Source organism: Streptomyces humidus, from assembly GCF_014649655.1.
Classification (GTDB): Bacteria; Actinomycetota; Actinomycetes; order Streptomycetales; family Streptomycetaceae; genus Streptomyces; species Streptomyces humidus.
Genome location: NZ_BMTL01000044.1, coordinates 1 through 57,671, shown reverse-complemented (window position 1 = coordinate 57,671; position 57,671 = coordinate 1). Strand labels below are relative to the sequence as shown.

General features: G+C 71.5%; 46 protein-coding genes and 2 pseudogenes (1 of these 48 running past the window's edge). 31 read left to right on the top strand and 17 right to left on the bottom strand.

Annotated elements, in window-relative coordinates; all coding sequences use genetic code 11:
* Together IE239_RS36135 and IE239_RS36130 are read right to left on the bottom strand one after the other, a co-directional pair.
* A protein-coding gene (locus tag IE239_RS36135) for an oxidoreductase (protein WP_373308201.1) crosses the window boundary here: on the bottom strand, window positions 1-234 show its beginning. Its footprint begins 582 nt before the window's first position; only the first 234 of its 816 coding nucleotides appear in the window; it begins with the start codon at window positions 232-234; its stop codon lies off the left edge, out of view.
* 378 nt (window positions 235-612) lie between these two features.
* Window positions 613-1,098, bottom strand: coding sequence for a winged helix-turn-helix transcriptional regulator (locus IE239_RS36130; RefSeq protein ID WP_229878587.1), 486 nt, complete (start codon window positions 1,096-1,098; stop codon window positions 613-615).
* 139 nt (window positions 1,099-1,237) lie between these two features.
* Between IE239_RS36130 and IE239_RS36125 the strand changes: the two genes are divergently transcribed.
* Window positions 1,238-2,680 (top strand): MFS transporter, encoded by a 1,443-nt coding sequence (locus IE239_RS36125; RefSeq protein ID WP_190153717.1) that lies wholly within the window; start codon window positions 1,238-1,240, stop codon window positions 2,678-2,680.
* Window positions 2,681-2,854: 174 nt separating this feature from the next.
* Here IE239_RS36125 and IE239_RS36120 read toward each other — a convergent pair whose 3' ends face one another.
* Entirely contained in the window at window positions 2,855-3,424 is a 570-nt protein-coding gene (locus tag IE239_RS36120; protein WP_190153716.1) for a TetR/AcrR family transcriptional regulator, read from the bottom strand.
* Window positions 3,425-4,740: 1,316 nt separating this feature from the next.
* Between IE239_RS36120 and IE239_RS36115 the strand changes: the two genes are divergently transcribed.
* The 22 genes from IE239_RS36115 (at window position 4,741) to IE239_RS36010 (ending at window position 34,188) form a co-directional block, all read left to right on the top strand.
* Window positions 4,741-5,097 (top strand): hypothetical protein, encoded by a 357-nt coding sequence (locus IE239_RS36115; RefSeq protein ID WP_190153715.1) that lies wholly within the window; start codon window positions 4,741-4,743, stop codon window positions 5,095-5,097.
* A gap of 1,371 nt (window positions 5,098-6,468) precedes the next feature.
* Entirely contained in the window at window positions 6,469-7,947 is a 1,479-nt protein-coding gene (locus IE239_RS36110; protein ID WP_190153714.1) for a sugar transferase, read from the top strand.
* Between the two features lie 82 nt (window positions 7,948-8,029).
* Complete coding sequence (locus IE239_RS36105; RefSeq protein WP_190153713.1) at window positions 8,030-9,355, top strand: nucleotide sugar dehydrogenase; 1,326 nt, start codon at window positions 8,030-8,032, stop codon at window positions 9,353-9,355.
* Window positions 9,336-10,631 (top strand): glycosyltransferase family 4 protein, encoded by a 1,296-nt coding sequence (locus IE239_RS36100; RefSeq protein WP_190153712.1) that lies wholly within the window; start codon window positions 9,336-9,338, stop codon window positions 10,629-10,631. Before IE239_RS36105 ends, IE239_RS36100 begins: the two co-directional genes overlap by 20 nt.
* Window positions 10,621-11,997, top strand: coding sequence for a Wzz/FepE/Etk N-terminal domain-containing protein (locus IE239_RS36095; RefSeq protein WP_190153711.1), 1,377 nt, complete (start codon window positions 10,621-10,623; stop codon window positions 11,995-11,997). The genes IE239_RS36100 and IE239_RS36095 overlap by 11 nt, the downstream gene beginning before the upstream one ends.
* Window positions 11,994-13,559: a Wzz/FepE/Etk N-terminal domain-containing protein gene (locus IE239_RS36090; RefSeq protein ID WP_190153710.1), complete on the top strand. Its 1,566-nt coding sequence runs from the start codon at window positions 11,994-11,996 to the stop codon at window positions 13,557-13,559. Before IE239_RS36095 ends, IE239_RS36090 begins: the two co-directional genes overlap by 4 nt.
* A 3-nt stretch (window positions 13,560-13,562) precedes the next feature.
* The gene (gene asnB / locus IE239_RS36085; protein ID WP_190153709.1) at window positions 13,563-15,497 is read left to right on the top strand and encodes an asparagine synthase (glutamine-hydrolyzing); all 1,935 of its coding nucleotides are present in this window, start codon (window positions 13,563-13,565) and stop codon (window positions 15,495-15,497) included.
* A gap of 17 nt (window positions 15,498-15,514) precedes the next feature.
* Window positions 15,515-17,707, top strand: coding sequence for a bi-domain-containing oxidoreductase (locus tag IE239_RS36080; RefSeq protein WP_190153708.1), 2,193 nt, complete (start codon window positions 15,515-15,517; stop codon window positions 17,705-17,707).
* Window positions 17,704-19,668, top strand: coding sequence for a heparinase II/III family protein (locus IE239_RS36075; RefSeq protein WP_190153707.1), 1,965 nt, complete (start codon window positions 17,704-17,706; stop codon window positions 19,666-19,668). The genes IE239_RS36080 and IE239_RS36075 overlap by 4 nt, the downstream gene beginning before the upstream one ends.
* 13 nt (window positions 19,669-19,681) lie before the next feature.
* Complete coding sequence (locus IE239_RS36070) at window positions 19,682-21,223, top strand: right-handed parallel beta-helix repeat-containing protein (protein WP_190153706.1); 1,542 nt, start codon at window positions 19,682-19,684, stop codon at window positions 21,221-21,223.
* 1 nt (window position 21,224) lies between these two features.
* Window positions 21,225-22,472 (top strand): O-antigen ligase family protein, encoded by a 1,248-nt coding sequence (locus tag IE239_RS36065; RefSeq protein ID WP_190153705.1) that lies wholly within the window; start codon window positions 21,225-21,227, stop codon window positions 22,470-22,472.
* Window positions 22,473-22,474: 2 nt separating this feature from the next.
* On the top strand, window positions 22,475-23,725 hold the full coding sequence (locus tag IE239_RS36060; protein WP_190153704.1) for a glycosyltransferase: 1,251 nt from the start codon (window positions 22,475-22,477) through the stop codon (window positions 23,723-23,725).
* Window positions 23,722-24,957, top strand: a complete 1,236-nt coding sequence (locus IE239_RS36055; RefSeq protein ID WP_190153703.1) for a class I SAM-dependent methyltransferase — start codon at window positions 23,722-23,724, stop codon at window positions 24,955-24,957. The genes IE239_RS36060 and IE239_RS36055 overlap by 4 nt, the downstream gene beginning before the upstream one ends.
* Entirely contained in the window at window positions 24,954-25,763 is an 810-nt protein-coding gene (locus tag IE239_RS36050) for a glycosyltransferase family protein (protein ID WP_190153702.1), read from the top strand. The genes IE239_RS36055 and IE239_RS36050 overlap by 4 nt, the downstream gene beginning before the upstream one ends.
* A complete protein-coding gene (locus IE239_RS36045) occupies window positions 25,760-26,407 on the top strand; it encodes a PIG-L deacetylase family protein (protein ID WP_190153701.1) in 648 nt (215 codons plus the stop codon). Before IE239_RS36050 ends, IE239_RS36045 begins: the two co-directional genes overlap by 4 nt.
* Window positions 26,408-26,410: 3 nt before the next feature.
* Window positions 26,411-27,436 (top strand): NAD-dependent epimerase/dehydratase family protein, encoded by a 1,026-nt coding sequence (locus tag IE239_RS36040; protein WP_190153700.1) that lies wholly within the window; start codon window positions 26,411-26,413, stop codon window positions 27,434-27,436.
* On the top strand, window positions 27,433-28,707 hold the full coding sequence (locus IE239_RS36035; RefSeq protein ID WP_190153699.1) for a DUF4910 domain-containing protein: 1,275 nt from the start codon (window positions 27,433-27,435) through the stop codon (window positions 28,705-28,707). Before IE239_RS36040 ends, IE239_RS36035 begins: the two co-directional genes overlap by 4 nt.
* A 5-nt stretch (window positions 28,708-28,712) precedes the next feature.
* Complete coding sequence (locus IE239_RS36030) at window positions 28,713-30,011, top strand: MATE family efflux transporter (RefSeq protein WP_190153698.1); 1,299 nt, start codon at window positions 28,713-28,715, stop codon at window positions 30,009-30,011.
* Entirely contained in the window at window positions 30,008-30,955 is a 948-nt protein-coding gene (locus IE239_RS36025; protein WP_190153697.1) for a glycosyltransferase family 2 protein, read from the top strand. The genes IE239_RS36030 and IE239_RS36025 overlap by 4 nt, the downstream gene beginning before the upstream one ends.
* A complete protein-coding gene (locus tag IE239_RS36020) occupies window positions 30,952-32,193 on the top strand; it encodes a polysaccharide pyruvyl transferase family protein (RefSeq protein WP_190153696.1) in 1,242 nt (413 codons plus the stop codon). The genes IE239_RS36025 and IE239_RS36020 overlap by 4 nt, the downstream gene beginning before the upstream one ends.
* Window positions 32,194-32,204: 11 nt before the next feature.
* Window positions 32,205-32,750: a dTDP-4-dehydrorhamnose 3,5-epimerase gene (rfbC, locus tag IE239_RS36015; protein ID WP_190153727.1), complete on the top strand. Its 546-nt coding sequence runs from the start codon at window positions 32,205-32,207 to the stop codon at window positions 32,748-32,750.
* Window positions 32,751-32,823: 73 nt separating this feature from the next.
* Window positions 32,824-34,188: a glutamate-1-semialdehyde 2,1-aminomutase gene (locus tag IE239_RS36010; RefSeq protein WP_190153726.1), complete on the top strand. Its 1,365-nt coding sequence runs from the start codon at window positions 32,824-32,826 to the stop codon at window positions 34,186-34,188.
* A 108-nt stretch (window positions 34,189-34,296) separates the two neighbouring features.
* Here the strand turns inward: IE239_RS36010 and IE239_RS36005 are convergent, their stop codons facing one another.
* A complete protein-coding gene (locus IE239_RS36005) occupies window positions 34,297-34,995 on the bottom strand; it encodes a phosphatase PAP2 family protein (RefSeq protein WP_190153695.1) in 699 nt (232 codons plus the stop codon).
* A gap of 413 nt (window positions 34,996-35,408) precedes the next feature.
* Here IE239_RS36005 and IE239_RS36000 point away from each other — a divergent pair, with 413 nt between their 5' ends.
* The 3 genes and pseudogenes from IE239_RS36000 to IE239_RS35990 all read left to right on the top strand — a co-directional run.
* Window positions 35,409-38,186 (top strand): AAA family ATPase, encoded by a 2,778-nt coding sequence (locus IE239_RS36000; protein WP_229878586.1) that lies wholly within the window; start codon window positions 35,409-35,411, stop codon window positions 38,184-38,186.
* A gap of 208 nt (window positions 38,187-38,394) precedes the next feature.
* Window positions 38,395-39,324, top strand: coding sequence for an alpha/beta hydrolase (locus tag IE239_RS35995; RefSeq protein ID WP_229878585.1), 930 nt, complete (start codon window positions 38,395-38,397; stop codon window positions 39,322-39,324).
* Between the two features lie 75 nt (window positions 39,325-39,399).
* Window positions 39,400-40,038: pseudogene (locus IE239_RS35990) on the top strand (transposase); the annotation flags it as partial.
* Window positions 40,039-40,451: 413 nt separating this feature from the next.
* Here IE239_RS35990 and IE239_RS35985 read toward each other — a convergent pair.
* The 5 genes from IE239_RS35985 to IE239_RS35965 all read right to left on the bottom strand — a co-directional run bounded on the left by IE239_RS35985 (window position 40,452) and on the right by IE239_RS35965 (window position 43,255).
* Window positions 40,452-40,814, bottom strand: coding sequence for a hypothetical protein (locus IE239_RS35985; protein WP_190153693.1), 363 nt, complete (start codon window positions 40,812-40,814; stop codon window positions 40,452-40,454).
* A gap of 657 nt (window positions 40,815-41,471) precedes the next feature.
* The gene (locus IE239_RS35980) at window positions 41,472-41,798 is read right to left on the bottom strand and encodes a DUF1048 domain-containing protein (protein ID WP_190153692.1); all 327 of its coding nucleotides are present in this window, start codon (window positions 41,796-41,798) and stop codon (window positions 41,472-41,474) included.
* Window position 41,799: 1 nt separating this feature from the next.
* A complete protein-coding gene (locus IE239_RS35975; protein ID WP_190153691.1) occupies window positions 41,800-42,156 on the bottom strand; it encodes a DUF1048 domain-containing protein in 357 nt (118 codons plus the stop codon).
* Entirely contained in the window at window positions 42,153-42,479 is a 327-nt protein-coding gene (locus IE239_RS35970; RefSeq protein ID WP_190153690.1) for a PadR family transcriptional regulator, read from the bottom strand. Before IE239_RS35970 ends, IE239_RS35975 begins: the two co-directional genes overlap by 4 nt.
* A gap of 260 nt (window positions 42,480-42,739) precedes the next feature.
* Window positions 42,740-43,255, bottom strand: coding sequence for a hypothetical protein (locus IE239_RS35965; RefSeq protein WP_190153689.1), 516 nt, complete (start codon window positions 43,253-43,255; stop codon window positions 42,740-42,742).
* A gap of 340 nt (window positions 43,256-43,595) precedes the next feature.
* On the opposite strand from IE239_RS35965, the gene IE239_RS35960 reads away from it, so the two are divergent.
* Window positions 43,596-44,420, top strand: a complete 825-nt coding sequence (locus IE239_RS35960) for a helix-turn-helix transcriptional regulator (protein WP_190153688.1) — start codon at window positions 43,596-43,598, stop codon at window positions 44,418-44,420.
* 326 nt (window positions 44,421-44,746) lie between these two features.
* Here the strand turns inward: IE239_RS35960 and IE239_RS35955 are convergent, their stop codons facing one another.
* Complete coding sequence (locus IE239_RS35955) at window positions 44,747-47,653, bottom strand: glycosyl hydrolase (RefSeq protein WP_229878584.1); 2,907 nt, start codon at window positions 47,651-47,653, stop codon at window positions 44,747-44,749.
* A 434-nt stretch (window positions 47,654-48,087) separates the two neighbouring features.
* Window positions 48,088-48,666, bottom strand: a complete 579-nt coding sequence (locus IE239_RS35950) for a TetR/AcrR family transcriptional regulator (RefSeq protein ID WP_190153686.1) — start codon at window positions 48,664-48,666, stop codon at window positions 48,088-48,090.
* Between the two features lie 91 nt (window positions 48,667-48,757).
* Between IE239_RS35950 and IE239_RS35945 the strand changes: the two genes are divergently transcribed.
* The 3 genes from IE239_RS35945 (at window position 48,758) to IE239_RS35935 (ending at window position 50,851) form a co-directional block, all read left to right on the top strand.
* Window positions 48,758-49,204: an anthrone oxygenase family protein gene (locus tag IE239_RS35945; protein WP_190153685.1), complete on the top strand. Its 447-nt coding sequence runs from the start codon at window positions 48,758-48,760 to the stop codon at window positions 49,202-49,204.
* A 583-nt stretch (window positions 49,205-49,787) separates the two neighbouring features.
* Window positions 49,788-50,657 carry a helix-turn-helix domain-containing protein gene (locus IE239_RS35940; RefSeq protein ID WP_190153684.1) on the top strand — a complete coding sequence of 290 codons (870 nt, stop codon included), beginning with the start codon at window positions 49,788-49,790 and terminating at the stop codon, window positions 50,655-50,657.
* Window positions 50,654-50,851: a DUF397 domain-containing protein gene (locus IE239_RS35935; RefSeq protein ID WP_190153683.1), complete on the top strand. Its 198-nt coding sequence runs from the start codon at window positions 50,654-50,656 to the stop codon at window positions 50,849-50,851. The genes IE239_RS35940 and IE239_RS35935 overlap by 4 nt, the downstream gene beginning before the upstream one ends.
* A gap of 234 nt (window positions 50,852-51,085) precedes the next feature.
* On the opposite strand, the gene IE239_RS35930 is transcribed toward IE239_RS35935, so the two are convergent.
* From IE239_RS35930 to IE239_RS35910, 5 genes are all read right to left on the bottom strand, one after another.
* Window positions 51,086-51,631 (bottom strand): hypothetical protein, encoded by a 546-nt coding sequence (locus IE239_RS35930; RefSeq protein ID WP_229878583.1) that lies wholly within the window; start codon window positions 51,629-51,631, stop codon window positions 51,086-51,088.
* Window positions 51,632-51,875: 244 nt separating this feature from the next.
* Entirely contained in the window at window positions 51,876-52,391 is a 516-nt protein-coding gene (locus IE239_RS35925; protein ID WP_229878582.1) for a hypothetical protein, read from the bottom strand.
* Window positions 52,392-52,588: 197 nt separating this feature from the next.
* Window positions 52,589-54,937 carry a hypothetical protein gene (locus IE239_RS35920; RefSeq protein ID WP_190153680.1) on the bottom strand — a complete coding sequence of 783 codons (2,349 nt, stop codon included), beginning with the start codon at window positions 54,935-54,937 and terminating at the stop codon, window positions 52,589-52,591.
* 20 nt (window positions 54,938-54,957) lie between these two features.
* A complete protein-coding gene (locus tag IE239_RS35915) occupies window positions 54,958-55,398 on the bottom strand; it encodes a hypothetical protein (protein ID WP_190153724.1) in 441 nt (146 codons plus the stop codon).
* Window positions 55,399-55,679: 281 nt separating this feature from the next.
* Entirely contained in the window at window positions 55,680-56,645 is a 966-nt protein-coding gene (locus IE239_RS35910; RefSeq protein ID WP_190153679.1) for an NAD(P)-dependent alcohol dehydrogenase, read from the bottom strand.
* Between the two features lie 101 nt (window positions 56,646-56,746).
* Here IE239_RS35910 and IE239_RS35905 point away from each other — a divergent pair, with 101 nt between their 5' ends.
* Complete coding sequence (locus tag IE239_RS35905) at window positions 56,747-57,427, top strand: TetR/AcrR family transcriptional regulator (protein WP_190153678.1); 681 nt, start codon at window positions 56,747-56,749, stop codon at window positions 57,425-57,427.
* A gap of 74 nt (window positions 57,428-57,501) precedes the next feature.
* On the opposite strand, the pseudogene IE239_RS35900 reads toward IE239_RS35905, so the two are convergent.
* A pseudogene (locus IE239_RS35900) lies at window positions 57,502-57,671 on the bottom strand (TetR/AcrR family transcriptional regulator); the annotation flags it as partial.

Here is a 57,671-nt window from a genome sequence, read left to right as displayed (position 1 = left end):
CAGGACATCGATCCGGCCGAACCGGTCGAACACCTGCTGGACCACGGCGGTGACCGACGCGTCATCGGCCACGTCGAGGTCGAGGAAGGCCACGCCGCCAAGGGGGGTGACGCGGGAGGTGTCGCGGCTTGTGCCGACCACGTCGAAACCCGCTTCGACCAGCGCGAGCGCGGCTGCCTTCCCGATGCCGGATGACGCACCCGTCACAAGCGCCACCGGCCGATGCATGCTCATCATTGACTCCCGGACTCACGAGAAACCGATCGGTTTCCCAAACGTAAACCGACCGGTTTCCATGCGCAAGCTCGAGCACGCCGGAGGCGGACGCCACCGACTCGGCGAGCGGGGCGGCCCGCTGGGCCGTCATCACCGGGTCGACGAGAACCGCGTCGTGGGGGCCAAAGACGAGTACCGGCGAGATGGCGACCGTTCGCGCCGCCCGGCAGCCGGCGCCGGTCACTGCTCTCTGCGGGAACCCAGGGCGAGGTCCGGTCCGGCTCGAGGAACGCGGACTCTCCTCGTCGCGGTGCCGCGTGGGCGATGATCCGGCTCGTCGCCGGCGCGGCCCTCGTGGGGGCCGATGCGAGGCCGGACCTGCGGGAGCCGCAGGGCTCACCCCTCCGGCCGTACCTCGCGCGGTTCAAGGGACAGGGAGTGCGGGGTGATCTGCCCGGCGCAGTGGCGGCATGCGACCTCCGCGCTCAGTGGCTGGCCGCACTCGTGCCGCAAGGCGAGGGCGGGGTGATCCACCGCCCACTTGTCGCCCCATTGCAGGAGGCTGATCATCGCAGGGAAGAGCTCCCGCCCCGCCTGCGTCAGGTGGTACTCGAAGCGCGGGGGATGCTCGCAGTATTGCCGCCGTTCGATCACAGCGGCCGCCTCGAGCTTGCGGAGCCGGTCGGTGAGGATGTCGCGCGAGGCGCCCGTGTAGTCGGCGATCTTTCCGAAGCGGTGCACGCCGTAGGCGAGCTCCCGCAGCGCGAGGAGCGACCATCGCTCGCCGACGATCTCCAGCGCGGCGGCCATCGAGCACGGGCGCACGCCCACCGGCATGTCCGCCATCGCCGACGTCAGGGGTGATGTGACTTCTCCGGACATACCTGACTGCCGGTCCCTGCCCGGTTCGCGCTGTACCTCCATCTTTCCAGACTAGACGGTTGTGTTCCTGAACTCACTCGCGTTAGCGTCAGGCGAGTCAGTTGGAAATCACAACACACTCATCTGGGAAACCGTGACCATGCCCGAGAAAGTGCCTGCGGCCGTGACCGCCGACCCGGTGTCGGCGGAGCCCGCCCAGGACCCCGCCGCGCGGCGCCATGCACTGCGCGTACTAGCGCTCAGCAGCCTCGGCGCGTTCGTGGTGTTCCTCGACACGACGATCGTCAACGTCGCCTTCGAAGCGATCGGCCGCGGTTTCCACGTCACGGCTGACCACCTGGCCTGGGTGCTCAACGTCTACAGCCTGGTGTTCGCCGCCGTCCTCATCCCCGCAGGGCGGCTCGCCGACCGCTACGGCCGCAAGCGCGTCTTCCTGATCGGCATCATCGGCTTCGCCGTGACGAGCGCCTTGTGCGGCCTCGCGCCGGACACCGGGGCGCTCATCGCCGGGCGGGCTTTGCAGGCGGCGTTCGCCGCGCTGGTCACGCCGACGTCGCTTGCCCTGCTACTGCCGGAATTCCCGCCGGCGCAGCGGCCGGTCGCGATCGGCACCTGGGGTTCGATGAGCGCGGCCGCCGCCGCCCTCGGGCCCACGCTGGGTGCGCTGCTGACCCAGTACGCCTCCTGGCGCTGGGTCTTCCTGGTCAACGTGCCGATCTGTGCGGTGATCGCCGCCTTCGGCCTGCGCTTGCTGCGCGAATCGCGCGACCGGCACTCCCGGGGCCTGCCCGACCTGATCGGTGTGCTGCTGGTCGCCGCGATACCCGCAGCACTGAGTCTGGGCATCATCGAGGGGCCGAGGTGGGGCTGGTCCGACCCGCGGGTGATCGGTGCTCTCACGCTCGCCGCGTTGCTGCTGCCGGCCTTCGTGCTGCGCGACCGCTCCGCCGCCCAACCCGTGATCGACTTCGCCCTCTTCCGTGTCCGGCAGTTCCGGCTCGTCAACGCCGCGACCATGGTCTTCGCGACGGCCTTCTACGGAACCCTGCTCAGCAACATCATCTTTCTGCAGACGGTGTGGCACTATTCGGTGCTGCGCGCCGCCCTCGCGACCACGCCCAGCCCGCTGGTGGTCACCGCCATCGCCCGCACCGCCGGCCGGCTCTCCCGCACACACGGAGCGCGAAAGATACTGACCGCCGGCGCCGTCTGCTGGACAGCAGGTCTCACCCTCAGTGCTGCCTTCGTAGGCGTCAGCCCGCACTGGGCCACACATTGGCTGCCCGCCGCGCTGCTGACAGGGCTCGGCATAGGGCTGACCCTGCCCGTCCAGTCCGCAGCCGCCGTCCAGGGGCTGCCTCCAGCGCGGTTCGGGCTCGGCTCGGCGATCAACGCAAGCCTCCGCCAGCTCGGCGCCGTGCTCGGCATCAGCCTCTTCGTGGCGGTCCTCGGGACCCCTTCGGCGGCGACGGCCGTCGCATCCTTCCACCGTGTCTGGTGGCTGTTCGCGGCTCTCGGCCTTGCAGGCGGACTCCTGCTGTGGGCACCGCCCCTGTACCCGCGGCGGCAGGAGCTCAGCTGATTCCATGCCCGATCGCCACCGGACTGCGGCCTGTGCCCCATGGACGACGAAAGGCGCCCCCTTGAGCAGCCACGACGCCGAACGGATCTCCTGGGCCCACGAGGTGGTGCGACCCCAGGGCGCCTGGTGCGGGCTCCGCCGGCCGAGACGACCCCGTGCACGGCATGTGCTGCCTCAGTGCACGCCTGCCGCATCGAGCAGGGTGGCCACCGTGGGCGCGATCAGCCCCGGCAGCCTGTCGGCGCCGATCCCGGCACGGGCGCTGGCGCCGTCGAAGACCAGACTGAGCTGCCGGGCCAGCAGGTCGGGATCGCTCGCCCCGCCTTGTTCGGCCTCGGCACGGAAGAAGGCTGTCAGGTTCTCCTTGACCCGATGGGCCACCTGGCTAGCAGGGTGGCTCTGATCCTTGAGCTCGATCTGCACAGCCAAGTACGGACAGCCGCGAAACTCCGGCGCACCCGCCTGCGATTCCACCTGCTCGAAGACGTACAAGATCCGCTCGCGGGATGAAAGGCCGGCGTCCGCCGCAGGCAGGAGCCTCGCCACGAAGACGGAGGCGCGTCGTTCAAGGCTGGCTGCCAGCAGTTCGTCCTTGCTCTCGAACAGCTGGTACATGGAGCGCTTCGACACTCCCGCCGCCTTGCACAGCGCCTCGATGCCGACACCGACGCCGTCTCGGTAGGTGAGCGTGGCCGCCGCCTCCAGCAACCGTTCTCGGGGGCTCTGCTTCTCTTCGGTGCTCATGTGATGAACCCAACTCTATTCGGGCACATTTGCAAGCCTTCCGGTTTCCCGTCGGCGGTATGCCTGGCGCAGGTGGCGCTCGTCCCGGACGAGCGTGCGGTCCACTGACCCGTGGCGACGATCCGGGCAAACGCACAGGCGCAGCACAGCCGGCCATCATGTCGCGCTGACCGCAGTCGAGAGACGAGGCCTCCGATACAGAGCAGGCCCACGACCTGATCGAGCAGGTCACGAACTTGGCGCCGGCGCTCCAGGTTGGTTCGGGCGCGTGGCCCGTCGTGGATGGGTGCGTCCAGGACGGTGGCCCAGCAGCTGCTGTGCGCCTCCACCTCGCCGTGGGCGGCTTCGCACGGGCTGCGCCACAGATGCCGCCTGTCCCCGACCTGACAGCCGTGCACCCGTCCCGACGGGGCCCATGAGCCGGGGGAAGCGATCAGGCACGCCGCACGGTCGAGGGGCCCCGGTGTCGTGGCGACACCGGGGCCCCGAAGGAACTGCTACACCATCTGCCGGCCCTACTGCTTCGCCGGCCTTCTGTGTCCGCTGACCCGACCGAGACGCTGTCGGGGGCGCGGGGATCGCGGTTGCTTGACCGGAGACCACCTCACTGTCGATGTCCTGCGGTACCCGGGTTCACCACTTCCGCCCGGGCGATCCTGATGGCGCTGAAGCCCTCCGCTCTTCCCTCTGAACCGATCACTTGCCATGCGGGCGGTGCGCCCTGCTGCATCCTGTGCACCGCCGGTACTGCGAACCACCGGTGGCCTCGCGAAGCGCCACCCTCCGGCAGCCGGCCCCGTCGCCCGTCCAGCATCTGCTCTGGCTCGGAACCCCACTGCCGGACCTCCCGGTGCGCGCGCCCGCAGCCGACGCCTTCACCGGGGTACCGCTCACTTGCCTCACTGCTGGTACTGCCCTTGCGGTACTGCTTCCGGCGGCCCCTGATCACTGCGGGCCACCCGGTGCGGTCGTCAGTCCCGTCGCCGTCCTGCGAGAACACTGGCTTCGACACTCCACCACCGCACCGTCCTGCGAACTACCGACTACGCGTACTGCTCCCGGCTGTTCGTCTCTGCCGGGTCCTGCTCGATCTCGGCTACGAGTGAAACCATAACCACCCCCCTGCACAATGTCTACTCCGACGGATACAGATTTCTGCGCGCTGGAACATGAGGTAACCCGCTGCGGTCGGACCACTGACGATCTGGCCGCTCGCCAGGTCCGGCGGGGGCCGGCGGCGAGATCGAGAGAGTCCGTCCGGCCGGTCAGGGCGTACCGCCCCACCAGCCGGACGGCCGGTGAATACAATCTGTCCCGTGTCGAAGCCTGACGAACTGCTGGTCGCCGTCGCCGCCCTGGTGGAGTCCGAGCAGAGCAACCAGATGTCCCTGACCGTGGTCACCGGTGGCGCTGTCATCACCGGTCGCTTGGCTCCCGAGGGGGTGTGGAGACAGCGGGTGTCGGAGGTGCTGACGGATTCGGACCGCCTGGGCGAGTTCTCCGCCGTCTTCGCCACACCCGGGAAGGAGGGGCCGCCGACGCATCTGCACTTCCATGTCGCCCGGATCCTCCAGGGCACGGTGGGGATCCCGGAGACGGGCGGCATGTACCGCGTGGCGATCGAGGACGTCAGCGCCTGGACCGTGGGCGACTTCAGCTACTCCGACCGCTGAGCGCGCGCCGCGACGGACCTGTGTCGAGCGGGTGCTGGTGCGGGTGCGGCCGGTACCCGCCGACCGCACCAGCAGCCGCAGCCGCACGGCCGCTCAGGAGTGCCCCGGACCGGGCGTGGGCCGGTGACAGACGGGCGCACGAAGAGCTGCCGCCATGCCGGGCAAGCAGGCCCGGCCCCGGACGCCGACACCCACTCGGGCCCGTCGCCATCACCGTCACCGTCGCCGGCCAGGTCGCCCGCGTAATGGCCGCATCAGCGTGTTTCCCGGCGCCCCGCGGGGACGGTCCCGGTGATCTCGCCCCCCGTCAGGCCTCGCGCCGGCCGGGGTGAGGCGTGGGGGCGGCGTCGTAGCCGTGCGGCGCTTCCTTCTCTTCCGGCGCTCCCCCGCGCCGTGAACGCGCCCCCACGGAACCGACCGCATATATTCGCCACCCCCCGTATACGTTCGCCGCCCTCCGTATACGTTCGCCGTCTCGACGGCATCGAAATGCATATGCCTGGCGCGCATGCCGAATGCGCATTCTTCGACGGGCACCGCATAATGGATCTTGCTGGGGTGTCCCCCGGCGGCCTGAATGCCGATCCGGCCCGCTCCGCTCGAGCGTCGGCTTCACCGTGCGCGTGCCTTCCCGCAGCGCCCGGGGCAAGGCGATATCGCGACACCGGGACTTCCAGGTGTCCGCACCGAAACTTCCGGGCGTCCGTCCGCGCACAACGGGGAACCGGGCAACTGCCGCCGGACCGAGGCCGCGCAGGGCCTGCGCGCTCGATGATCGCTACCGCGCGGGAGCCGTGCCCAGGGGCCCCGCGGGCCGTTGGAGCGGGTGGTGACGGCGAGGCGTCCACGGGTGGTCGCCGGCCGATTGATCAAGAATCAAAGCTTAAGCACAAATTACACACATCCTCTCTTCATACCGGCCTCGATGGTCTAGATTGACCTTGCTTCAGCCGTTCGGACATGAGGCAACCCGTAATGATCAATAGGTCCGGCAACAGCGAAAGCCCACAGTCGGCTTCCCGGTGCCAGACGTAGGGAGCACCAATTCACGGAACCCGAGAGAGCCTTGAGTGCGGGGAGCACCCGAGGTTCCGAAAGGTTCTCGCGCATCTCAGGACTCCGATGGCACAGGCATGTCCGCTGCCGCCGGGGCGGGGTGCCCGAGCGACTCTGCAATAGCCGGAATCCGGTAGGTCGTGCACGGGAGGCGGGGGCCTCCCGAGGGGAGGAACAGCGCGGCGCGGGAGGCGGGGGCCTCCCGGGCGGGCGACAGTGCGGGAGGTGGGGGCCTCCCGAGGGGAGGCACAGTGCGGGAGGCGGGGGCCTCCCGGCGGCGATCACGTCGAAATCACTGGGAACCTGGGGGGTTCTGTGCGGCAAGGGGAATTGGTCAGCCCGTTTCCGTCGACGCGCGGGCGTCCGGCGAACGGAGCGGTCAGCCGGCCCGCGAGCGACTGGGAGCAGCGGTACCGCCGTACCGTGATCACCAGCGACACCGTGGCCACCGCCTTCGTGGTGGCGGGGATCGGCAACTTCTTCGGGGCCCGGGACGCGGCCAACTGGCATGAGAAGTGGGGGATACTCGCGTTCGGCACCGAGCTGCTGGTGCTGGGGTCGCTCGCGGTGAGCCGGGCCTGGACACCTGCCGTGCTCGGCCAGGGCGCCGAGGAGTTCCGCCGGCTCGGACGCTCGCTCTTCGCGGCGACCGTCGTCCTGGCGCTCGGCGGGATCGCCCTCACCTCGCGCAACATCAAGCTCTGGATCTTCGTCGCCATCCCGGCGATCGCGCTCGTCACCATGACCGCGAGATATCTGCTGCGCCTCGGGCTGCACAGGCAGCGCAAGGAAGGGCTGTGTCTGCGGCCGGTGCTCGCGGCCGGGAGCCCGGACACCGTGCGGGACCTGATCAGCCGGACCCGCAAGTTCCCGCACCTCGGCTGGCGGGTGGACGCGGTGTGCACGACGGACGGTCCCGGACTCGACGGCGACCTGCTGGACGGGGTGCGAGTCGTCGGCCGGCTGTCGGACGTCGCCAAGCACGTCCACGGCGACGGCTACCGCGTCGTCGCGGTCACGCCCGACCCGCACTGGTCACCGCACCGGCTGCAGCGGCTGGCCTGGAACCTCGAGGGCACCGACACCGAGATGGTCGTGGCCCCCGTGCTCATGGAGGTGGCCGGCCCGCGGCTGCACATCGACGCCGTGCTGGGGATCCCGCTGCTGCGGGTCAGCATGCCGACCTTCACCGGGGGCCGCCGGGCGGTCAAAGAGGTCGTCGACCGGCTGGGCGCGGCCGTCCTGCTGGTCCTGTTCGCGCCGCTGATGGTGTTCGTGGGGCTGCTCGTGCTGATGGACAGCCGGGGCGGGGTGTTCTACCGCCAGCGCAGGGTCGGCAAGGACGGCGGCGAGTTCACCATTCTCAAGTTCCGCACCATGGTCGCCGACGCCGACCGGGCGCGTGCCCAGCTGGCCGACCTCAACGAGGGCGCCGGCCCGCTGTTCAAGCTCCGCCGGGATCCGCGGGTGACCCGGGTGGGAGGGGTGCTGCGCCGGTACTCGATCGACGAACTCCCGCAGCTGTTCAACGTGCTCACCGGATCGATGTCGCTCGTCGGTCCGCGGCCTCCGCTGCCGGAGGAGTCCGCCGCGTACGGCCCGGACATCCGGCGGCGGCTGCTGGTCAAGCCCGGACTCACGGGGCTGTGGCAGATCAGCGGGCGCAGCGACCTGTCGTGGGAGGAGGCGGTCCGGCTGGACCTGCGGTACGTGGAGGACTGGTCGCTCGCCCTGGACACGGTGATCTTGTGGAAGACGCTGCGTGCGGTGCTCTACGGCCAGGGGGCCTACTGATGCGCGGGGGACCGCGACTCAGCGGTACGGACGGCGCGCGGACCGCAGGCCGGTGGGGCCTGCCCGGGGGGAGGAACGAGTCATGAGAGTCAGCGTTTTCGGGCTGGGCTACGTGGGCTGCGTGTCGGCCGCGTGCCTGGCCAGCATGGGGCACGACGTCGTCGGGGTGGACGTGAACCAGGTGAAGGTCGACCTGGTCAACGACGGCAAGGCCCCGGTGGTCGAGGAGCGGATCGGCGAGCTCATCGCCGACGTCGTGCGGAGCGGGGCGCTGCGCGCCACCGGCGACGTCCGCGAGGCGATCATGGACAGCGAGATCTCGCTGGTCTGCGTGGGCACGCCGTCGGAGCCCAACGGCAGCCTGTGCACGACCTACTTGGAGCGGGTCACCGAGGAGATCGGCGCGGCACTGACCGAGGGGGCCAAGCGGGGGAGCCGGCACACCGTCGTCTTCCGCAGCACCATGCTCCCCGGCACCTGTCTGAACCTGCTGGTGCCGGTCCTGGAGAAGTACGTCGGCGGCACGGCCGGGGTGGACGTCGGGGTCGCGGTCAACCCGGAGTTCCTGCGGGAGGGCACGAGCGTGCGGGACTTCTTCGACCCGCCCAAGACCGTCATCGGGGAGCTCGACCGGGCGAGCGGCGACGCGGTGGCGGCGCTGTACGAGGGCCTGCCCGGCGAGGTGTTCCGGGTGCCGGTCCCGACCGCCGAGGCGATCAAGTACGCGGACAACGCGTTCCACGGTCTCAAGATCGGCTTCGCGAACGAGCTGGGCGCGGTGTGCCAGGCGCTCGGGGTGGACTCGCACCAGGTGATGGACGTGTTCCTGGCCGACCGCAAACTGAACATCAGCCCCGCCTACCTGCGGCCCGGCTTCGCCTTCGGCGGTTCCTGCCTGCCCAAGGACCTGCGCAGCCTGGTCCACGCCGCGCAGCGGGCGGACGTCTCGGTGCCCATCCTGTCCCATGTGCTGCCGTCCAACTCCGACCATCTGCAGCGCGCGGTGGAGCTGGTCGAGCGCACCGGGAAACGCCGGGCGGGCCTGTTCGGGCTGTCCTTCAAACCCGGTACGGACGACCTCCGCGAGAGCCCGCTCGTCGAGCTGGCGGAGCGGCTCTTCGGCAAGGGGTACGACCTGAAGATCTACGACGCCAACGTGAGCCTCTCCCGGCTGCTGGGCGCGAACCGCGAGTACATCGAGAACCGGCTGCCGCATCTCGCGCAGCTGCTCGCGGACTCCGTCGAGGAGGTGCTCGACCACGCCGAGGTGTGCCTGGTCGGGACGAAGGATCCGGCCGTGCTGTCGGCGCTGCCCCACGGCGACACCCCGGTGATCATCGACCTCGTCCACCTTCCCGACGCCGACGCGCGCCGGGCCGAACAGGGGTATGTGGGCCTTGCCTGGTGACACGGTGTCCGGCGACACGGCCGGCGGCGACCGCCCGCAGCGGCGCGCGCTGATCCTGGTGGAGAACCTGTCGGTGCCGTTCGACCGGCGGGTGTGGCAGGAGTGCACGACGCTGCGCGACGCGGGCTGGACGGTCCACGTCATCTGTCCGCAGGGCGGCAAGCGGGACACGGAGCCGGAGGCCGAGATCGACGGGGTGCGGATCCACCGCTACCCGTTGCGCGCGGCCACCGGAGGGCCGGCCGGCTATCTGCGGGAGTACGGAACGGCGCTGTGGCACACGGTCCGGCTGGCCCGGAAGGTCGGCCCGGTCGACGTGGTCCACGCCTGCAACCCGCCCGACCTGCTGTTCCTGCCGGCGCTGTGGATGAAGCGGCGCGGAGCGCGGTTCGTCTTCGACCAGCACGACCTGGTGCCCGAGCTGTACCTGTCCCGGTTCGGCCGCGGCGAGGACCTGCTCTACCGCGCGGTGTGCGCGCTGGAACGGCGGACCTACCGGGCCGCCGACGTCGTGCTGGCCACGAACGAGAGCTACCGGGACGTCGCGGTGCGCCGCGGCGGCAAGCGGCCGTCGGACGTCTTCGTGGTGCGCAGCGCGCCCGACGTCGACCGGTTCCATCCCGTGCCGCCCGAGCCGGAGTTGAAGCGCGGCAAGCCTCATCTGCTGTGCTATCTCGGCGTCATGGGCCCGCAGGACGGCGTCGACTATGCCTTGCGGGCCCTCGCGAAGCTCCGCGACGAGGCCGGGCGGACCGACTGGCACGCGGTGTTCGTCGGCGGCGGCGACACCTTCGACGCGATGGTGGAGCTGTCCCGGCGGCTCGGGCTCGCGGAGCAGGTGGAGTTCACCGGGCGCATTCCGGACGCCGACCTGGTGCGCTACCTGTCCACCGCGGACGTGTGCCTCTCCCCCGACCCGAACAATCCGCTCAACGACGTGTCGACCATGAACAAGGTCCTCGAGTACATGGTGATGGGCCGGCCCGTCGTCTCGTTCGACCTCCGGGAGGCGCGGGTCTCCGCCGGTGACGCCGCCGTGTACGCGCCCTCCGACGACGAGGGCGAGTTCGCCCGGCTCATCGCCCTGCTGCTGGACGACCCGGAGAAGCGGGCCCTGATGGGCAAGATCGGCCAGGAGCGGATCGGCGGGCCGCTGTCCTGGCGGAACTCCCAGCGATCGCTGCTCGCCGCCTACGACGCCGCCTGCGGTGGCCGGGCTCCGGTGACGGCGCGCGACCCGGACCCGGACGGGGAAGGCCGCACCATTGAGCGATGACACGATACGCCTGGTCACCATCGGGCGGATTATCCGTCGGCGCTGGCGGCTGCTCACCATGTTCGCCCTGGTGGGTGCGCTCGTCGGCTACGGCGCCTCCCTGCTGTTCCCGCCGCGCTACACGACCTCGGCGTCGGTGCTGCTGCCCGGGACGTGGGAGGAGCGCGAGCTGCTGACGCAGACGGAGGTGGCGACCAGTTCGGTGGTGGTCGACCGCGCGGCCGCCACGCTCGGCTGGACCGGGGTGAGCGGCAGCGATCTGCGGGACCAGGTCAGCGCCAAGGCGAGCGACGGGAACATCATCAAGATCTCCGGCACGGCCGGCACCCCGGAGCGCGCACAGCTGCTCTCCGACGACGTGGCCAAGGAGTTCGTCGCCTACGCCACACGGATCGCGAGCGAGAGCGCCGACCCGGAGGCGGCGAAGGAGCTCGCCGCGCTGCAGAAGTCGGTCGAGGCCACCAGCCGCCGCATCAGCAAGCTGGCCGACGCGACCGATCCGGGGCAGACCGTGGAGAGCGTGCAGACCCGCACCGAGCTGGAGAAGCTGCGCACCGCGCTGCGGGAGGCCATCAACACCATCGAGCAGGCCGACCCGGCCGGCGACGAGGCGAAGAACATGGTCGTCATGGGGTCGGCGGCCCGGCCGGCCGGCGAGGCGCCGCCGACGAGGACGCAGCTCGTCGCGGGCGGGGCGCTGCTGTTCTTCCTGCTCGCGGTCATCGGCCATCTCGCCGGCGCGCGGATGAGCCGCCGGCTGCGCAGCGAGCCGGAGATCGCCGCGGCGCTGGGCTCCACGCTGCTGGGCACCGTCGACGTACCCGTCGAACGGCCCACGCACCGGCCGGAGGGCCGTGGCCCGCGGGCCCGGATCCGCAGGCTGCTGGGCCTCGACGTCCGGTGGGACATCCCGGCTCCGCAGACGTCCGGCGACGAGGCCAGCCGGCAGATCCGCTACCGGCGGGTGTGCTCCCGCCTCCGGGATCGGCTGTCGGCCCCGCGGCGGCTGCTCGTCGTCTTCCCCGAGGGGGACGAGATCGCCCGCCGGGCCGCCGGGCAGCTCGTCGTCGAGGCGGACGCGGATCCGTCGCTGCGTGCGAGGGCGGTCTCGGTGTCCCGGCCGATGGTGCCGGACCGCGGCCGCGAGTCCGGGGCGCTGATCGTGCTCAGCGCCGGCAGCTGGACCGCGGCGGAGCTCGCCGGCATCGCCGAGGCGTGTGTGGACGCCAAGCACGCGGTCGTCGGCGTCGTCCTCGCCGGTCCGGTGCGTGCGACGCGGCCGGCCGGGCGCCCTCGGCGCGCCTCCGCGCCGGAGCTCGCGGCCATCGGCGGCGAACGGGACGACGCGACGGGAGCCACAGAGTGACGACGGGCAAGACCGCGGAGTCGTCGGCCGCCGCTCCGCTGCTGGATCTGCAGGCTCTGGTGGCGGCGGTGCGCAGACGGCGCCGCCTCTGGGGGTCCCTCGCGCTGCTGGGGCTGCTCGTCGGCGCGGCGCTGGCGTTCCTGCTGCCGCAGCCGCCGACCGCGGTGACCAAGATCCTGGTCGCGCACGAGCAGGACCAGCCGAACGATCCCGGAACGCTGATCCGCACCGATGTGGCGCTGCTGCAGACCACACGTATCGCCGACAAGGCCCTGAAGTCCCTGCGGTCCCGGGAGACGCCCGAGGACTTCATGCGGGACTACAGCGGCGCCGGTCTGACCAACAACCTGCTGCAGATCACCGTGACCGGTGGCAGCGACGCGGAAGCGGTGGCCCGCGCCGAGGCGTTGGCCGACGCCTTCGTCGCGGACCATGTGAAGCGGATACAGGAGTCCTCGAAAGCCGAGGCCAAGGCCCTGCTCGACCAGCGTGACCAGCTGAAGGCCCAGCTGGCCCAGGTCAACAGGACGATCGGAGAGGGAACCGAGGCGAGCGGGCCGGGGTCGTCGGCGGACCTGGAGTCCCTCTACGCCCGCCGGGCCGAACTCACCTCGCAGATCACCGATTTCAGCCAGCGCGCCGCGGAGGCGAGCATCGGCACGCCCCGGCTCGTCGCCGGCACGCAGATCGTGGACGCCCCGTACGCGGTGCGGCACTCCCTGCCCAGGGCCGCCGCCACCGACGCCGCGATCGGGCTCTTCCTCGGGCTCTTCCTCGGGCTCGCGGTGGCCGCCGTCGGCTCGGTGGTGGCGGACCGTCCCGTGCTGCGCCGGGACATCTCCGCGAACCTCGGCGCCTCGGTCATCGCGGAACTGCCGCACCGGCCGGGCGGGCGGTGGCGGCGGCGTCGGGCCCGGACGGCACGCGAACGGCTCACCACGTCCCTGGCGCGCGCCGTGCGCGGCTCCGCGGAACCCCTGTCGCTGCTGGAACTGGGCTGCGCGCGCAACACGAGCGTGATCGCCCTGGACCTCGCCAGGGCACTCGCGGCGGAGGGACCGGTTGTCGTCGTCGACGGTCTGCCCGGCCGGCAGCTCTCCGGCCGCCGCCCGAAGCCGGGGGACCCGGCCGTGGTCACCGGCGAGCACGCCCCGGCCGGACCGGCCGAGGAGCGCCGGATCGGCGTCGGCTCGGTGGCGCCCGGCACGGCGTGGACCGACCTGCAGTACCTCGGAACCCGGACCGTGCTCGTCGTGCGGGCCGGGCACGGCAGCGCCGCATGGCTGCACACCGTGGCGCGGCAACTCGCCGACCAGCACATTCCGGTGACCGGTGTGGTGCTGATCGACCCCGATCCGCGGGACCGCACCGACGGCACGCTGTGGAACGGGCTGCACACCGCACTGCGCGGCCGGAGCGAGCGGCCGGCGCGGCAGAACGGCGGGGGTGTCGGCGGGGGGACCTCCCACGCCGTTCAGGCGGTGGGCGAGGGACGGCGGGGGACGGAGCGGCCGCCGATGTGGGCGGCACGGGTCCCGGACAGCGACCAGGAGGCGCGGTAGCACATGTGTGGCATCGCAGGCACTTACCGATGGCCGGACGGAAAGGCCGTGACCGACCGGCTCACCGAGACCCTGGCCCACCGCGGTCCGGACGGGGCGGGCCGCTACGGCCATCCCCTCGGCGACGGCGAAGTGCAGCTCGGGCACCGCCGGCTGGCCATCGTCGACCTGTCCGAGACGGGCGCCCAGCCGATGGCCTCGGACGGCCTCGTCCTGACGTACAACGGCGAGCTGTACAACGCGCCCGAGCTGCGTGCCGAGCTGGCCGCGGCCGGGGTGCGCTTCCGCGGCACCTCCGACACCGAGGTGCTGCTGGAGGCCTGGCGGCGCTGGGGCACGGACTGCCTGCCCCGGCTGCGCGGCATGTTCGCGTTCGGGGTCTTCGACGAGCGCACCGGTGAGCTGGTGCTCGCCCGCGACCAGCTCGGCATCAAGCCGCTGTTCCTGCTGCGGCGCGGCGCGGGGCTGGTGTTCGCCTCCGAGCTGAAGGCGCTGGCCGCCGTGACCGGCGGTTCGCTGGAGGTGGACCACGCGGCGCTGGTGGCGTCGCTGCTGTACTACTGGGTGCCCGACTCGCGGTGCGCGTTCCGCGAGGCGGAGAAGCTGCCCCCGGGGAGCTGGCTGCGGTGCCGGCCCGACGGCCGGGTGGAGCGCGGCCGGTTCTGGAACCTGCGGGACGTCGCCGCCGAGGGCGCGGAGCGCGCCCGCGGCGGGGAGCGGCCGGACATCGCCGCCGTCGTCGAGGAGTCGACCCGGCGTCACCTGCTCTCCGACGTGCCCGTGGCGACCTTCCTCTCCGGCGGACTCGACTCGAGCTACCTGACCGCGCTGGCGGCCCGCGACCGGCCCGGGATCTCCGCCTACACGATCGGGTTCCGCGCCGAGGACGCCAGGTTCGAGGCGATGCCGGACGACCTGCGCCACGCCCGGCAGGTGGCCGAGCGGTTCGGCGTCGATCTGCACGAGATCGAGATCGCCCCGAACGTGCTCGACCTGCTGCCGCAGATGACGTACCACCTGGACGAGCCGATCGGCGACCCCGCCGCGATCAACACGTTCCTGATCTGCCGGGCCGCCCGGGAGGCCGGGGTGAAGGTGATGCTGTCGGGGATGGGCGCCGACGAGCTGTTCGCCGGTTACCGCAAGCACCTGGCCAACCTGCTCGCGCTGCGCTACCAGGGCGTCCCGCGGCCGCTGCGGCGCGGCCTGTCCGCCGCCGTGGACCGGCTGCCGGTCGCCTCGGCCCGCCGCGGATACCGGTCGGTGCGCTTCGCGAAGCGGTTCCTGTCCTTCGCCGATCTGCCGGAGGAGACGGCGTTTAGGCGCAGCTACACCCTGTACGACCGGGGCGAGCTGCTGGCGCTGGTCGATCCGGACCTGGCCGGGACGGTCGACGACGTGCTGAGCGAGCACGCGGACGTCTACGAGGACAACGACCTCGACGACTTCGTCAACCGTATGTGCCTGGGCGACGCCCGGATGTTCCTGCCGGGCCTGAACCTCGCCTACACGGACCGGTCGAGCATGGCCGCGTCGACGGAGGTGCGGGTGCCGTACGTGGACGTCGAGGTGGTCAGGGCGGCCTTCGCCGTGCCCGGCGACCGCAAGATCGTCGGACGGCAGGGCAAGGCCGTCCTCAAGGAGGCGGCCGCCTCGGTCCTGCCCCGGGAGATCGTGTACCGGCCCAAGGGCCTGTTCAGTGCCCCGCTGCGCGCCTGGATGAGCCGCGATCTGGCTCCGCTGGTGCGCGAGGTCATCAACGACGGCGAGCTCGTCCGTTCCGGGATCCTGCGCCGCGACGCGCTGGCGCGCATGGTCGCCGAGGACGCCGCCGGACAGCAGGACTTCTCCAAGCATCTGTGGCATGTGCTGACCCTCGAGTACTGGTACCGCGGCGCGGTCTCCGGGGCCGGCCAGAACTCTCCCTCGACTGCGTAGAGACAAGAGGACTTCGGGTGAAACAGGTTGTGCAGAACTACAAGAGCGGTGAGCTCGCACTGCTCGACGTGCCGGCGCCGGGGTGCAAGCCGGGCGGTGTGCTGGTGCGGAGCGCGTTCTCGCTGATCTCCACCGGCACCGAGCTGATGAAGGTGTCCGAGGCCGGCATGTCGATGCTGGGCAAGGCCCGCTCCCGGCCGGACCAGGTGGCCAAGGTCGTGCAGAGCGTGGCCGCCAACGGGGTGCCCGCCACGTACCGCAAGGTGATGGGCAAGCTGGACTCCTACACGCCGCTGGGCTACTCGCTGTGCGGGGTGGTCGAGCAGGTCGGCGCCGGGGTGGACGACGTGAAGGCCGGCGACCTCGTGGCCTGCGCCGGCAACGAGCACGCGCTGCACGCCGAGCTGAACTGGGTGCCCAAGAACCTGTACGCCCCGGTGCCGGACGGCCTCCCGGCGCGGCACGCGGCGTTCGGCACCGTCGGGTCGATCGCCATGCAGGGCGTCCGCCAGGGCGAGTCGCGGCTCGGCGAGGTGGCGCTGGTCGTCGGCCTGGGGCTGATCGGGCAGCTGGTGGTGCAGCTGCTGGCCGCCTCGGGAGTCCGCGTCGTCGGGGCGGACCCCGACCCGGCGCGCTGTGAGCTCGCCGAGCGCCTGGGCGCGGCGGCCTGCGGTGATCCCGGCTCCGCGGCCGTGGAGAGTGCCGTCGCCGAACTCACCGGCGGGCACGGCGTGGACCAGGTGTACCTGGCCGCCGGCGGCGGCAGCAACCAGCCCGTCGAACTGGCCGCCCGGCTGAGCCGGGACCGCGGCCGGGTCGTCGACATCGGCAAGTGCCGTCTGGACCTGCCGTGGAACGCGTACTACGAGAAGGAGCTGGACGTCCGCTTCTCCCGCAGCTACGGCCCCGGGCGCTACGACCCGGCGTACGAGCTGGAGGGGCGGGACTACCCGATCGGCTATGTGCGCTGGACCGAGCGCCGCAACCTGGCGTGCTTCCTCGACCTCGCGGCCCGCGGCCGCGTCGACGTCGAGCCCCTGGTCTCCCATGTCGCCGACTTCGACGACGCCGTCGAGACGTACCGGAGTCTGAAGGACGGCGAACTGAAGGCCGTGGCCGTCCTCTTCCGCTACCCCGGGCAGCAGGAGGAGGCGCCGCGGGCGCAGGCCCCGGCGGTGACCGTGCCCGCGGTCGGGCGCTCCGGCGGCGCCGTGCCCGTCCCGGCCCGGCCCGTGAAGTCGCCGGTGCGGCTGGCGTTCGTCGGCGCGGGCAACTACGCGACGTCGATGCTGCTGCCGCACCTGGCGCAGCGCGAGGGCGTCGAGCTGTCCACGGTCGTCACGACGACGGCGCTGTCCGCGGCCAACGCGCAGCGCAAGTTCGGCTTCGCCGGCGCGACCACCGATCTCGACGCCGTGCTCGGCGACGAGTCCGTCGACGCGGTGTTCGTGGTCACCCGGCACAGCTCGCACGCCGAGCTGACGCGCAAGGCGCTGCTGGCCGGCAAGACCGTGTTCGTGGAGAAGCCGCTGGCGCTGACCGGGGACGAGCTGGCCGGTGTGCTCGCGGCGGTGGAGGAGTCCGGCAACGACCGGCTGCAGGTGGGCTTCAACCGCCGCTTCGCGCCGCTGCTGCAGGAGGCCAGGAAGCGGTTCGGCGTCCGGACCGGTCCGGCGAGCCTGCGCTACCTGGTCAACGCGGGCCGGCTCGATCACGGCAGCTGGTATCTCCGGCAGGACACCGAGGGCTCGCGGTTCGCCGGCGAGGGCGGGCACTTCATCGACACGGCGAGCTGGCTCCTCGGGGCCGATCCGGTCTCGGTGTACGCGGTCGCCCCGTCCGGCAACGAGGACCTCCAGGTCGTGTTGCGCTACCCGGACGGTTCCACCGCCGCCATCAGCTACGTCACCACCGGCTCGCCCGGCTTTCCCAAGGAGACGCTGGACCTGATCGCCGACGGCAAGGTGCTGCGGCTCGACGACTTCGTCCGCGCGTCGGTGTACGCCGGCAAGCGGTGGGTCAGTTCGCGGCTGCCCAAGGCCCGGGACAAGGGCCAGTCCGCCGAACTGGCCGCGTTCGTCAAGGCCGTGCGGACCGGCGGGCCGATGCCGGTGCCGCTGGAGTCGCTGGTCGCCACCACGGCGGCCACCCTCGCCGTACAGGCCGGCCTGGCGGGCGGCGCGCCGGTGACGTTGACGAGCGCGCCATGACCATGAGCGCGGGCTGGTACCTGCGGCGGCTGTCCCGGATGGGGCCGCGCGAGGTCGGCGGCCGGGTGGGCGACGCGGTGCGCAGGCGACGGTGGCGGTCGGCACCGCCGGCCGCCCCGCGGGTGACCGGCGCCCGGTTCACCGCGGTGCTGCCCTCGGGGACGGCCGCCGCGGCGCCGCCGGACGCCGTGAAACGTCTCGTCGCCGAGGCGGACCGGCTGATGGCCGGACGCGTCGAGTACTTCGGGGTGGAACGCGACGACCTCGCCGACCCGGACTGGTGCCGCGACCCGAAGACCGGGCGGCGGGCGCCGTGGGCCTACGCCTTCGACGTGCCCTACCGGAACGAGGACGCGGTCGGGGACGTCAAGCAGATCTGGGAGCTGTCCCGGCACCAGTACCTCACGGTGCTCGCCGCCGCCTACGCCGTCACCGGGAACGAGCGGTACGCCGAGCGGGTGGCCGAGCACCTGCGGTCGTGGTGGACGGCCAACACGCCGCTGCGCGGGGTGCACTGGATCAGCGGCATCGAGCTGGGCATCCGGCTGCTGTCCTGGGTGTGGATCCGCCGGCTGCTCGACGGGTGGCCGGGCGCGGCCGCGCTGTTCGAGGACAACCCGGTGGCGCTGAACCAGATCTGGCACCATCAGCGCTGGCTGGCCGCCTTCCCCAGCCGGGGCTCCTCGGCGAACAACCACGTCGTGGCCGAGGCGGCCGGGCAGTTCGCCGCGTCCTGCGCGTTCGGGTGGTTCCCCTCCTCGGCGCGCTGGCGGGCCGACGCGCTGCGGTCGCTGGACCGCAACCTGCGCGGCAACACCTTCCTCTCCGGCCTCAACCGCGAGCTGGCGACCGAGTACCACGGGCTGGTGCTGGAGCTCGGTCTGGCCGCGCTGGCCGAGGCGGACGCCGCGGGCGTCGCGGTGCCCGCGGCGCTCCGGCCGGTGCTGCTGCGGATGACCGACGCCCTCGCGGCCGTCGTGGACAACCGGCTGCGGCCGCCGCGCCAGGGCGACGCGGACGACGGTCACGGTCTGGTCGTGGACGGCGAGGGCACCGACCGCTGGGCCTCGCTGCTGGCCACCGGGGACGCCGTGTTCGGGCGGCTCGACTGGTGGCCCGCGGTGACCGCCGCCGACCTGCGCACCCCGCTGCTGGCCGCGCTCATCAAGCCGTACGCGAAGAACGCGGCCCCGCGGGCCGTGCCCCGTCCGGCGGTCAGGCCGGCTCATTTCGCCGACGCGGGCATGACCGTCCTGCGGGGGCCGGAGGAGATCTGGTGCCGCTGCGACGGCGGTCCGCACGGGTTCCTGTCGATCGCCGCGCACGCCCACGCGGACGCGCTGTCGGTGGAGGTCCGGCACGACGGGGTCGACGTGCTCGCCGACCCGGGGACGTTCTGTTACCACGGGCAGCCCGAGTGGCGGCGGTACTTCCGCTCGACCCTCGGCCACAACACCCTGCAGCTGGACGGCGTCGACCAGTCCGTCTCCGGCGGCCCGTTCCTGTGGACCCGGCAGGCCCGCAGCCGGGTCCTGGTCGCGGACACGTCCGGGGAGGGGGTGGCCCGCTGGTACGCCGAGCACGACGGCTACCGGCCCACCGTGCACCGCCGCCGGGTGGAACTGGCGGCCGCGAGCCGCGAGCTGACGGTGGTCGACGAGGTGCGCGGCGGCCCGCGCCGGGCCGTGCGGCTGGCGTTCCACCTCGGCCCGGCGATCGCCGCGGAGCTGGTGGCGGACCGGGCCGCGCTCACCTGGACCCGGGACGGCGAGGACCGCTTTGCGGCGCTCGACCTGCCCGGGCAGCTGAGCTGGCGGGCGCATCGCGGCGAGAGCGACCCGCCGCTGGGCTGGTACTCCGCCGGATTCGGGCGCAGGGAACCCGCCACCACGTTGGTGGGCACCGGCTTCACCGACGGCACGGAGGACTTCACCACCGTGCTCAGGTTCCAGGGTCGGTAAGGGGGGAGGGCACGTGGGGATCGACTGGCGGCGCCGGGCGCTGCCGGCGGCAGCGCTGGCGCTGGCGCTGGCGGCGGCGACCGGCTGCGACGGCGGCACGACGGACGCGACGCCGAGACCGACCGCCGCGCCCTCCGCGCCCTCCGCTCCCTCGAAGGACGTGGCCCGCGTGTGCGCCGCGCCCGCCGCCGGGCCGTCGAAGGCGCCGGCGGGCGCGGTCACGGTCGACCCCGCGGTGCCCGGCGACCTGGCCGCGAAGACCGAGAGCAGCCCCCCGCACACCACCTTCTGGCTGCGGCCGGGCCGGCACACGCTCATGTCGGACCGCTACGACCAGGTGACCCCCAAGGAAGGGGACGTCTACGTCGGGGCGCCGGGCGCGGTGCTCGACGGCCGCAGGAGCAACCACTACGCGTTCGGCGGCGCCGCCCGCGACGTCACCATCCGTTATCTGACCGTGCGGAACTTCGTCGCGCCCCGTGACGAGGGCGTGGTCAACCACGACTCGGCCGACGGGTGGGTGATCGAGCACGCGACGATCCGGGACAACTCCGGCGCCGGGCTGATGGCCGGGGCCCGTCAGCAGGTCCGCGCCAGCTGCCTGCGCGACAACGGCCAGTACGGCATGAACGCCTACAAGGCGGGCGGCCCGCTCGACGGCCTGGTGCTCGAGGGCAACGAGATCGCGGGCAACAACACGGACGACTGGGAGCGGCGGCGGCCGGACTGCGGCTGCAGCGGCGGCGTCAAGTTCTGGGCCGTCGACGGCGCGGACGTACGCGGGAACTGGGTGCACGACAACCGCGGCGCCGGACTGTGGGCGGACACCAACAACAACGACTTCCTCATCGAGGGCAATCTGATCGAGGACAACGACGGCGCCGCGCTGATCTACGAGATCAGCTACAACGCGGTCGTCCGGAAGAACACGATCCGGCGGAACAACTGGGTGGAGGGTCGCGCTCAGGCGGCCGCCGGCGACAGTTTCCCGTTCGCGACCGTCTACCTCTCCGAGTCCGGCGGCGAACCGCGGATCCGGGCCCGCACGGACAAGATCGACGTCTACGGCAACGTCCTGGAGGACAACTGGTCCGGCATCACGCTGTGGGAGAACGCCGACCGGTTCTGCAACAGCCCGGCCAACACCTCGTCCGGCGACTGCACGCTGCTGGTGAAGGACACCGGCCGCTGTGTGCAGCCCGCGATCGCCAGAGCACCGCTCGAGTCCGACTGCCGGTGGAAGACCCAGCGGGTGGACATCCACGACAACCGCTTCGTGCTGGACAAGTCCGTCGTGCACTGCACGGTGAAGTGCGACCGGATGGGGGTGCTGTCCAACTACGGCACCTATCCGGACTGGTCGCCGTACCAGGGCGAGCGGGTGGCCGAGGCGATCACCGGCGAGCAGCACAACCGGTGGCACGACAACGCCTACGTCGGGCCGTGGACCTTCGTCGTCCACGACGCGAGCCGGACCATCGGCTTCAAGCAGTGGCAGGCCGCGCCGTACCGGCAGGACAAGGGCAGCACCTTCCGCGCACAGGACGGTGGTTGAGATGAGGTCCGCGGACACCGCCGCAGACCGCACGGCGAAGATCGTCGGGGCGGTCTGGGGGCTGCTCGTCCTCAACACCCTCGGCTCCGCCGGGGCCGTGACCATCGTCCCGCTGCCCCGCTCCCTCATCCAGATGGTCACCATGGGCTCGCTGGTCGCCGCGTTCGCGCTGGCGCTCCTGGCCAACCCCCGGGTGCGTGTCCGGGCCAGCGCCTACGTGTTCCTGCTGACCCTGCTGCTGGTGCCGAGCCTGATCTCCAGCGTGGACCAGGGGGCCGGGCTCGGCGCGCTGTTCCGCTGCACCCGGCTCGCTCTCTTCGTCGGCACGCTGTGGCTGCTCAGCCGCTGGTGGGACGGCGGCACGACGTTCGTCCGGCACCACATCCGGATGTACTTCGCGGTGCTCGGGTCGGTGGCGGCCGGCCTGGTCATCTCGCCGGGCGCCGCCCTGCCCGACCTCTACGGCGGGCGGCTGGTGGGCGCGCTGTGGCCGCTCACCCCGCCGCAGATCGGCCAGTACGCCGCGGTGATCACCGGGCTCACCGTGCTGCTCCTCCTGGGCCGCCGGACCGACCGGACGGGCGCGGCGGTGATCATCGTGCCCTCCCTGGCGCTGCTCGCGCTGACCCACACCCGGACGGCCACCCTCGGCCTGATCATCGCGCTGGGGCTGGCGATCGCCTCCCTCGTCCTGACCAGCGGCGCCGCACGCCGGGTCTTCTCCTGGGCGGTGCTGTGCGCCGCGGTGGCCGCGGTGGGGTTCAGCTCCGCGCTCCAGGCGTGGTTCCTGCGCGGGCAGAGCCAGGAGAACTTCGCGAGCCTGACCGGCCGGGCCAAGGTCTGGAACGCCCTGCTGGCGGCGCCCCGGACGACCTCCCAGCACCTGTTCGGCACGGGCCTGGGCGACAAGTCGTTCGGCGGCCTGCCGATCGACAACAGCTGGCTGGCCGTCTACAACGAGCAGGGCGTGACCGGCATCGCCCTGGTGGCGGCGATCATCATCGTGCTGGGCGGCGTCGCGCTGCTGCGGCCGCCGTCGCTGTCGAGGGCCTGCGCGATCTTCCTGATCAGCTACTGCGCGATCGCCTCGTACACCGAGGCCGGGCTGGGCGACGCCTCGCCGTATCTGCTGCACCTGGCCGTGGCCGCCTCGCTGCTCGCGGCGCCGGCCGAACCCGTTCCCGCGTCGACGCCCGCAGCCCGTCGACGCCCCGTCCCGCGCTGGGCCCGCACATCGGAGGCGACCTGAGCATGCCCGACCTTCACGTAATGGTGGTGCACAACCGCTATGCCTCGAAGCAGCCGAGCGGGGAGAACAAGGTAGTCGACCAGGAGGTGGCGCTGCTGCGCGAGGCCGGCCACCGCGTCGGGCTGTTCGAGCGGCGCAGCGACGACATCGCCGCCCGGTCCCTGCCGGGCAAGGCGGCGGTGCCGCTGCTGGTGCCGTGGAACCCGGCCGTCCGTGCGGAACTCGCCGCACGGCTGCGCGCCGAGCGGCCGGACGTGGTGCACGTCCACAACGTCTTCCCGCTCCTGTCGCCCGCGGTGCTGGCCGCGTGCGCCGACGCAGGCGTGCCCGCCGTCGCCACGCTGCACAACTACACCCAGGTCTGCCCGCCGGGCACGCTGCAGCGCGACGGCCGGCCGTGCACCGAGTGCGTCGGGTCCACGCCGCTGCCCGCCGTCCGGCACGGCTGCTACCGCAACTCCCGGCTGGCGACGGTGCCGCTCGCGGTCGGCCTGGCGGTCAACCGGCGGCGGTGGTGGTCAGGCGTGGAGCGGTTCTTCTGCATCTCCGCGGCGCAGCGCGACGTCCTGGTGCGGTCCGGCATGCCGGCCGAGCGGCTGGCGGTCAAGCACAACTTCGTCCCGGAGCCGGGCGTCCGGCGCACGGGCCCCGGCGAGCACGTGCTCTTCCTCGGCCGGCTCGCGGAGGCCAAGGGGGTGCGGCTGCTCATGGCCGCGTGGGACGAGCTCACCGCCGGGGGCGGTGTGGGCGTGCCGCTGGTGATCGCCGGCACGGGGCCGCTGGAGCGGGAGGTGACCGCCTGGGCGGCGGGACGGGACGACGTGCGCCATGTCGGTCTGTACGACACGACGCAATGCCGCGAGGCCGTCGCGCGGTCGGTCGCCGTGGTGGCTCCCTCGACGTGGCTGGAGGCGTTCGGCCTGGTGGTCGTGGAGGCGATGGCGGCCGGGGTGCCGGTCGTCGCCGCCGGTCACGGCGCCTTCGTCGAACTCGTCGAGGACGGGGTGTCCGGTCTGCTGCACCGGCCGGGCGAGGCCGCCTCGCTCGCGTCGGGTCTGCGCCGGATCACCGCGGATCCGGCGCGCAACCGGGAGATGGGACAGGCGGCCCGGCGCCGGTACGAGCAGGGCTTCAGCCCGGCTGTCGGGCTGGAGCGCCTGGTGGAGGGGTACCGCACCGCGATCGCGGGTCGGTCAGCACTGGCTCGCGGCGGGGACACCCGCGCGAGCAGGGGGGATGGGGACAGCACATGACACGATGCCGACTCTGCGGCTCGGAAGCGATGGCGAGCGTCGTCGATCTCGGGGCGACGCCGCCGTGTGAGAGCTTTCTCGCCGCGGACCAACTGGACCTGCCCGAGCCGGCGTACCCGCTGCATCTGCGGGTCTGCACCGACTGCTGGCTCGCGCAGATCCCCCCGTTGATCACGCCGGAGGAGACGTTCACGCAGTACGCGTACTTCTCCTCCTACTCGACCTCCTGGGTGGAGCACGCGCGGGTCTTCGTCGACGACGCCGTACGGAGGCTGGGGCTGGGCGCGGACGCCTTCGTCGTCGAGGTGGCGAGCAACGACGGGTACCTGCTGAAGCATGTGAGGGACCGCGGGATCCGCTGTCTCGGCGTCGAACCGTCGGTGAACGTCGGCGCGGCGGCGCGGGAGGCGGGCGTGCCCACGCTCACGGCGTTCCTCGACCCGGCCACCGGCGCGGGCGTGCGCGCCGAGCACGGTCCGGCGGACCTGGTCGTCGCGAACAACGTGTACGCGCACATCCCCGACGTGGTCGGCTTCACCCGGGGGCTGCGCGCCCTGGTCGCCGACGACGGCTGGGTCTCGATAGAGGTGCAGCACCTGCTGACCCTGATCGAGGAGAACCAGTACGACACGATCTACCACGAGCACTTCCAGTACTACACGGTCGCCTCCGCGATCCGTGCGCTGGAGAGCGGCGGGCTCGCGCTGGTGGACGTCGAGCTGCTGCCCACGCACGGCGGCTCGATCCGGCTGTGGGCCCGGCCGGCCGAAGCGGCCGGCGAGCCGTCCCGGCGGGTGGGCGACGTGCTGGACCGGGAGAAGGCCGCCGGGCTCCAGGAACTGTCGGGGTACACCGAGTTCTCCGCGCGGGTGGCCAAGGTGCGCCGGGACCTGCTGCGGTTCCTCGTCGAGGCGGCCGAGCGCGGCGAGACGGTCGTCGGCTACGGCGCCCCCGGCAAGGGCAACACCCTGCTCAACCACTGCGGCATCCGGCCCGACCTGCTGCCGTACACGGTCGACCGCAACCCCTACAAGCACGGCAGGTACACCCCGGGCACCCGCATCCCGATCCTGCCGCCCGAGCGGATAGCCGCCGACAAGCCGGACTACGTCCTCGTCCTCCCGTGGAACCTGCGGGCCGAGCTCGTCGAGCAGCTGTCCTTCGTGCACGACTGGGGAGGCCGACTCGTGTTTCCCATACCGGAACTGAGCATCGTCGAGGTCACGTCATGAAGGTAGTGCTGTTCTGCGGCGGTTACGGGATGCGCATGCGCAGCGGAGCCTCCGACGATGTGCCCAAGCCGATGGCGATGGTCGGTCCGCGACCGCTGATCTGGCACGTCATGCGCTACTACGCGCACTTCGGGCACACGGAGTTCATCCTGTGCCTCGGGTACGGGGCCCATCACATCAAGGACTTCTTCCTCAACTACGAGGAGACGACGTCCAACGACTTCGTGCTGCGTCACGGGCGGACCGAGCTGCTCTCCACGGACATCGCCTCCTGGACGATCACGTTCGTCCAGACCGGCGTGGAGTCGCCGATCGGCGAGCGGCTGCGCCGGGTGCGGCACCACCTGGACGGCGACGAGATGTTCCTCGCCAACTACGCCGACGTCCTCACCGACGCCCCGCTGCCGGAGATGATCGACCGGTTCGCCCGGCGTGACGCCGGCGCGTCGATGATGGTGGTGCCGCCGCAGTCCTCGTTCCACTGCGTGGACCTGGGCGACGACGGTCTGGTGGGCGGCATCACCGCGGTGAGCGACATGCCGCTGTGGGAGAACGGCGGCTATTTCGTGCTCCGCCAGGAGATCTTCGACCACATCCCGGAGAACGGGGACCTGGTCGCCGACGGTTGCGCCCAACTGGCCAAGCGGGGGCGGCTGGTGGCGCACCAGCACCGCGGCTTCTGGAAGCCCACCGACACCGTGAAGGAGCGGGCGGCGCTCGACGAGGCCTACGCCCGGGGCGACCGCCCGTGGGCCGTGTGGGAACGGGTCGGCGCGGGACAGGACGCCGGAACGAGGACCGCGTGATACGGCTCGGGGCCGGGCGGCCCGACCGGGTCGTCGCGGTGGGCGCGCACTGCGACGACATCGCCATCGGCGCGGGCGGCACGCTGCTGACGCTGTGCCTGGCGCGGCCGGGCGTCCGCGTCGACGCGCTGGTGCTCTCCGGCGGCGGCGGCGAGCGCGAGCAGGAGGAGCGGGCCGCGCTCGCCGCGTTCTGCCCGGGCGCCGACCTGCGGCTGACGGTGCACAAGCTGCCGGACGGACGGCTGCCCGCACACTGGGAGGAGGCCAAGGCCGCGGTCGAGGAGCTGCGCGAGCGGACCGAGCCCGACCTCGTCCTCGCCCCCCGCGCCGACGACGCGCACCAGGACCACCGCGGCCTGGCGCAGCTGATGCCCACCGCGTTCCGCGACCACCTGGTCCTCGGCTACGAGATCGTCAAGTGGGACGGCGATCTCGGCCGGCCGACCGCGTACCAGCCGCTGTCGGACGAGGTCGCCGAACGGAAGGTGCGGCTGCTGCAGGAGCACTACCCCTCGCAGCGGCACCGGCCCTGGTACGACCGGGAGGCCTTCCTCGGGCTGGCCCGGATCCGCGGTATCGAATGCCACGAGCGCTATGCCGAGGCGTTCGCCGTCACCAAACTCACGCTCAACCTGGGGGGTTGAACCATGCGCGTACTGCTGACCGGACATCAGGGCTACCTGGGAACCGTGATGGCCCCGGTCCTCGCGGCCGCAGGGCACGAGGTCGTGGGCCTCGACGCCGGCCTGTTCGCCGACTGCGTCCTCGGCCCGGCGCCCGCCGACCCGCCGGGGCGCCGGGTGGACCTGCGCGACGTCACGGCCGACCACGTGGCCGGGGTGGACGCCGTGATCCACCTGGCCGCGCTGTCCAACGACCCGCTGGGGTCGCTGGCGCCCGAACTCACCTACGACATCAACCATCACGCGTCCGTGCGGCTGGCCCGGCTGGCCCGCGACGCCGGAGTGCAGCGCTTCCTGTACGCCTCGACGTGCTCGGTCTACGGCGCCGCCGGCGGTGACGCGCTCGTCGCCGAGGACGCCCCGCTGCGCCCGGTGACGCCCTACGCGGAGTCCAAGGTGCGGGTGGAGGACGACCTGCACGCGCTCGCCGACGGCGACTTCAGCCCGGTGTACATGCGCAACGCCACCGCCTTCGGGTTCTCGCCGCGGCTGCGCGCCGACATCGTGCTGAACAACCTGGTGGGGCACGCCCTGCTGTCCGGCGAGGTCCTCGTGCTGTCCGACGGCACGCCCTGGCGGCCGCTGGTGCACGCCGCCGACATCGCCCGGGCCTTCGCGGCCGCTCTGGTCGCGCCGCGCGAGGCGGTGCACGACCGGGCGTTCAACATCGGCAGCGAGGTCAACAACGTCACCGTCGCCGAGATCGCCGGGCAGGTCGCCGAGGCGGTGCCCGGATCCGAGGTGGTGATCACCGGGGAGAACGGGGCCGATCCGCGGTCGTACCGGGTGGACTTCTCCCGGTTCCGGGCCGCCGTGCCCGGCTTCGACTGCGAGTGGACGGTGAAGCGGGGCGCGCTCGAACTCGCCGACGCCTACCGGGCGCACGGGCTGACCCGGGAGGCCTTCGAGCGGCGCTTCACCCGGCTGGCCGTGCTGCGCGCGGCGTCCGACGCCGGCACGGTCGACGACACCCTGCGGTGGCGCCGATGACCACGCCCGGCGAGGAGATGCACGCGCTGGTGGAGCGGTTGTACCCGCTGTGCCGGAGCATCACCGGCGACGGGGTGCGCGCCACCCTGGACATCGTCGGCGAGTACGTCCCGCTGCGGGTGCACGAGGTGCCGACCGGCACCCAGGTGCTCGACTGGACGGTGCCGCAGGAGTGGAACATCCGGGACGCGTACATCGCCGACGGCTCCGGCCGCCGGGTCGTCGACTTCGCCGCGTCCAGCCTGCACGTGCTCGGCTACAGCGTGCCGGTGTCGGCGAGGATGCCGCTGGCCCAGCTGCGCGAGCACCTGCACACCCTGCCCGAGCACCCGTCCTGGGTGCCGTACCGCACCAGCTACTACAAGCCGGAGTGGGGGTTCTGCCTGTCCCAGGAGACCCTGGACGCGATGCCGGACGGCGAGTACGAGGTGTGCGTCGACTCCACGCTCGCCGACGGTCACCTCACGTACGCCGAGCACGTGGTCCCCGGGCAGGTCGCCGACGAGGTGATCGTCTCCTGCCACGTCTGCCACCCGTCGCTGGCCAACGACAACCTGGCCGGCATCGCGGTGGCCGTGTTCCTCGCACGGGCGCTGGCGGAGCGGACGCCGTACTACACCTACCGGTTCCTCTTCGCGCCCGGCACCATCGGGGCGATCACCTGGCTGGCCCGCAACGCGGAACGGGTGGAACGGGTCGCACACGGCCTGGTGCTGGCCTGCGCCGGCGACCCGGGCCGGCTGACGTACAAGCAGAGCAGGCGCGGCGACGCGGAGATCGACCGGGTGCTGGCCCATGTGCTGACCGCCTCCGGACGCCCGCACCACATCACCGAGTTCACCCCGTACGGCTACGACGAGCGGCAGTTCTGCTCCCCCGGGTTCGACCTCGGCGTGGGCTCGCTCAGCCGGACCCCGTACGCCGGCTACCCCGAATACCACACCTCGGCGGACAACCCGGACTTCGTCTCGCCCGAGGCGATGGCGGACACCCTCGCCGTCTGCCGTGAGGCGTTCGCCGTCCTCGACCGCAACCGGCGGTACGTCAACCTCAGCCCCTACGGCGAGCCGCAGCTGGGCCGGCGCGGGCTGTACGACTCGCTCGGCGGCCGCAGCGACGCGAAGCAGGCCCAGATGGCCATGCTCTGGGTGCTCAGCCTCTCCGACGGCGAGCACACGCTGCTGGACGTGGCCGAGCGGTCCGGGCTGCCGTTCGACACCGTCGCCGCCGCCGCCGACGCCCTGCGCGACGCCGAGCTGATCAAGGCGTGAAGCCGGTGACCACCGCGGGGGAGGATCCGCAGACGACGGCGCCGCCGGCCGGATCGGCCCGGCGGGCCCTCCTCGGCCGGCTGTCCTGGGGGCTGGCCGACCAGGCGGCCTCCAGCATGTCCAACTTCGCGGTGGGCATCTATGTGGCCCGCTCGCTGGGGGTGACCGCGTTCGGCGTGTTCAGCCTGGCCTGGGTGACCTACGGCGTCGTGCTGAACGTCTCCCGCGGGCTGGCCACCGACCCGCTCGTGGTGCGCTTCAGCGGCGTGCCGGAGACGTCCTGGCGCGGGGCGGTGGCCCGGTCGTCGGGCACCGCGCTCGGCGTCGGCGCCGCCCTCGGCGCGGCGTGTCTGGTCGTCGGCCTCGCGCTCGGCGGCCGGGTGGGGCCCGCCTTCGCCTGCCTCGGCGTCATGCTGCCGGGGCTGCTGCTGCAGGACGCCTGGCGGTTCTCGTTCTTCGCCGCCGGCGCCGGGCGGAAGGCGTTCGTCAACGATCTGGTGTGGGGCGTCGCGCTCGTCCCGGCCATGGTCGTGGCGGCCCGCGTGGGCACCGTGGCGGCATTCGTGCTGGCCTGGGGCGCGTCCGCCGCGGTGGCCGCCGCGTACGGCTGCCTCCAGTCCGGCATCCGGCCCCGGCCGGCCGGGGCGGCCGGCTGGCTCCGCGAGCAGCGCGACCTCGGCTACCGGTACCTGGTCGAGAACGTCAGCCTCAGCGGCGCGAGCCAGCTGCGGGCGTACGGGCTCGGCGCGCTCGTCGGCGTCGGTGCGGTGGGTGCGGTGCGGGGCGCCGAGCTGCTGCTGGGCCCGTTCCTCGCCGTGCTGATGGGGCTGTCCCTGGTCACCGTCCCGGAGGCGGCACGGGTACTGCGGCGGGCCCCGCACCGCCTGGGCACGTTCTGCCTCCTGCTCGGCGGCGGACAGGCCGCCGGCGCGCTGTGCTGGGGCGGGGCGCTGCTGCTGATGCCGGACCGGCTCGGCGAGCTCGTGCTCGGCGAAGTCTGGCACTCCGCCGCGCAGCTCATCGTGCCGATCACCCTCGGCGTCGCGGGCGCGGGCCTCGGCACCGGCGCGGCGGCCGGGCTGCGCGCGCTCGGCGCGGCCCGGCGCAGCCTGCGCTCCCAGCTGTTCGCCTCCGCCGGCTACGTCAGCGGCGGACTCGGCGGGGCGCTCCTGGCCGGCACGGTCGGCTCGGCCTGGGGCGTCGCCGCCGCGACCGTCAGCGCCTCGGCCGTGTGGTGGCTGCAGCTGCGGTCCGCCCTGGGCGAGCGCCACCTTCCCGACGTTCCCGAAGTGAGGACCCCATGACCGACCGTCCCAGGCTGAGCATCGGCCTGCCCGTGTACAACGGCGAGGAGTACCTGGCCGAGTCGTTCGAGGCGCTGCTCGGCCAGACCTACGAGGACTTCGAGCTGATCGTCTCCGACAACGCCTCGACCGACGGGACCCAGGACGTCTGCCGCCGGTACGCCGCGAAGGACTCGCGCATCCGGTACCTGCGGCTGCCCCGGAACATCGGCGCAACGCCGAACCACAACCATGTCCTCGCCGAGTCCCGCGGCGAGCTGTTCAAGTGGGCCTCGCACGACGACCTGTACGGCCGGGACCTGCTGAAGCGCTGCGTGGAAGCGCTGGACGAGCGGCCCGACATCATCCTGGCGCACAGCGGCCAGGCGGTCGTCGACGGCGACGGCCGGGTGAAGGTCCCCTACGACTACACCCTCGCCACCGACTCGCCGCACGCGCCGGAGCGCTTCCGCAGCCTGCTGTTCGAGCCCGGCGGCGACGACTTCTACGGGGTGATGCGGACCGACGTGCTGCGCCGGGTGAAGCCGATGGACAGCTACCACCACGCGGACCGCACCTACGTAGCCGAGATCACCCTGCACGGCCCCTTCCACCAGGTGCCGGAGCTGCTGTACTTCCGCCGCGACCACCCTCACCGCGCCGAGCGGGCCAACCCGGGCAAGCGCTCGCGGTGCGTCAACCTGGACCCGCGCAGGGCGGGCCCGCTGCACCCGACGCCCCGGCTGCTCGCCGAGTACGTCTGGGGCTTCGTCTCGGCGATCCGGCGGGCGCCGCTGTCCCCGGCGGACCGGCGCGCGTGCTACCGCCACCTGGCCGCGTGGATGGCCAGCCGGGTGCGGCCGGGCGCCGGCGAGCGGGTCGAGGACCGCGCCCCGGTCGACCCCGCCCGGCTCGACGTCAGCGTCGACGCGCTGGTCGCAGGCCGGGAGGGGAGGCGGGCATGACGGCGGCGGACGCGAGGAACGCGGCTGCGGTGCGCGTCGGGGTGTTCGGCCTGCTCGGCTCCGGCAACCTCGGCAACGACGGGTCGCTGGAGGCCGTGCTCGGCTACCTCCGCGCCGAGCAGCCGGAGGCGGTCGTGGACGCGCTGTGCGGCGGGCCCGAGGCCGTCACGGCCCGGTACGGGATCCCCGCGACGCGGCTGCACTGGTATCGCGGGGAGTACCGGACCGCCTCGCGTACGGGCGCGATCGCGGCGAAGGGTCTGGGCAAGCTCGTCGACCCGTTCCGCACCGCCGCCTGGGTGCGCCGGCACGACGTGGTGATCGTGCCGGGCATGGGCGTCCTGGAGGCCACGCTGCCGCTGCGGCCGTGGGGCTTCCCGTACTCGCTGTTCCTGCTCTGCGCGACCGGCCGGCTCTTCGGCGTCAAAGTCGCGCTGGTCGGCGTCGGCGCCGCCGCGATCGGCAACCGGGCGACCCGCACCCTGGTGCGCTGGTCGGCGCGGCTGGCCGCCTACCGGTCGTACCGGGACGCCCCGTCCCGCGACGCGCTGCGCGCGATGGGCGTGGACACCGCGCACGACGACGTCCACCCGGACCTCGCGTTCGCCCTGCCGGCGCCGCCGGCGAGCGCGCCCCCGGGCCCGCCGCGCCGGGTCTGCGTGGGCGTCATGGCCTTCCACGGCGGCGACGACGACCGCGCGCGGGCCGAGGAGATCCACCGGCGCTACCTCGAGGGCACGATCCGGTTCGTCCGCGCGCTGGCCGAGGACGGCAGGCCGGTCCGGCTGCTCACCGGCGACACGTGCGACGCGCCGGTGGTCGCCGCGATCCTCGACGCGGTGGACTCGCCGCTGGTCACGGCCGCCGAGACGGCCTCGCTGGCCGACCTGATGCGGGAGACGGCGGCCGCCGACACCGTGGTGGCGACCCGGTACCACAACCTGATCTGCGCGCTGAAGGCCGGCACGCCGACCCTCGCGGTCAGCTACGCGGCGAAGAGCGAGGCGCTCATGGCCGAGATGGGGCTGGGCGCGTTCTGCCATCCCGCCCGCGAGGTCGACGCCGACCGGCTGCTGGAGCAGTTCCGGGCGCTGGAGACCAGGTCGGCGGAACTGCGGCGCACACTCGCCGAGCGGAACCTGATCGCCGCCGGGCGCCTGGACCGGCAGTTCTCCGCCCTGACGGCGGCCCTGTTCCCCACGACCGACCACGCCCATGCCCTGCGGGAGACTCCATGAACGCGCCCGGAATGCAAGCGACCGAAGTCCCGGCGATCGCCGGCGCGTACCTGTTCGAGCCGACGCCGTACGCCGACGAACGCGGCTTCTTCTGCCGCACCTTCGACGCCGACGTGGTCCGCTCGGTGGGCCTCGACCCGGACGCCTTCGTCCAGGACAGCCTGTCCCGCTCGGTCCTGGGCGTGCTGCGCGGCCTGCATCTGCGCTCGGGCGCCGGCGAGGCCAAGCTGGTGCGGTGCTCCTACGGGAGGATCTTCGACGTCGTCGTGGACCTGCGCCCGGACTCGCCGACCTACCGCAACCTGGCCACCTTCGAGCTGTCGGACGCGACGCAGCGGACCCTGTACGTCCCGGCGGGCTGCGCGCACGGCTTCCAGGCGCTGACCGGCACCGCCGACGTCTCGTACCGGATCGACCGCCGGCACGACCCGGCCGAGGACGTGACGATCGCCTTCGACGACCCGGAGCTCGCCGTTCCCTGGCCGCTGCCGGTCAGCTCGATGTCCCAGCGGGACCGGGAGGCGCCGAGCCTCGCCGAGGTCCTGAAGCAACAGTAGAAAGTTGAGGTCGGTGGAAACCGCAGACACCGCAGACACCCTTGGCACGACAGACACCACAGACACCGCAGACATCCTTGGGACCGCAGGCACGCCAGACACGGCAGACACCGCAGACACGGCAGAGCTCCTCCTCCCCCGGTCGCGTCGGGCGAACGAACGCCTGCACGCCCTGGTCCCGGGGGGCGCGCACACCTACGCCAAGGGCGACGACCAGTACCCCGAGAACCTCGCCCCGGTCATCAGCCACGGCCGCGGCGCCCATGTGTGGGACGTCGACGGCAACCGGTACGTCGAGTACGGCTCCGGCCTGCGGTCGGTCAGCCTGGGCCACGCCCACCCGCGCGTGACCGAGGCGGTACGACGCGAACTCGACCGCGGCGCCAACTTCGTCCGGCCGTCGATCGTGGAGGTCGAAGCCGCGGAACGCTTCCTGGCCACGGTGCCCACCGCCGAGATGGTGAAGTTCGCGAAGAACGGCTCCGACGCCACCACCGCCGCGGTACGCCTCGCCCGCGCCGCCACCGGGCGCCCGCGGGTGGCCCTCTGCGCCGACCACCCCTTCTTCTCCACCGACGACTGGTTCATCGGCACCACGCCGATGTCGGCGGGCATTCCGGCGGCCACCACCGACCTCACCGTGGCGTTCCCCTACGGCGACCTGGCCGCCACGGAGCAGCTGCTCACCCGGTACCGGGGCGAGGTCGCCTGCCTGATCCTCGAACCCGCCACCCACACCGAGCCGCCGCCCGGCTACCTCGCCGGCCTGCGCGAACTGGCCGACCGCCACGGCTGCGTACTGGTCTTCGACGAGATGATCACCGGTCTGCGCTGGTCCGAGGCGGGCGCCCAGGGCCTGTACGGCGTCGTCCCCGACCTCTCCACGTTCGGCAAGGCGCTGGGCAACGGATTCGCCGTCTCCGCGCTCGCCGGGCGCCGCGAACTGATGGAGCGGGGCGGGCTGCGCCACTCCGGCGAGCGGGTGTTCCTGCTCTCCACCACGCACGGCGCGGAGACGCACGCCCTGGCAGCCGCGATGGCGGTGCTCGACACCTACGTCGAAGAGGGCGTCACCGCGCGGCTGCACGCCCTCGGCGAGCGGCTGGCCGCCGGCGTCCGGGAGGCCGCGGCCGCCATGGGCGTCGGCGACCACGTCGTCGTCCGGGGCCGGGCCAGCAACCTGGTCTTCGCCACCCTCGACGAGAACCTGCGGCCGTCGCAGGAGTACCGCACCCTCTTCCTGCGCCGGCTCCTCACGGGCGGGGTGCTCGCCCCGTCGTTCGTGGTGAGCAGCGCGCTCACGGACGCCGACATCGATCACACCGTCGACGTCGTCGCCCAGGCGTGCGCGCTGTACCGCAAGGCGCTGGACGCCGGCGACCCCACCCCCTGGCTGGGCGGACGCCCGGTGAAGCCCGTCTTCCGCCGCCTGGTGTGAGGCGCGGTGCGGTGAGGTGCGGTGCGTCGGCGTGAGGCGCAGTGCCGACGTGCCGTGCCGACGCGCCGTGCCGCGCCGCGCCGTGCCGTGACGTGACGTGACGTGACGTCAGCGATCCTCGCGGGCGGCGCCGGCCGACCGGCGGGCGTCCCAGCGGGCGGCCGTTCCGTCGGCCGCCCGGTCGACCAGCCACGCGGTCGCCGGCACCGCCGCCAGCGCGGTGCACCAGCCGCCGAGGACATCGGTCGGGTAGTGCGCGCCCAAGGCCACCTGCGCCCAGCCCATGGCGGCGCCGGCGACCAGCGCCGCGCCGAGCACGAGGGAGGCGCCGGCCGTCCTGCCGAGGCCGAGCCGGCCGGTCGCGGGCAACGCCACCGCGAGGGCGAGCGCGGTGGCGAAGGCGGTGTGCCCGCTCGGGTAGGACAGGTTGCCGTCGCCGTGGATGGTGCGTTCCACCAGGTGCTTGAGCAGCGTCGCCACCCCCACGGCCGCACCGGCGCCGGCCACGGTGAGCACCGCCGCACGAGGATGGCGGAGCGACAGGGCGCCCGTCACGACGGCCGCGACCAGCAGCACCGACCCCAGGGGCTCCCCCAGGAAGTCCAGGGCCAGCGCGACGTGCCGCCACGGCGGACGCACGCTGTCCGCCGCCGGCGGGACGAGCCACCTGTCCACCCTGCCGGGCTCGCCGTCACCGGCGTAGAGGACCCCGAGCACGACGACCACCAGCGCCGCGAGGCCCGCGACCGCCCCGAGCCACCCGCGCGACGCCAGGGGCAGCGCCGGGTGCGCCGGCCGGCCGGTCATCGGCCCACCGCGCCCGGCCGGCCTGCGGTGCCGCGCCGTGCTGTGTCTCCCCTGCGCCGACTTCCCACCGACGAGCCCCCCGTCGTGTCCGACGTGGCCCACCCGGGACCCGCCTCCGCCTGCCCACCCTAACCAACGACGCGGTCGCGCCACCCGGCCGTCGGGATCCGTGTGCCGTGCCGTACGCCACAGCCGGCGTGCCGGGATCCGTCCCGGGGGCGGACAGCGCGGCCCGCCCGGAAAGGATGACAAGATGTGTGCCGGTTGCACCCGCACGTCGTGACGAGCGGGCGTATCTGCACATGAGGGCAAGTTCAAGGGAATCGTCATGGCCGAACCGTTCGGGGTCGCTCCCCACGCACCCTGCGCGTGCGTGGCGGCCGCGACCCGGCATGAGGACTAGGCGCGGCACCATGCGCTCGTTCCCACCGAAGGCCCCGCCCGTGGGCCGGCAGGCCGAGATCGCCCGCCTTCTGCAGAGCGTCGAGAGCCGCGGCGAACAGCGGATGCTGATCCTGCTCGGCGAGGCCGGCGCCGGCAAGTCGCGGCTGCTGGCGGTCGCCGACGAGTACGCCAGGGGCGGCGGAGCGCTCGTGCTCGCGTGCCAGGGCTCGGAGGCCGAGTCGCGGCAGTCCTTCGCGTCCCTGCACCAGTTGCTCCTCCCGGTGCTGCCCGAGGCCGCCACGCTGGCCGACCATCTGCGCAAGGCGCTCGAGACGGCGTTCGGCGTCGCCGCCGCGGAGGGACCGTCCGATCCCATGCTGCTGCGTGTCGCGGTGCTGACGCTGCTGACCGACGTCTCACGACGGCAGCGTGTCCTGCTGACGGTCGACGACGTCCAGCACTTCGACCGGGACTCCCTCGAAGTGCTCAGCTTCGTGATGCGCCGCCTCTCCGCCGCTGCCGCCGACGTGCACGTGCTGCTGGCGGCACGCGGGCAGACTCCCCCCGACGGGGTCGTGCAGACCCTGCCCACCATGCTGTTGGGGCCGCTGACCGAACGGGCCGCGGCCGAACTCGTGGACGCCCAGCCGCACGTCCCCACCGGCCGCACGCGGATCGAACTGCTGCGGCAGGCGGGCGGGAACCCGCTGGCGATCATCGAACTGTGCCGTGCGGCGGCGTCGGGCGGCGCGGGCGTGCTGCCCGGCGGCGGGCTGCCGCGGACCGAGCGCATCCAGGAGCTGTACGCCGCCCGCCTGCGCGACCTGCCGGAGGTGACGCAGCGGCTGATCCTCTATGCGGCGGCGTCGCAGTACGAGGACCTCGACACCGTCATGGCGGCCGCGGGCGCCGGACCGGACCTCTGGGCCTGGGCCTCGGCCGAGGAGGCCGGCCTCGTGACCGTCATGGACGGACGGATCGTCTTCCGCCACCCGCTGGCCCGCGCGGCCTCCTACCACGCGGCGCCGGCGTACCTCCGGCAGCAGGCGCACCGGGATCTGGCGGCCGCGCTCACCGCCGACCCGGCCCGGCGCGCGTGGCATCTGGCCGCCGCCTGCGTCGGTCACGACGAGTCCGTGGCGGCGGCCCTGGAGGACACCGCCGAACTCGCCGAACGGCTCGGCGGGTTCTTCGCGGCGGGCGAGGCCCTGCAGCGGTCCGCCGAGTGCAGCCCGGTGACCGCCGACCGGGCGCGGCGCTACGCGAAGGCGCTGCGCGCCGCCCAGAACGCCGGCGACCCCTCGTGGGTCGGCGAACTGTACGGCAGGATCACCGCGCTCACCGGGGACCGGGACCTGCTGGGCATGGCGGCCTGCGCCGCGGGCATGGCCCTGTCGCTGTTCGGTCGCCAGCGCGAGGGGTTCCAGGTGCTGATGAGCGCGCTGGAGCCGGATCCGCCGGGGGACGACATGACGGTGGTCGCTCTGGTCAGTGTGCTCGGCGCGGTCGCGTTCCAGTCGGGCCTGCCCGAGGTCGGACGCCCGATCACCGCGCTGGTGAACGAGGTGGGGGCCGGACACCGCGGCTCCTCCTACGCCGAGCTGAAGACGGCCGACGCCGCCGACTCGGTGCTCGCCGTGACCCGGTCCGTTGCCGACCCGAGCCTCGCCACGGAGTTGTTGCGGGGTGTCCGCCGTCGGCCGGGCTCACCGCAACCCCCGCTCGACATAGCCGAGATGACCCGGGGGATCGCCGTCAGCGGGCTGGCTTTCCTGGCCGACGAGTCCGACCTGTGCGTGGAGTCCTACCGCCGGATGCAACCCGTGCTCGACGCTTACGGCGCCTCGGGCTCCATGGCCAGCGTGCTCACGGTGACGGCCACGACGCTGATCGACACCGGACGGTGGGCGGAGGCCGACCGGCACCTGGAGATGACGGGGTCGCTGGCGGCGGTGCACAAGTGGCGGCATCTGCAGGTCGACGCCGAGGCGCTCCAGGCGACCCTGCGGGCTCTGCGCGGCGAGGCCGCGTCCATGCCGACGGACCAGGCGTGGACGGCGGTCGCGCTGCAGGAGAACCGCGCAACCCACGCACGCCTCCTGCGGGCAGCGGGCACTTCCGCCATGGCGGCGGGCGACTTCGACGCCGCGTTCCGTTCCTTCCGGTCCCTCTTCGACGAGGACGGCACCGCGATGCACTACTTCCTGTCCCCGCGGTCGGTCGCCGACCTCGCCGCGGCCGCCCAGCGGACGGGCCGTCAGGCGGAGGCGAAGCACGTCCTCGAAGCGGTGCGCGCTGCGACGGGGGAACGCCCGACGACCCGGATGACGCTGCTGATGCACCACGCCGCCGCGCTGGCCGGCGATCCGAAGGACGCCGAACACCACTTCCGGCTCGCCACGGTGAACCCGGTGGGCGATCAGTGGCCGCTGACCCGGGCGCAGGCGCGGCTCCACTACGCGCAGTGGCTGCGCAGACGCCGACGCCCGCTGGACGCCCGCCCGCTCCTGGCCACGGCGCTGGAGACGTTCACCCGGCTCGGCGCGTCCGGCTGGGCCGAGGAGGCCCGCGCCGAGCTGCGGGCGAGCGGGGTGGCCACCGCTCCCGCCCAGGCCGATCCGCTGGCGGAACTGACCGCCCAGCAGCGCCAGATCGTGAGGCTGGCGGCACGAGGGCTGCGCAACCGGGAGATCGCCGAGCAGTTGCTGCTCTCCCCGCGGACGGTCAGCTCCCACCTCTACAACGTGTATCCGAAACTGGGGGTCAGCAGCCGCAACCAGCTCCGCGACCTGTTCGACGATCTGTGACCCCACGGCGGACCAGCAGGACTGCTCCCCCGGTGCCACCGCGGTCGGCACGGACAGCGGAGGGCGGTGACCGTGTGACGGACGGCCGATCGCGACCAGGGATCGCGACCGGGATCGCGACGAGGGAAGGAGACGTGCGCCGTTGAGTTCCGAAGCCCCAGGGCCTCGCGGTGGGCCGCAGCGCCCTGCCGTCGTTCTCGATCCCCTCGTGCAGCGACTCGTCGACGCCTGCGCCGACCCGCCCTATCTGCATCAGCTGGGACCGGCCGACGGACGGCAGGCCCTGCTGGAGATCCAGGGTCACCCGGCCGAAGGCTTCGGCCCGCAGGCCGAGTTCCGGGTGGCGCCGGTGGGACCCCGCGGGCTCGTCGGCTTCTGGCTGTTCCGGCCGGCGCGGCCGACCGGCCCGCTCCCCGTCGTCGTGTACCTGCACGGCGGACGGTGGATGCTGGGTGACGCCCGGACCCACGCGCACCTGATGGAGGAACTGTCGGCCATGAGCGGCGCCGCGTTCGTGGTGCCCGAGTTCACCCGTGCCCCGGAGGCCCGGTACCCGGTCGCGCTGGAGGAGTCGTACGCGCTCCTGACCTCGGTGGTGGAGCAGGCCGAGGATCTCGGTCTGGACGGCCGCAGGGTCGCGCTGGCCGGCGACTGCACGGGCGCGACGATGGCCACGGCGCTCACGATGATGGCCAAGAAGCGGGGCGGCCCTCACATCCGCGCCCAGTTGCTGTACTACCCGATGACCGACCCGTACTCCGCCACCCCGTCGCGGGACGAGTTCGGTTCCGGCTACCTGCTGCCGAGTGAGGCTCTGGACTGGTACTGGGCTCAGTACACCGCCGACGCGTGCGCACTCGCCGAGCCGACCGCCTCGCCGATGCGAGCGACCGCGGCGGACCTCGCGGGGCTGCCTCCCGCCCTGATCGTGACGGCGGAGGCGGACGTCGTCCGGGACGAGGGCGAGCAGTACGCCCGGCTGCTGCGACAGGCCGGCGTCCCGGTGACCGCCGTCCGCTACCTGGGGACCGTTCACGATTTCGTGTCCCTGCAGGTTCTGCGGGACAGTCCGCCGACCGTGGCGGCGGTCGAACAGGGCGGCCACTTCCTCGGAAAGGTTCTCGCCGACCGGCGCTGACCGGCAGCTCGACGGACGTCGCGGACTCCGACGAAGCAACCTCCTCGGCTGCGGGCACAGGCACGGCTGCCGGCGGACCCAGAACGCGAGACCGAACTCGACCGGATCGAGCACGTGCTGGACCGCTTCCCGGACCGGGTCTTCGCCTTCGACGAGTTCGGCCCGCTCGGCATCCGTCCCACCGCGGGCTCCGGCTGGGCCGGACAGGGGCGTCCCGACAGGCTGCCCGCCACCTGTCACCGCACCCCTGGAGTGCGCTACTTCCATGGCTGCTACTCGGTCGGCGATGACACTCTGTGGGGCGTCGATCGCCGCAGAAAGGGTGCCGCCGACACGTCGGCCGCGCTGAAGTCGATCCGTGGCGCCCGCCCGGACGGTGCACCGATCTACGTGATCCTGGACAACCTGTCCGCCCACAAAGGCGCCGGCATCCGCCGCTGGGCGAAGAGGAACAAGGTCGAGCTGTGTTTCACCCCGGCCTACGCCTCGTGGGCGAACCCGGTCGAGGCTCGCTTCGGACCGCTGCGGCAGTTCGCCCTCGCCAACTCCAACCACCCCAACCACCCTGTGCAGACCCGGGCCCTGCACGCCTGGCTGCGCCGGCGCAACGACAGTGCCCGCCACCGCGACGTCCTGGCCGCCGAACGACGTGAACGCATCCGCAGCGAGAAAGGCACCCGCTGGGGCGGTCGGCCTCGGTCAGCGGCGGCCTGACCCGGCTGAGCGGTGAGTCATCGAGATCGCCTGGCAGCGTTTGCCCGATAGCGTTCCAGCGTCCCGATGGCCACTACTGAAGCAGCCATCAGACCAAGATAAAATGGCTCGGCGGGCTCTCGCTCCCAGACACGGAATCCGGCCGACAGGACAACGACCCCAAGTATCGCGACCTGTATCCATCTGATGGCCACGGCCTTCCTCTGGCCATGGCCGTCAACATCGTCGTCTCCTGCGCGCACCGCAGCTCCTCCACCTTCAGTTCGCCGACTGTACTGGCGTGCTGCCCAAGTGCGCCTCCGGCAGTCGACATATCGCCCGGGGTGTTCCCCGGATCCCGTCTGAAACGGCAGAAGCCATCAACGCGGCCAACCCGGTAAACCGTTCCGGTCAGAGCACTGGACGGCCCGTGATCAGACAGCGCGCAGTCGAGGGGGGTCAGGCTGCTCCGGCCCGACCTCCGCGACGACCTTGAGGGGAACGGAGGTCTCGGCGTCGGCAGTCTCCTCCGCCCTGCGGCGCAGCTTCGACTCAAGGCTGATCAGCCCGCTCTTGACGTGCGGCGCGACAGCCATCCCCAGCGCGACGCCCGTACCGAGGATCACCAGGGCCGTCTTGGTGCCGTCGAACAGCACGGCGTGCGTGACGAGCGTGTTGTCGTCGTCCCGCGCCAGCGGGCTCTCTCCGCCCGGAGTGCTCGACTTCGAGAAGTGTGTGTCGGAGGGGCGCCTCGTCAGCATCAGTTCCCAGATCCAGTCACCCCGGTTGAACTCCATGACGCAACTGTAGAGGCGACCAGGTACGCCGCGGTCCGGAATGCCAGGTTCCGCACTTTGGTCAACGGACTGGGATCCGAAGACCTTGACACCCTTTCAGTCGAGTTCCTCGGGTCCCCCAAGGGGGGTGTCTGTCGGGAACCTTTGTGCCCCTGGCTCTCTACTTCTGAACGAGGCCATAGACGGCCCGCTGAGGATCGACTTTGACGATGACTCCGTCCGCGCACAGGTCGCGCAGGATCTGCCGCATTGCCTGGCGCCGCGAACGGCGGTGATCTCGCAGGGGTTGTCATTTCCCTGAGGGAGGCTCGAATTGCCGGGCGAGGCGGTCGAGTTCGTCGTCCGGCAGTTACAGGTGCCCGCATCCGAGCTGGACGCGCACGAGTGGAGCGGCCGGACGGTCGAGTGCCACCGCGCGCAGATCCGCGGGCACCTGGGCTTTCGTGAGTCACCCCGCCGACCTGCGCGGCCTGACCCCGCGGTTCTGGTCCCACGTCCGGCCCTCCGGTGACGTGAACCTCGACATGGACACCCGCCTCGATCTCACCGCGGCAACCGTTCCGCGTCCCCGCGCCGCGGACAGCGAGCCCGCCCGTTCCGCCGTGGAGGGCATGAACCTGTTCCGCTACAGGCCTGGGGCCGGTGGGGCGGCGGGCGTCACTTCTCGTCCGGGCCGGGTTCCGCGCTGATGGACGCCTGGTAGACATCCGCGCAGGTAGGGGAGTCCTCGACCAGGCCGTCGCAGAACGCGGCGACGTCGGTGCCGATGAGTTCCAAGACGCCCTTGCCTGCGGCGACGCCCTCCTCGAAGAAGTCGACGATCCCGGGGAGCAGGGACCCGTCGGACAGGCTGATCGGTCCGACCTTGAACAGGTACCTCTGCATCTCCTTGTAGACGATCTGGTAGTCCGGCGGGAGAGCCTTGACCCGAGCCGCGTGCGCCCGCCACTGTTTCTTGCCTTCGACGATGTCCTGGATGCTCACGTCAGCCTCCCAGCCGGCTCAGTTTCCTTGCGACGTTCCTGTTCAACTGCTCGCGCCACCGGTCGCGATAGGTTCGGGCCCCTGCTCCACCGGCAAGCGCGGTGCAGAAGCCTGGGATGTCCTCGCCGAGCACCTCGTGGACGCTCTGCCCGTCCGCCGCCGCCACTTCGAGCAGCCCCAGAGCGGCGTCGAGGATCGGCATCAGGTTGCGGCCGGTGAAGTCCCCGTAGGGGAAGAGGTGGGCGATGATCTGTCCCCACGCCGCCCGGTGGTCGTCCGGCAGGGCCTCGGCCCGGGCTTCGAACGCCTTCCATTCCCTGGTGAGATCGCTGCCTGTGGCCTTCTCCCAGAAGTTCATCTCCCGCCCTCCTTGAGCCTGTCGATGCATGATGAGAGGTACTGCCATTTCGCCCAGAACTTCGCGAGTTCCTCGCGTCCGGCGTCGTTGAGCGCGTAGAACTTGCGAGGCGGACCGACCCCGGACGGTCGTTTCGTCACCTGGACGAGCCCGTTCCTCTCCAGCCGCAGCAAGATGGTGTACACCGTCCCCTCGATGACGTCGGCGAAGCCGAGCTCGTTCAGCCGGCGGGTGATGGCGTACCCGTAGGTTTCCTCGCTGCCGATGATTTCGAGCACGCACCCTTCGAGCGTGCCCTTCAACATCTCCGTCAGGTCGTCCATCGCCGTGCTCCTCGCCCCTCCCCTGCCAGTACTGCGTGATACCGAGTACTACTATACGGTATCACCGAGTAGTGGAGGGCGGCACTATCTCCGACAGAAGTGGACCCGGGATCGGCCGGCGTCCCGGCGCAAGGCTCGCCGCGGGAACCGAAAGGGCTTCAGAGGAAACTCGCGGGCCTTTTGTCCCGATATTTCAGGCAGGAACGACGGAGTAATGGTCACTATGCGTCGATAAGTCGCCCCGGGTAGGGCTTGTTTCGTCAGTCGGCCGTGAGGTTGCTCGGTTCCTCCCCGCGATACGGGATCCACCGGTATCCGGGCTGGAACGCTTCGTAGTCGGCGCTCGGGTCGAGTTCGGCATACAGCTTTTCGCAGAGCACGAGCCCGTGGATGCTGCCGTCGCTCAGTTCGTCCGACCACTCGCTTCCGAGCTCGGCGGGGTCCAGGAGTGATTCCGGATCCCAGCCGACCTTGGCGGCGACATATCCGCGGAACTGAGCGAGCAGTTCGTAGAGTTGGTGCCCCAGTTCGGTCAGCTCCGCTGCGGTGAGCTGGAACCTGGGGAGGCTGCCGTCCAGAACACAACCCCAGCTGACGGCCACGGGCAGGATCGAGAGCTCGATGTATGAGCCCGCCTTCGCCAGCATCGGCCGGTGGAGAGGGATGCGGTGGGCGCCCGCGCGAAGCACCCATTGACCGGGGTCGATGCGGGCGGCAGCCTCTGCCGCCTCGGCGTCGTCGCCGAAGTTCACCACGAGCTCGAAACAGATCGCCACGGTTCTTGCGCCTCCCCGGCCCCACGGCCTCACTCAGCCCGCGTTTGCGTCGTACGTTCGACAAGGATCCCATTCTCGAACCTGGCGCCCGCACGGACCAGCGGCACAAGGTCAGATCCGGTGATCGCCCGCCGACGGGCACAGGTAGGGCGGTAGGGCTGCCGCCGGAGAAGGACCGTCACTTTACTGATGCGTCCGAGGCGGGGCGCTTGCGAGGGTGAGGGTGTGAGGCCGCCTTCGGCGGCAGGTCCCGTACAGCCCGCGACGGCTCGGTACCGCGTTCCCGGGACCGGACGGGGAGCGTGCACGATACGACTTCGTTCGCGGCGAGGAGAACGACATGACCCGGCCGATCACATCGTCCAGGCCGAGAACACCGGAGCGGGAAGTATCGGAAACGCTCCCGGAAGACGACTCCGGCCCCTTCGTGGGCCTGCCCTGGCCCGCCGGAGGCGACGACAGACATCTGTACCTGGGCGTCAACCCGTCCGACCGGACGCTGCCCCTGCATCCGGGCTCCGTCCATGTGCTGGGCCCGGGCGACCTCATCGTCCTCGGCACGGTGCCGCCCGACTGTCGACTCGCCGAGGAGCTGGCGTTCTTCCGAGTGCCGTGTTTCCTCCTCGACGTGCCGGAGGAGGCGTTGAGGCGGGATGCCCTGATCAAGGTCGGCGACCGGGCCGGATCGGCCGCACTCGTCTCCCCGTTTCTGTCGGCCGTAGCGAAGGCGCCCTGGGCCCGGGACTCGGCGGTCGGCAGACGACTCGCCCTGAACACCGCCGACCTGGTCTCACTGCTGCTGAGCGAGGGGCAGGAGAACAGCGCCGGCGACCTCGGCGATCCAGGTCGTGACCTGCTGGCCCGCGTCCAGACGCATATCCAGGAGAACCTCGGGGACAGCAGCATGTCACCGGAGTCGATAGCCCGGGCGCACCACATTTCCGTGCGGTACCTCCACAAACTCTTCCAGGCCCACGGCACGACCGTCGGTGCGTGGATCAGACAGCGCCGGCTTGCCGCCTGCCGCCTCGAACTCCGCCGACGCCGCCGGAGCGTGGCCGTGGTGGCCCAGTCCTGCGGTTTCACCAGCCCCTCCCATTTCAGCCGCCTCTTCCGCCAGACCTACGGCCTGTCCCCGAGGCAGTGGCAGAACTCCGTGCTGTGACCAGTCGTTCGCGGCGGGCCGTGCCGTGTGCGCCGCACGGCGTCCACCCCGTCCCGGCCGCGCCCTGCGGGGTGTGAAGGCACGCCGCCCGCCGTGGGGCGCGCGGGCACGGACGCCGCAGCGGCCCGAGCCCTTTCGCTCGTCCCCGTTCGCTCGTTCCCTTCCGCTCGTCCGCTCGTCCGCTGGTCCGCTGGTCCGCTCGTCAGGAGTTCCGCATGTCCGATGCCGGCGTGCCGGACGAACCGGTGCTGGAGCCCGCCGTCGACGAACCCGCGGGGATCTCACGGTTCGCCGACGGCGGCCTGTCCGTCGCCGTGCTCGCGGGCTCAGGTGTAGGGCAGCCGCAGAGCCGACAGGTCTCCGGTTCCCAGCGTGCTGGGCGCGTTGCCCAGGGCGTTCCAGACCTTCGCCTGCACGGTTCCGTTCCTCAGATCGCACGGGGCGCCGCTCGCGGAGAGCAGCCCGGCCGCGTCGGTGTAGTGCTCCCAGCCGGGCAGCGGGTCGGTGGCGAAGTACCTGTAGGTCTCGACGCGGTCCCACTTTCCGCTGCCGAGGCAGTCGTAGGACACCTGTATCTGGACTCCGTCGGCGACGGCCTGACCGGCGTCGACGGACAGGTCGAACCGGGTGGTCCCTCCGGCGTACGTCAGATCCAGCCCGGAGGCGGTGAACGTCACCGGCTTGTACGGGCTGCCGTCATGGTTGACGCCGTCGGCCGACGCCACCGTCGCCCTGCCCGCGGGCCCGGCGGTTCCGGTCAGCGTCCCGTCAGCGCTCGGATACAAGGTGGGCGACGAGCCCGTGCTCCCGGACGACGTCGGCGTCGGCGTCGGCGTGGGAGTCGCAGGAGGAGTGGGAGTGCCCGTGGGAGTCGGGGTGGGGGTGGGAGTCGGGGTGGGGGTGGAGCCCGTGTTGCCCGGCGCGCTGCCGCCGCTCCAGATGTGGGCGCCGGCCGTGACCGTCCGCCCGGCGGGCGCCTGCACGGTGGTTCCGTCGGAGAAGCGCACGGTGGCGTCCTCGCCGGTGGTGTTGGCGGCGACGTAGGTGCGTGCGCCGTTCTTGACGAAGACGGCGGTCAGGGGGCTGTCGGCGGTGACGGTGGTGTCCACGGTGCCCAGTGCGGCGAGGTTGCGGATCCAGTGGAAGGTGTGGGCCTTGCTCTCGCCCTCCTCGGAGGTGAGGGAACTGTCCGCGCGGAAGTCGGCCAGGGCCGCGTCGCCGTCGCCCAGCGCCAGGTACTCGTACCAGATGTCGGGCCAGATGCCGGGCCGGTTCCTGCCGGCCTGGTCGAGCATCTCCCGGTAGTTGGCCCGGACATAGGCCGGGTCGTCGCCGAGGTAGAGGTGTCCGCCGGTCACCGGCAGCAGGTTGATGCCCTGGATCTGTTCGGGGGCGCTGGAGAACCAGGTGGAGTAGGCGCCGCCGTTGCTCCAGACCATGCCGACCTCCTTGTGCGGGAAGCCGCTCGGGTAGACCTGGTCGTGGGCGTCGAACCAGTAGTCCTCGATGGCGGCGGCCTGGGTCGTGTACAGGTAGACGCCCGCGTCCCGGACGGCCTTGTTCCCGGTGGCGGTGCCCCACTGGATCAGCGCGTTGTCGAAGTTCATCCCCTCGGAGGAGGACTCCTGGTTGTTGCCGGCGGCGAACGAGCCGTGGCCCGAGGCCCAGTCGTGCCCGGCATAGATGTCGAAGTCCCGCAGGTAGGGGAAGCGCTTGTCGGCGCGGTCGTAGTTGTCGGCGTCCCGGATGAGCAGGTCGACCATCCCGCCGTAGTGGTCCGCGTCGGCCCAGACGGGGTCGAACCGGGCGAGCGTGGCGGCGGCGGCGATGAAGTAGCCGTAGTGGAAGTGGTGGTCGTTCAGCTCCTGATCGGAGCCGTAGGAGGCCGGATACCCGATCAGGGTGCCCCACTTGCCGTCGTAGGCGAAGAGGTGGCCCGTCTCGCCCGGCGACGCGGTGAACCAGTCCGTGAGCCTGGACCTGATCACGGACAGGGCGGCGTCGCGCACCTCGGCGTTGCCGGTCTGGTCGGCGATCTCCGCCAGGCGCGCCGCGCGTCCCAGGCCCTTGCCGGTCCAGTAGGTGTCGTCGCTCACCTGCCGGGCCGGGTCTGCCTGCTCCGCGTTCAGGTAGGCCTGCAGGGTCGCGGCGTCGGCGCCCGCGCTGTCGGCGACCGCCGGCACCTCCGGGAGGACCCCGTGGAAGACCATCGACGTCGAGAACGACGTGACACCGCAGAGCACCTTGAGCGGCCCGCGGGAGGAGACGTACGACTGCGGCAACGGGCTGCCGTCGGACAGATGGCGCCACTGGTGCGGCATCAGGGCCGCGACCGTGCCGTTCGCCGACCCCTCGAGGGCGGTGGTGGTGAAGCGGTACGTGGTGGTGACCGTGCTGTCCGCCTCGTCGTACCGGTAGGACACGGCCGTACCGGTCACCTCGGCGTAGGCGTACTCGGCGTACTCGGCCGCGAGCGCCTCCCGGTCGGCGGCGGAGGTGGACGGTGTGGTCGGCAGCACGGCGACCGAGAAGTAGTCCTTGCCCGCGAGCGAGGAGGTGAGGGTGGATCCGCTGACCGACCAGGTGGCCCCCTTCGGGGCGAAGGCGACGTAGTCGTGTCCGTCGACCGTGTAGCCGATCATCGAGCCCGATGCGGACCAGACGTCCACGGGGCCGGCCGCGGTCCTGATCTGCGCGTCACCGCCCGTCGCACGGAAGTAGGCGAAGGGCAGGCCGGATCCGATGGTCGCCCGCAGGGTGTGCGTGCCGTCGCCGAGGTAAGGGCTGACCGTCCAGTCGCTCCAGTCGTCCACCTTCACCTCGGGGGCGGCCAGACCGGCGACACCCACGACGAAGTCCTCCTGGTAAGCGAAGTGGTACTCGCCCACGCCCTTCGCGCCGCCGGAGATCGTCGGCTTGGTGCTGTAGGAGACGCCCAGTCCCGCCGACTGGGCCCGGAAACCGAGCGGTTGGGCGAACAGTGGTTCGCCGTAAGCGCAGTTGGTGCGCTTCCACAGGATCGACGACCACCAGTCGTTGGTGGGGACGGCGCCCGAGGGGGCGTCGGCCGTGACCCAGTGGCGCGGGTCGGTGGAGAGGTCCGCGCAGCCCGAGGGCGCGGGGCCGGGGGCCGTGGTGCTGTAACTGCCCGCACCCACCGGGTCGGCGCCGGCCGCCGCGGAGTCGAGCACCATGAGGACCGCGCCGAGCAGGGCGGCGACGGCCGCGAACACCGTCGCTCGACGCCAGGACGCGGACCGCGGTGCCGTTCTTGATGGCTGAACTCTGTCTCTTCGCATGGGGACGCCCTTCAGCGGAAGGCGGAGCGCAGGAGCGGCCCGCACCGAGGGGTTCGGCGGGGCGCATGAGGAGACGACGCCGCTGGACTTTCACATCCCAGGCCGCAGCGGCGGAGAGGCCCTTGATCTCTGGCTTGAGAGCGCTCTCAAGCCAGGAAGGCTAGGACCGCCCCAGGGGTCCGTCAAGACGATCCGCGGTGATCGTTCAACCGGCCGCCCGCCCCACGTCGCCGTGCGTCAGGAGACGGGGGACCAGGCCGACATGCGGCCTGGGGTCTGCGCATCGCCTGCCCTCACCGCCTCCCCCGGCCGAGGACGTCAGCTCACACGTACGGCAGGCCCGGCCGGGTGCGCGCCGGGAGGGGGCGTCAGGTGATGGCGAGCCGGTCCACCAGCAGCTCCAACCTCGGCTCGAGATACTCCGGCGGCAGCCGTCCCGCCCGGGTCAGCGTCGCCACCCCGTGCAGGGCCGCCCAGAACAGCTCGGTGAACAGCCCCGGGTGAACGCCGTCCCCGGCGACCTCGCCCAGGCTCTCCAGCAGCGCGGCGAAGGCGTCCTTGAGAGGTTCCGGGGTGTCCTCGGCCGCGAACGCCAGGCCGCCCTCCAACTGGAACATGGCGTCGTAGACCGCCGGGTTGCGCTCGGCGAAGTCGAGGTAGGCGCGGGCGAGGGCGGCGACCCGCTCGCGCGGGCCGTCCGCGGCGGAGGCCGCGGCCCGCACCACCGCGGCCAGCTCGGCGGCGCCCTCGAGGGCGACGGCGCCGATGATCTCGCGCTTGCCGCGGAAATGGCTGTAGAGGACGGGCTGACTGTATTCGATGCGCTCGGCGAGCCGACGGGTGGTGACCGCGTCCCAGCCCTGCTGCTCGGCGAGTTCGCGGGCCGTCGCCACGATGAGGCGCTCGCGGACCGCCCGCTCGCGCTCCTTGCGTTCCTGTACCGACATGACTCGATCCTAGCATCGCTAGACAATCAAGCAGCAGTAGAGCTAGCGTTGCCTCGTTATCTAGCAGCACTAGATTCCAGGAGGGGCAGTCATGCTCAACGCACTTCAGGTCTTCACCACCGTGATCGTCGGTCTGATGGTGGGGGTGGAATTCTCCGTCGCCTTCGTGATGAACCCGATCCTCAACGCCCTCCCCGAGGACAGCCGCCAACTCGGCCACGCCCACGGGGGGCGGATGCTCGGCGCCCTGATGCCGTTCTGGTACATCGGCTCGCTCGTCCTGAGCGCGCTCTGGGCCGTCGCCGGATGGCATCACCACGGCGCCGTGCTGGTCGTCATCGCCGCCGCGCTGCTGATCCTGAGCGTGATCATGTCGCTCCTGCTACTCGTCCCGATCAACAACCGGAACAAGACATGGACCCCCGAGAACCGGCCCGAGGACTGGAAGGAGCAGATGAACCGCTGGCTCCGCTTCCACTACGTCCGCGTCGCCGTCATCATCGCCGCCTTCACCCTGCTCGTCGCCGCCCTCGTCTGAGCCCACGAGCCGACACCACGCGGGCGGCGGACGATCCGCACCCCCGGGCCTTCCACCGCGTTCGCGGGCTCACAGGGGAATGGCGAACACGTACTCCGCCAGACGGTCTTGCCCGGGCCTCCGGGACGCCGGCACCGGCGCCGGCCCCAGCGAGTGGCGAGACCCGCGACAAGCACAGCAGCCCTCGGCCGCTGGTGGCCTCCAAGTCGGGGGCGGGCAGCGCTCCCGACTGAGGCGGCATGCGATCGGTTCGCGTCGGTGACCCCGGCCCTGACCGGGTCGGAGGATTCGCTCACGTGCAGGAGCAGGCGGAAGCGCCGGCCGGGGACGTGTCCGTGCCGTACGGCGTTGGCGGTCAGCGACCATGCGGGGCGGTCAAGTAGCCGGTGGGGCACGTGTGTTGCGTGGTAGGGCCGGGACTGCCGGGCTTGCTCGCCGCGCCGACAACGGTCCCGTCAGTGACTTGGCGTGACCGACGGTGACGCACCAACCCGGCCCGCTGTACGCACCGCGCCGGAACGTGTACGAGATGCGCGGCGTGACCAGGCCGCGGGGAAGGCGTTGAGGCAGGGAGGCGGTGGCGATGACCGAGGGTACGGACGAGAGGCCCGAGACCGTGATGGCGGGCGACGCGGGACAGGCGACGGCGGACACGTCCGGCCAGGCCGTGGTCGTCGCGTTCGGGCAGACGATGAAGACGCTGCGGGTGCGGGCGGGCCTGGAGCGCGAGGAGTTCGGACGGCGGATCGGATACTCGGCGTCCACGATCGCGTCGTACGAGCAGGGACGGCGGATCCCGTCACCCAGGACCATCGAGCGGGCGGACGAAGTCCTGCACGCGGGCGGGCTGTTGACGGTGTGGAAGGAGCAGGTGGAGCGGGCCCAGTATCCGGTGTTCTTCCAGGGGATGGCGAAGCTGGAGAAGGAGGCCCTTGAGCTGCTCATGTACGACACTCATGTCGTCAACGGCCTGCTGCAGACCGAGCAGTACATGAGGGCCCTGCTCGCCATGCGATGTCCTCCCCTTGACCAGGAAACGATCGAGCAGCGGGTCACCGCCCGACTGGCCCGGCAGGACATCCTCGACCGTCGGCCCGCACCCTTGCTGAGCTTCGTGATGGACGAGGCGGTGTTGCGACACCGCTACGGTGGCAAGGACGTCCTGCGGGGGCAGTTGGAGCATCTTCTGCTGATCGGCGACAAGCGGAACGTGGAGATTCAGGTCATGCCGGTCGATTGCGAGGACAACGCGGGCGTGAACGGACCGTTCACGGTCCTCACTCACAAGGACAGCAAGAGGTTCGTGTACTCCGAGGCGCATGCGACCAGCACCCTCGAGACCGACTCGGAGCAGACGGTTCTCGCCGCCGCCCGTTATGGGATTATCCGATCACAGGCTCTCACTCCGCGAGAGTCGCTGAAGCTGATCGAAGGGTTGTTGGGATCGCTATGAGCAGCGCTGAGTCCTCAACCGTTGCGTCCGACCTCGCTTGGTTCAAGAGCAGCTACAGCGGAACCGAAGGCGGTCAGTGCGTCGAGATAGCCACGGGCACGGGAGTTGTGCACATCCGTGACTCCAAGGCCGTGGCCGGGCCCGTCGTCCGTGTGTCACGCGAGGCGTGGGCGGGGTTCGTCGGGGAGGCCTGACGGTCGTACGCCGAGCGAAGGCCCTGCCGTCCGGCCCCAGGACGGCGGGGCTCTACGGGCTTGGCGTGCCGTACCGGCTGATCCGCAGGGTGTCGCGGGCGCGGATGCCCACGACGAACGGCATTGACAGGGCCGTGAGTTCCTCGCCGGCGAGGCGCCGGGGTCGTGTCGAGGTAACGCTGGACGACGGACGCGCGGGGGATGACGCCTCGACGCGGGAGAGCCTCCGCCTCGTCATGCCGTTGATGGGGTGGGTGCCGCCGCAGGCACGAGTACGGGCTGCGCGGGGAGCCCGCCGTTCTTCTCGCAGCGCAGTTCCTTGGCCATGGCCAGCGAGACGGAGTGGGCCACGGTCGCGTAGGCGTCCTTCAACGCCTTGACGTCGCCCCCGGGTTCCTTCCATACATCCCGGTGCTCCACGCCGATGACGATGTGGGCCACTGTCGCCAAGCTGGAGAGCCTGTCGCTCAGGCACGCGAAATAGACGTACCCCTGGTCCGCTGCTGCCAGGGCTTCCTCCCCCATCTTCAGCACGGTGAACTTCGGGTCCGCCGGGTCGTCCGTCGGGCCTCTGTCGTCGAGCCTCCAGGTGATCCTGAGCTCGAAATGCCGCGTGCCGATGGGCGTGTAGACACGACAGACGTCCTTGGTCACGGTGGAAACCGAGAACGCCTCGCCCATGTCCGTCGCGGCCTGCGCGACGGTGTACTTCTCTGCCGAGGCCTCGAACCGCGACGACCCCGTGATCACCTTGAGCGCCCGGGACGCATCGGCGGACACGGCTCTACCACCGCAGAGTTGCGTCCCCACAACGACCTCGTAGTCGTCCGGAAGTGCGTCGTCATCCCCATCCCCTCCACAATCCGTGGCACTGAGAAACAACGAGCCGGCCATGGCCGCGGAGAGGAAACCTCCGCGTACTGACCTACGACTGATCACTGTTCGCATCCTGACGTGTCCCTGGCCGCCTTGCCGATGAGCGCCTTGGTGACCACTGCGAGGTCGTATCCGCGTACGTCGGCGGCTACGCGGGAACCAGTACGGGCTGCGCGGGGAGCCCGCCGTTCTTCTCGCAGCGCAGCTCCTTGGCCATGGCCAGCGAGAAGGAGTGGGCCACGGTCGCGTAGGCGTCCTTCAACGCCTTGACGTCGCCCTCGGGCGGCTTCGGCATCATCCAGCGCTCCACGCCGATGACGATGTGGGCCGCTGTCGTGCTGGAGAGCCTCTCGCTCCGGCACGCGAAAAAGACGTACGCCTTGTCCGCTGCCGCCACAGCCAACTCCCCCATCTTCAGCTCGGTGTAGTTCGGAGCCGAGGGGCCCGTCGGGGCGCTGTCCTCCAGATCCCAGGTGACTCTGAGGTCGAAAGCCGACGTGCCGAGGGGCGTGTAGACACGGCAGACGTCCTTCCTCACGACGGGGCCCGGGAACGCCTCGACAAGCTCCGTCGCGGCCTGCGCGACGGTGTACTTCTCTGCCGAGGCCTCGAATCGCGACGACCCCGTGATCACCTTGAGCGCCCGGGACGCATCGGCGGACACGGCTTTACCACCGCAGAGTTGCGTCCCCACAACGACCTTGTAGTCGTCCGGAAGTCCGTCGTCATCCCCATCCCCTCCACAACCCGTGGCACTGAGAAACAACGAGCCGGCCATGGCCGCGGAGAGGAAACCTCCGCGTACTGACCTACGACTGATCACTGTTCGCATCCTTACGTGTCCTCGGCCTTCCAGCGGCCTCAGCCGGTCTCCGGATCGTTGCCCTGCTGCTGCGCCCGGTCGTTGCCGACCCCGTAGCCGATCACCATCGATTCGCGTAGATCCTGCTCGAACAGACTGTTGTCGGCCCCACCATGCCGATCCAGGAACTGCTCCATCGGAGCCTCGGCCATGCTTTCACCGGCGGAGTAGATCTTGGTCTTCTCCATCCTGGTAAGCTCCTCCATCTTCTCCTTGTGCTCGTCCACCGAGCTGTCGGAGATGTCCCCGACCATCTGGCTGATGACCTGTTCGGCAGCGCCACTTGCGGTGTCGGTCGCCAGCGGGATGAGCACCGCGGCCGTGCCCACGGCCGCGGTCGCGGGCAGGAAGGCGACGCCCGCCGCGACGCCCGCCGTGGCCCCGAACTCGACCCAGCCCGACCGCTTGGCGACCGCCTTCTCGTAGTCCTCGTGGGTCTTGAGGTTCGTCGCCTCCACCTGGTCGGCCCGGGACTGGTCGAGCATGCCCTGCACCTCGGCACCCGTACGCACGGTCGCCCTGGCAGCGCCCTCGTCGATCTTTCCGTCCGGGCCCACTGTCCCCTCCAGCACGCTGCGGGTGTAGGCCTGCTCCGCGGTCGAGACCGTCGCATAGGCGTCCGGGTGCTGGCCGAGGGTGCTGAGGAAGCCCCGGACGACGCTCCTCCCGTTCCCGTCCGCGGTGTCCGCGAAGTCGAGGTGCCCGTCCGGGTTCCTGCCCGGCGCGAACACGCTGTCCGGATCGTTCTTGGCCAACGCCCAGTTGATGTCGTCGACGTAGCCGGCGCCCATGACGCCGAGGCTGTCGGACATCGCCTCGTGGTGCTCCTTGAGGAGACCCGGGTCCGCGGCGTACTTCTCCATGACCTTCTGCATGACCGCGGCGTTGTCCGCGTCCCGCACGACGTCGGCGTCCGGGTGCCCTGCCGGGTAGCCGAGGGTCGCCGCCTCCAGGGCGTGGCCGAGGGCGTCGGGCATCTGGTCGAGCGACGCCTTGAGCTCTTTCTCGTCGAGCGAGTTGACGTCGGGGAAGGACTCCCACTTCTCGTTGCCGAAGAAGTCGAGGTAGTTGTCGATCCGCTCGCCGTCCTTGTTCTTGCCGAGGTCGACCGTGGCGCCGTGGTCGACCGTGCCGTCCTCGTTGTACGCGGTCGGGGGGTCGGCGAAGAACTTCTTCGCCGCTTCCGGACTGTTGCCGAGCGCCTCCAGCATGGCGGTGGCCGGGTCGTAACCGGCCCCGTTAACGCCAGAGGGGTTGAACGGGTTCTTGAACGGACTGTTCACCACCTTGTTCTCGGCGAACATGTACGGGTCCTTCTGGTGCAGCTGCGCCACGTGTTCGGCGATCGGGTTGAGGAACTTCGCGTCGTAGTTCCCGTACCGCATGATGCCGCCGAGCAGTTGGTATCCGAACGGCCCGCCGTAGTCGTGCTTGGCCAGCGGAATGCGCTCCGTACCCAACTTGCGCAGCTCCGGGCCCCACTTGTCGGTGAAATCCGTGTCGTGGGAGGCGGTGGCCAGGTTGAGGCCCAGGTTCTTCTGGAGCTCCTGGACGTCCTTGAGGCGCTCCGGGTCGACCTTGCCGTACTCGTACGTGTCCGTCGAGAGCTGTCCGAAGAACGCGAGCGACTTCTCGGGGCCGAGCTTCTCGTAGAAGCCCTTGGAGAACTCCACCGACGAACTGTTGTCCTTCAGAAGCTCGTTGAGCTGCTGCAGTTCGGTGTGTGTGATGTCCCGGCCCTTGGCCGCCAGAGCGGCGGCGCGGGCGGCCTCCTCCTGGTCCAGCTTCGTGTACGTCGGAGCGCTGAAGTCCTTGCGGTCGGTGACGTTGGCCTCGAGGGTGTTCTTGAGGGCGAGGTCGGTGTCGTTGCAGTTGTCGACGATGAGGTCGATCCTCTTCTGCCACGACTCGATGTTCCGCCTCTCCTCATGAAGGAGCTCGCTGTAGTCGGGGTCGTGCCGCGCCGCGGGGATCTCGGACAGCGGGTTCCGCGCCGTGACCTTGCCGTTGCCGTCCACGCGGATGCCTGCCGCGGGCCCCTGGTGGTCCCGGATGTCGATCAGGTCGTCCTTGGCCTTCTTGATGGCCGCGTGACCCTCTTCCAGGATCAGCTTCACACCCTTGGCCTCGGCGGCGGCGTCCGCGAACTCCTTGGCCGTCTTGCCGATGAACGGCTTGGTGACGCCTGCGTTGACGCCCTCCCAGGCCGCTCCGTCCGCCTTTGCCTTCATCCCGTCGGCGGCGTCGGCGGCGAGCTTGTCCAGCTTCCCCGCCATCTCCGACCAGTCGTCGGCGGCTGCCTTCAGCTTCGCCACCGGGGCGTCGATTATGTCCTCGTACTTCAGCATGTCCCGCGCTCCCCCGAGCCCTATTCCATGTATTCCGTGAGCACGGAGATCCGCGCCAGGTCGCCCTCGATCTTCGCCTCGTCCTTGGCGTGCTGGGCCTTGCTGTAATCGAGGTGATTCGAAATCTGTGCGCAGGCGTCCAGCAGCGTCTTCAGGTGGGTCTGCCAGAAGTCATGCACCTTCAGCACGGCCGCACCGCTCACGAAGTTCCCGTTGGTCAGCGCCGTCGCCGCGTCGAACGTGGAGGAGCGGGCGATGTCGCCGTCCTTCGTCAGCCGGCCCAGCAGGTCGTACGCGTCATTGCCTATGGCGCCGAGGTCGTCCCGACGGACCACCAGGTCGTTCCCGCCACCGCCGCTACCGCCGCCTCCGCCGCCGTCGGCCGGAACGCTGTTGATCCGCATGGCAGTCCGCTCGGCCGCCGCCGCACGCAGTTCGGCCCATTCTTGCTCGAACGTCACCCATTCCCCCAAGTCCATCCGCGCAGACCACTCCACCGTACCCGCGCGGCCGCCGCCCTGATCACCGCCGCTTGCCGGCTGCCTCATGCGCGGGGTCATTCATACGCCGACCCTCGACAGGGGGTCGGATCCAGGCCTGACGTTCCTGGCTGTGCGGGTCGTCCAGCCGGGTCCACTCCGCGTCGACGCGCATGGCGGCTGGGCGCTCTCGTCCGACGTGGCGCCGCATCGACCACTCAATCCATCAACGAGTGGCTGTGATCAGCACCTCCACAGACGTCCTACGCGACCCTGACCACGTACTTGCCCTGGACGCCGCCCGCCTCCATCGCCTGGTGTGCCGCCGCTGTCTCCTCCAGGGGGAAGACCGTGTCCACCGCCGGGCTCAGCTTCCCCTCGACCACATGCCGGGCCAGATCGTCGAAGTCCGCCCGCGTGGGGTTGCCGCTGAAGAAACGCACCCGGCCGGGTCCGTGGACCGTGCTGGCCGCGAGGTAGCCGAGCGACGCCGCAGGCCGTTTCAGGTCGAAGGCGATGGTGACCATGCGCCCGCCCGGATTCAGTAGGCGCCGGAAGGCCCGCAGGTCGGTCCCCGCGGTGTCCAGGACCACGTCGAAGCGGCCCAGTTCCGCCGGCCGCACGGTCCGGTGGTCGACGGCCTTGTGCGCGCCGAGCCCGCGGACGAAGTCGAGGTTGGCTGCACGGGCCAGGGCCGTGACCTCTGCGCCGTACGCCCGTCCGAGCTGGACGGCGGCGTTGCCGACACCGCCCGCCGCGCCCCGGACGAGGAGGCGTTCGCCGGGGCGCAGCCCAGCTTTGTCCCGCAGCGCGGTGATGGCCGTGGTGGCCACCGGCAGCGCGGCGGCGTCCACCAGGTCAAGGCCGTCGGGGAGCCGGCCGACCCGCTCGACGGGCACGGTCACGTACTCGGCGGCGCTGCCGAACCCGGATGTGCGGCCCAAGACCCCCCATACGGGGTCGCCGGCCGCGAACCGTGTGACTCCGGCCCCCAGTGCGGTGACCTCGCCGGTGAAGTCCAAGCCGACGCGCTTGGGGAATTTCCGGCCGCTCAGGAGGCGGAGACGGCCGGCACGCGCTGCGAGTTCGCCGCCGTTGACGCTGAACGCACGCACCTTCACAAGGACCTCGCCGGGGGCCGGCTCGGGGCGTGGTACGCGGCCCGTGTAGAGCACATCGGGGCCGCCATAGCGGTCGTAGAGCACTGCCTTCATCATGCGGTCGTTCATCGTTCCGCCTTTGCCGCCGGGGGCCGTACAGGGATCTGACATCGACCGTAAGCTCTTAAGTGGACGCAATCGTCCGCTTGGACCGGAAGCGAGAGACAGTGATGGCGGAATCCTCTCGGATCACAGCCCGGGACGGGATGCGGGCGGACGCCCGGCGCAACCGGGAGCGCGTCCTCGTCGCCGCCCGTGCGGTCTTTGCGGAGCACGGGATCGACGCCCCGATGGCGACCGTGGCCCGACGGGCCGGGGTCGGCGTGGCGACGCTGTACCGGCACTTCCCGACCCGGGACGCCTTGGTGAGAGGCGCGTTCGCGCAGCAGATGGAGACCTGCGCGCGGGCGCTCACCGAGGCTCTGGCCGCCCCTGACCCGTGGCAAGGCTTCCAGCAGCTGGTCGAGACGGTCTGCGCTCTGCAACGGGAGGAACGCGGGTTCCCGGCCGCGTTCGTCGCGGCCTTCCCGGAAAGCACGTCGGAACACGCGCAGTCCCGGCAACGAGCCGAGCGGGACTTCACGACCCTGGTACGCAGGGCCCAGGCGTCGGGCGCGCTGCGGGCCGATTTTCACCCTTCCGACCTCGCCGTGGTCCTGTTGGCACACTGCGGTCTGGTGACCGCCCTACCCGATGATGGTGCAGCGTCCCGGCGCCTGGTGGCCTATCTGCTCCAGTCGTTCCGCACCGACCCGGCCAACAAAGCGCTGCCCCCGCCGACTGCGCTGACACTGCGCAGCCTCCCGACTGCAACTGACAGTCCCCAGGGGCAGCGGCCCCCCAGAGCCTGACATGAAACGGTACCTGCCGCAGGGCACGTCCAGTCCGACAACTCCACTTTCGCGACAGGCCCTAATGCCCTTGATCAGCCTGCCTCGGTCAGGGCTGCGTGCGCGGCGGCGAGGATCTCCCCGGAGAGCGGAGAGCCCTTGGTGGCCCGGGACAGGACCAGCGCGCCGAACAGCGTGCAGAGCCGGACGATGCCGTCCTGGTCGTCACCGGCCAGGAAATCGGCGAAGTCGGCCACCCCCTCGG

Excerpts from the sequence above, each read along its gene's own strand:
- rfbC (WP_190153727.1), top strand. The coding sequence starts at position 32,205 with ATGCAAGCGACCGAAGTCCCGGCGATCGCCGGCGCGTACCTGTTCGAG.
- IE239_RS36000 (WP_229878586.1), top strand. The coding sequence starts at position 35,409 with ATGCGCTCGTTCCCACCGAAGGCCCCGCCCGTGGGCCGGCAGGCCGAG.
- IE239_RS36055 (WP_190153703.1), top strand. The coding sequence starts at position 23,722 with ATGACACGATGCCGACTCTGCGGCTCGGAAGCGATGGCGAGCGTCGTC.
- IE239_RS36075 (WP_190153707.1), top strand. The coding sequence starts at position 17,704 with ATGACCATGAGCGCGGGCTGGTACCTGCGGCGGCTGTCCCGGATGGGG.
- IE239_RS36130 (WP_229878587.1), bottom strand. The coding sequence starts at position 1,098 with ATGTCCGGAGAAGTCACATCACCCCTGACGTCGGCGATGGCGGACATG.
- IE239_RS36040 (WP_190153700.1), top strand. The coding sequence starts at position 26,411 with ATGCGCGTACTGCTGACCGGACATCAGGGCTACCTGGGAACCGTGATG.
- IE239_RS35905 (WP_190153678.1), top strand. The coding sequence starts at position 56,747 with ATGGCGGAATCCTCTCGGATCACAGCCCGGGACGGGATGCGGGCGGAC.
- IE239_RS35985 (WP_190153693.1), bottom strand. The coding sequence starts at position 40,814 with ATGGAGTTCAACCGGGGTGACTGGATCTGGGAACTGATGCTGACGAGG.
- asnB (WP_190153709.1), top strand. The coding sequence starts at position 13,563 with ATGTGTGGCATCGCAGGCACTTACCGATGGCCGGACGGAAAGGCCGTG.
- IE239_RS35945 (WP_190153685.1), top strand. The coding sequence starts at position 48,758 with ATGCTCAACGCACTTCAGGTCTTCACCACCGTGATCGTCGGTCTGATG.
- IE239_RS36005 (WP_190153695.1), bottom strand. The coding sequence starts at position 34,995 with ATGACCGGCCGGCCGGCGCACCCGGCGCTGCCCCTGGCGTCGCGCGGG.
- IE239_RS36100 (WP_190153712.1), top strand. The coding sequence starts at position 9,336 with ATGTGGGCCTTGCCTGGTGACACGGTGTCCGGCGACACGGCCGGCGGC.
- IE239_RS35950 (WP_190153686.1), bottom strand. The coding sequence starts at position 48,666 with ATGTCGGTACAGGAACGCAAGGAGCGCGAGCGGGCGGTCCGCGAGCGC.
- IE239_RS36120 (WP_190153716.1), bottom strand. The coding sequence starts at position 3,424 with ATGAGCACCGAAGAGAAGCAGAGCCCCCGAGAACGGTTGCTGGAGGCG.
- IE239_RS35975 (WP_190153691.1), bottom strand. The coding sequence starts at position 42,156 with ATGAACTTCTGGGAGAAGGCCACAGGCAGCGATCTCACCAGGGAATGG.
- IE239_RS35970 (WP_190153690.1), bottom strand. The coding sequence starts at position 42,479 with ATGGACGACCTGACGGAGATGTTGAAGGGCACGCTCGAAGGGTGCGTG.
- IE239_RS35960 (WP_190153688.1), top strand. The coding sequence starts at position 43,596 with ATGACCCGGCCGATCACATCGTCCAGGCCGAGAACACCGGAGCGGGAA.
- IE239_RS35935 (WP_190153683.1), top strand. The coding sequence starts at position 50,654 with ATGAGCAGCGCTGAGTCCTCAACCGTTGCGTCCGACCTCGCTTGGTTC.
- IE239_RS36025 (WP_190153697.1), top strand. The coding sequence starts at position 30,008 with ATGACCGACCGTCCCAGGCTGAGCATCGGCCTGCCCGTGTACAACGGC.
- IE239_RS36125 (WP_190153717.1), top strand. The coding sequence starts at position 1,238 with ATGCCCGAGAAAGTGCCTGCGGCCGTGACCGCCGACCCGGTGTCGGCG.
- IE239_RS36020 (WP_190153696.1), top strand. The coding sequence starts at position 30,952 with ATGACGGCGGCGGACGCGAGGAACGCGGCTGCGGTGCGCGTCGGGGTG.
- IE239_RS36035 (WP_190153699.1), top strand. The coding sequence starts at position 27,433 with ATGACCACGCCCGGCGAGGAGATGCACGCGCTGGTGGAGCGGTTGTAC.
- IE239_RS36105 (WP_190153713.1), top strand. The coding sequence starts at position 8,030 with ATGAGAGTCAGCGTTTTCGGGCTGGGCTACGTGGGCTGCGTGTCGGCC.
- IE239_RS35920 (WP_190153680.1), bottom strand. The coding sequence starts at position 54,937 with ATGCTGAAGTACGAGGACATAATCGACGCCCCGGTGGCGAAGCTGAAG.
- IE239_RS35910 (WP_190153679.1), bottom strand. The coding sequence starts at position 56,645 with ATGAACGACCGCATGATGAAGGCAGTGCTCTACGACCGCTATGGCGGC.
- IE239_RS36060 (WP_190153704.1), top strand. The coding sequence starts at position 22,475 with ATGCCCGACCTTCACGTAATGGTGGTGCACAACCGCTATGCCTCGAAG.
- IE239_RS36065 (WP_190153705.1), top strand. The coding sequence starts at position 21,225 with ATGAGGTCCGCGGACACCGCCGCAGACCGCACGGCGAAGATCGTCGGG.
- IE239_RS36050 (WP_190153702.1), top strand. The coding sequence starts at position 24,954 with ATGAAGGTAGTGCTGTTCTGCGGCGGTTACGGGATGCGCATGCGCAGC.
- IE239_RS35940 (WP_190153684.1), top strand. The coding sequence starts at position 49,788 with ATGACCGAGGGTACGGACGAGAGGCCCGAGACCGTGATGGCGGGCGAC.